Annotated in this window: 52 protein-coding genes (1 of these 52 running past the window's edge); 30 read left to right on the forward strand and 22 right to left on the reverse strand. The window is 63.8% G+C overall.

Annotated features, from left to right (window positions below):
* The 3 genes from V6M52_RS18750 to V6M52_RS18760 all read right to left on the reverse strand — a co-directional run.
* Nucleotides 1-286 (reverse strand): glutamine amidotransferase (locus V6M52_RS18750; protein WP_332702472.1); only part of this gene is annotated, 286 nt, incomplete at its 3' end.
* Nucleotides 283-1293 (reverse strand): LacI family DNA-binding transcriptional regulator, encoded by a 1011-nt coding sequence (locus V6M52_RS18755; protein ID WP_332702473.1) that lies wholly within the window; start codon nt 1291-1293, stop codon nt 283-285. The genes V6M52_RS18755 and V6M52_RS18750, both read right to left, overlap by 4 nt.
* Nucleotides 1294-1302: 9 nt before the next feature.
* A complete protein-coding gene (locus V6M52_RS18760) occupies nt 1303-2043 on the reverse strand; it encodes a creatininase family protein (protein WP_332702475.1) in 741 nt (246 codons plus the stop codon).
* Between the two features lie 144 nt (nt 2044-2187).
* On the opposite strand from V6M52_RS18760, the gene V6M52_RS18765 reads away from it, so the two are divergent.
* From V6M52_RS18765 to V6M52_RS18835, 15 genes are all read left to right on the forward strand, one after another.
* Complete coding sequence (locus V6M52_RS18765) at nt 2188-3531, forward strand: amidohydrolase family protein (RefSeq protein WP_332702477.1); 1344 nt, start codon at nt 2188-2190, stop codon at nt 3529-3531.
* Between the two features lies 1 nt (nt 3532).
* Nucleotides 3533-4489, forward strand: a complete 957-nt coding sequence (locus V6M52_RS18770; RefSeq protein ID WP_332687432.1) for a nucleoside hydrolase — start codon at nt 3533-3535, stop codon at nt 4487-4489.
* Nucleotides 4490-4508: 19 nt separating this feature from the next.
* Entirely contained in the window at nt 4509-5552 is a 1044-nt protein-coding gene (locus V6M52_RS18775; RefSeq protein ID WP_332702480.1) for a BMP family lipoprotein, read from the forward strand.
* Nucleotides 5553-5611: 59 nt separating this feature from the next.
* On the forward strand, nt 5612-7156 hold the full coding sequence (locus tag V6M52_RS18780) for an ABC transporter ATP-binding protein (RefSeq protein WP_332702482.1): 1545 nt from the start codon (nt 5612-5614) through the stop codon (nt 7154-7156).
* Nucleotides 7153-8268, forward strand: coding sequence for an ABC transporter permease (locus tag V6M52_RS18785; RefSeq protein WP_332687429.1), 1116 nt, complete (start codon nt 7153-7155; stop codon nt 8266-8268). The genes V6M52_RS18780 and V6M52_RS18785 overlap by 4 nt, the downstream gene beginning before the upstream one ends.
* On the forward strand, nt 8265-9212 hold the full coding sequence (locus V6M52_RS18790) for an ABC transporter permease (protein WP_332687428.1): 948 nt from the start codon (nt 8265-8267) through the stop codon (nt 9210-9212). Before V6M52_RS18785 ends, V6M52_RS18790 begins: the two co-directional genes overlap by 4 nt.
* The gene (locus tag V6M52_RS18795) at nt 9212-11074 is read left to right on the forward strand and encodes an adenine deaminase (RefSeq protein WP_332702484.1); all 1863 of its coding nucleotides are present in this window, start codon (nt 9212-9214) and stop codon (nt 11072-11074) included. Before V6M52_RS18790 ends, V6M52_RS18795 begins: the two co-directional genes overlap by 1 nt.
* Nucleotides 11075-11297: 223 nt before the next feature.
* Nucleotides 11298-12332, forward strand: coding sequence for an ABC transporter substrate-binding protein (locus V6M52_RS18800; RefSeq protein ID WP_332702486.1), 1035 nt, complete (start codon nt 11298-11300; stop codon nt 12330-12332).
* A gap of 187 nt (nt 12333-12519) precedes the next feature.
* On the forward strand, nt 12520-13344 hold the full coding sequence (locus V6M52_RS18805; protein ID WP_332687762.1) for an ABC transporter permease: 825 nt from the start codon (nt 12520-12522) through the stop codon (nt 13342-13344).
* Nucleotides 13341-14132 (forward strand): ABC transporter permease, encoded by a 792-nt coding sequence (locus V6M52_RS18810; protein WP_332687761.1) that lies wholly within the window; start codon nt 13341-13343, stop codon nt 14130-14132. The genes V6M52_RS18805 and V6M52_RS18810 overlap by 4 nt, the downstream gene beginning before the upstream one ends.
* Nucleotides 14133-14137: 5 nt before the next feature.
* On the forward strand, nt 14138-15205 hold the full coding sequence (locus V6M52_RS18815; protein ID WP_332687760.1) for an ABC transporter ATP-binding protein: 1068 nt from the start codon (nt 14138-14140) through the stop codon (nt 15203-15205).
* A 187-nt stretch (nt 15206-15392) separates the two neighbouring features.
* Entirely contained in the window at nt 15393-16715 is a 1323-nt protein-coding gene (locus V6M52_RS18820; RefSeq protein ID WP_332702488.1) for an amidohydrolase family protein, read from the forward strand.
* Nucleotides 16712-18103 (forward strand): M20/M25/M40 family metallo-hydrolase, encoded by a 1392-nt coding sequence (locus V6M52_RS18825; protein WP_332702490.1) that lies wholly within the window; start codon nt 16712-16714, stop codon nt 18101-18103. Before V6M52_RS18820 ends, V6M52_RS18825 begins: the two co-directional genes overlap by 4 nt.
* On the forward strand, nt 18100-19914 hold the full coding sequence (locus V6M52_RS18830) for an adenine deaminase C-terminal domain-containing protein (protein WP_332702492.1): 1815 nt from the start codon (nt 18100-18102) through the stop codon (nt 19912-19914). The genes V6M52_RS18825 and V6M52_RS18830 overlap by 4 nt, the downstream gene beginning before the upstream one ends.
* On the forward strand, nt 19892-20782 hold the full coding sequence (locus tag V6M52_RS18835) for a nucleoside hydrolase (protein WP_332687364.1): 891 nt from the start codon (nt 19892-19894) through the stop codon (nt 20780-20782). The genes V6M52_RS18830 and V6M52_RS18835 overlap by 23 nt, the downstream gene beginning before the upstream one ends.
* On the opposite strand, the gene V6M52_RS18840 is transcribed toward V6M52_RS18835, so the two are convergent.
* On the reverse strand, nt 20779-21945 hold the full coding sequence (locus V6M52_RS18840; protein ID WP_332702494.1) for a M20 aminoacylase family protein: 1167 nt from the start codon (nt 21943-21945) through the stop codon (nt 20779-20781). The two genes, V6M52_RS18835 and V6M52_RS18840, sit on opposite strands and share 4 nt — an antisense overlap.
* 75 nt (nt 21946-22020) lie before the next feature.
* On the opposite strand from V6M52_RS18840, the gene V6M52_RS18845 reads away from it, so the two are divergent.
* Nucleotides 22021-22704 (forward strand): phosphoribosyltransferase, encoded by a 684-nt coding sequence (locus V6M52_RS18845; protein WP_332702496.1) that lies wholly within the window; start codon nt 22021-22023, stop codon nt 22702-22704.
* On the opposite strand, the gene V6M52_RS18850 is transcribed toward V6M52_RS18845, so the two are convergent.
* From V6M52_RS18850 to V6M52_RS18880, 7 genes are all read right to left on the reverse strand, one after another.
* Nucleotides 22701-23537, reverse strand: coding sequence for an MBL fold metallo-hydrolase (locus tag V6M52_RS18850; protein WP_332702498.1), 837 nt, complete (start codon nt 23535-23537; stop codon nt 22701-22703). The genes V6M52_RS18845 and V6M52_RS18850 overlap by 4 nt on opposite strands.
* A 3-nt stretch (nt 23538-23540) precedes the next feature.
* Nucleotides 23541-24320, reverse strand: a complete 780-nt coding sequence (locus V6M52_RS18855; protein WP_332702500.1) for a TatD family hydrolase — start codon at nt 24318-24320, stop codon at nt 23541-23543.
* A 1-nt stretch (nt 24321) separates the two neighbouring features.
* Complete coding sequence (metG, locus tag V6M52_RS18860) at nt 24322-25872, reverse strand: methionine--tRNA ligase (RefSeq protein ID WP_332687369.1); 1551 nt, start codon at nt 25870-25872, stop codon at nt 24322-24324.
* Nucleotides 25869-26891 carry an AAA family ATPase gene (locus V6M52_RS18865; protein ID WP_332702502.1) on the reverse strand — a complete coding sequence of 341 codons (1023 nt, stop codon included), beginning with the start codon at nt 26889-26891 and terminating at the stop codon, nt 25869-25871. The genes metG and V6M52_RS18865 overlap by 4 nt, the downstream gene beginning before the upstream one ends.
* On the reverse strand, nt 26888-27574 hold the full coding sequence (gene tmk, locus V6M52_RS18870) for a dTMP kinase (protein ID WP_332702504.1): 687 nt from the start codon (nt 27572-27574) through the stop codon (nt 26888-26890). The genes V6M52_RS18865 and tmk overlap by 4 nt, the downstream gene beginning before the upstream one ends.
* Nucleotides 27575-27726: 152 nt before the next feature.
* Nucleotides 27727-28872 carry a D-alanyl-D-alanine carboxypeptidase family protein gene (locus V6M52_RS18875; RefSeq protein WP_332702506.1) on the reverse strand — a complete coding sequence of 382 codons (1146 nt, stop codon included), beginning with the start codon at nt 28870-28872 and terminating at the stop codon, nt 27727-27729.
* Nucleotides 28873-28910: 38 nt separating this feature from the next.
* Nucleotides 28911-29954 (reverse strand): septal ring lytic transglycosylase RlpA family protein, encoded by a 1044-nt coding sequence (locus V6M52_RS18880; RefSeq protein WP_332702542.1) that lies wholly within the window; start codon nt 29952-29954, stop codon nt 28911-28913.
* A 243-nt stretch (nt 29955-30197) separates the two neighbouring features.
* Between V6M52_RS18880 and metH the strand changes: the two genes are divergently transcribed.
* Complete coding sequence (gene metH, locus V6M52_RS18885; protein ID WP_442881892.1) at nt 30198-33956, forward strand: methionine synthase; 3759 nt, start codon at nt 30198-30200, stop codon at nt 33954-33956.
* Between the two features lie 4 nt (nt 33957-33960).
* Nucleotides 33961-34311: a hypothetical protein gene (locus tag V6M52_RS18890; RefSeq protein ID WP_332691841.1), complete on the forward strand. Its 351-nt coding sequence runs from the start codon at nt 33961-33963 to the stop codon at nt 34309-34311.
* A gap of 37 nt (nt 34312-34348) precedes the next feature.
* On the opposite strand, the gene V6M52_RS18895 is transcribed toward V6M52_RS18890, so the two are convergent.
* The 3 genes from V6M52_RS18895 to V6M52_RS18905 form a co-directional block, all read right to left on the reverse strand.
* A complete protein-coding gene (locus V6M52_RS18895; RefSeq protein ID WP_332702510.1) occupies nt 34349-34897 on the reverse strand; it encodes a DUF1643 domain-containing protein in 549 nt (182 codons plus the stop codon).
* Nucleotides 34894-35796, reverse strand: coding sequence for a bifunctional methylenetetrahydrofolate dehydrogenase/methenyltetrahydrofolate cyclohydrolase FolD (gene folD / locus V6M52_RS18900; RefSeq protein WP_332702512.1), 903 nt, complete (start codon nt 35794-35796; stop codon nt 34894-34896). Before folD ends, V6M52_RS18895 begins: the two co-directional genes overlap by 4 nt.
* A gap of 566 nt (nt 35797-36362) precedes the next feature.
* Entirely contained in the window at nt 36363-36845 is a 483-nt protein-coding gene (locus V6M52_RS18905) for a methyltransferase family protein (RefSeq protein ID WP_332702514.1), read from the reverse strand.
* A gap of 137 nt (nt 36846-36982) precedes the next feature.
* On the opposite strand from V6M52_RS18905, the gene V6M52_RS18910 reads away from it, so the two are divergent.
* Entirely contained in the window at nt 36983-38458 is a 1476-nt protein-coding gene (locus V6M52_RS18910) for an AMP nucleosidase (RefSeq protein ID WP_332702516.1), read from the forward strand.
* A 219-nt stretch (nt 38459-38677) separates the two neighbouring features.
* On the opposite strand, the gene eno is transcribed toward V6M52_RS18910, so the two are convergent.
* Nucleotides 38678-39955, reverse strand: a complete 1278-nt coding sequence (gene eno, locus V6M52_RS18915; protein ID WP_332691826.1) for a phosphopyruvate hydratase — start codon at nt 39953-39955, stop codon at nt 38678-38680.
* 237 nt (nt 39956-40192) lie between these two features.
* On the opposite strand from eno, the gene V6M52_RS18920 reads away from it, so the two are divergent.
* On the forward strand, nt 40193-40624 hold the full coding sequence (locus V6M52_RS18920) for a VOC family protein (RefSeq protein ID WP_332702518.1): 432 nt from the start codon (nt 40193-40195) through the stop codon (nt 40622-40624).
* A gap of 3 nt (nt 40625-40627) precedes the next feature.
* Here V6M52_RS18920 and V6M52_RS18925 read toward each other — a convergent pair whose 3' ends face one another.
* The 6 genes from V6M52_RS18925 to tpiA all read right to left on the reverse strand — a co-directional run bounded on the left by V6M52_RS18925 (nt 40628) and on the right by tpiA (nt 45442).
* Complete coding sequence (locus V6M52_RS18925) at nt 40628-41590, reverse strand: NAD-dependent epimerase/dehydratase family protein (RefSeq protein WP_332702520.1); 963 nt, start codon at nt 41588-41590, stop codon at nt 40628-40630.
* Nucleotides 41587-41775 carry a DUF4169 family protein gene (locus tag V6M52_RS18930; RefSeq protein ID WP_332702521.1) on the reverse strand — a complete coding sequence of 63 codons (189 nt, stop codon included), beginning with the start codon at nt 41773-41775 and terminating at the stop codon, nt 41587-41589. Before V6M52_RS18930 ends, V6M52_RS18925 begins: the two co-directional genes overlap by 4 nt.
* A 55-nt stretch (nt 41776-41830) precedes the next feature.
* Nucleotides 41831-42328 carry a GNAT family N-acetyltransferase gene (locus V6M52_RS18935; RefSeq protein WP_332702523.1) on the reverse strand — a complete coding sequence of 166 codons (498 nt, stop codon included), beginning with the start codon at nt 42326-42328 and terminating at the stop codon, nt 41831-41833.
* Nucleotides 42328-43956, reverse strand: a complete 1629-nt coding sequence (locus V6M52_RS18940) for a CTP synthase (protein ID WP_332702525.1) — start codon at nt 43954-43956, stop codon at nt 42328-42330. Before V6M52_RS18940 ends, V6M52_RS18935 begins: the two co-directional genes overlap by 1 nt.
* 112 nt (nt 43957-44068) lie before the next feature.
* A complete protein-coding gene (gene secG, locus V6M52_RS18945) occupies nt 44069-44575 on the reverse strand; it encodes a preprotein translocase subunit SecG (RefSeq protein WP_332688240.1) in 507 nt (168 codons plus the stop codon).
* 111 nt (nt 44576-44686) lie between these two features.
* Nucleotides 44687-45442 carry a triose-phosphate isomerase gene (tpiA, locus tag V6M52_RS18950; protein ID WP_332688242.1) on the reverse strand — a complete coding sequence of 252 codons (756 nt, stop codon included), beginning with the start codon at nt 45440-45442 and terminating at the stop codon, nt 44687-44689.
* Nucleotides 45443-45566: 124 nt separating this feature from the next.
* Here tpiA and V6M52_RS18955 point away from each other — a divergent pair, with 124 nt between their 5' ends.
* From V6M52_RS18955 to V6M52_RS18995, 9 genes are all read left to right on the forward strand, one after another.
* Nucleotides 45567-47438: a peptidylprolyl isomerase gene (locus V6M52_RS18955; protein WP_332702527.1), complete on the forward strand. Its 1872-nt coding sequence runs from the start codon at nt 45567-45569 to the stop codon at nt 47436-47438.
* A gap of 39 nt (nt 47439-47477) precedes the next feature.
* Entirely contained in the window at nt 47478-48986 is a 1509-nt protein-coding gene (trpE, locus tag V6M52_RS18960; RefSeq protein ID WP_332688246.1) for an anthranilate synthase component I, read from the forward strand.
* A gap of 144 nt (nt 48987-49130) precedes the next feature.
* On the forward strand, nt 49131-49730 hold the full coding sequence (locus tag V6M52_RS18965) for an anthranilate synthase component II (RefSeq protein WP_332688248.1): 600 nt from the start codon (nt 49131-49133) through the stop codon (nt 49728-49730).
* Nucleotides 49727-50749, forward strand: a complete 1023-nt coding sequence (trpD, locus tag V6M52_RS18970; RefSeq protein WP_442881893.1) for an anthranilate phosphoribosyltransferase — start codon at nt 49727-49729, stop codon at nt 50747-50749. The genes V6M52_RS18965 and trpD overlap by 4 nt, the downstream gene beginning before the upstream one ends.
* Nucleotides 50746-51558: an indole-3-glycerol phosphate synthase TrpC gene (gene trpC / locus V6M52_RS18975; RefSeq protein ID WP_332688252.1), complete on the forward strand. Its 813-nt coding sequence runs from the start codon at nt 50746-50748 to the stop codon at nt 51556-51558. The genes trpD and trpC overlap by 4 nt, the downstream gene beginning before the upstream one ends.
* Complete coding sequence (gene moaC / locus V6M52_RS18980) at nt 51558-52034, forward strand: cyclic pyranopterin monophosphate synthase MoaC (RefSeq protein WP_332702528.1); 477 nt, start codon at nt 51558-51560, stop codon at nt 52032-52034. The genes trpC and moaC overlap by 1 nt, the downstream gene beginning before the upstream one ends.
* Entirely contained in the window at nt 52031-53233 is a 1203-nt protein-coding gene (locus V6M52_RS18985) for a molybdopterin molybdotransferase MoeA (protein ID WP_332702530.1), read from the forward strand. Before moaC ends, V6M52_RS18985 begins: the two co-directional genes overlap by 4 nt.
* A 107-nt stretch (nt 53234-53340) precedes the next feature.
* A complete protein-coding gene (lexA, locus tag V6M52_RS18990) occupies nt 53341-54054 on the forward strand; it encodes a transcriptional repressor LexA (protein ID WP_332688258.1) in 714 nt (237 codons plus the stop codon).
* A 436-nt stretch (nt 54055-54490) separates the two neighbouring features.
* Nucleotides 54491-54703 carry a cold-shock protein gene (locus tag V6M52_RS18995; RefSeq protein WP_332688260.1) on the forward strand — a complete coding sequence of 71 codons (213 nt, stop codon included), beginning with the start codon at nt 54491-54493 and terminating at the stop codon, nt 54701-54703.
* A 169-nt stretch (nt 54704-54872) separates the two neighbouring features.
* Here V6M52_RS18995 and V6M52_RS19000 read toward each other — a convergent pair whose 3' ends face one another.
* Nucleotides 54873-56681, reverse strand: coding sequence for an IlvD/Edd family dehydratase (locus V6M52_RS19000; protein WP_332702532.1), 1809 nt, complete (start codon nt 56679-56681; stop codon nt 54873-54875).
* A 298-nt stretch (nt 56682-56979) separates the two neighbouring features.
* On the opposite strand from V6M52_RS19000, the gene V6M52_RS19005 reads away from it, so the two are divergent.
* Nucleotides 56980-57671: the 5' portion of a 2-dehydro-3-deoxygalactonokinase gene (locus tag V6M52_RS19005; protein WP_332702534.1), read on the forward strand. Its footprint extends 229 nt past the window's final position; only the first 692 of its 921 coding nucleotides appear in the window; it begins with the start codon at nt 56980-56982; its stop codon lies off the right edge, out of view.

Below are 57671 nucleotides of genomic sequence, written 5' to 3' on the forward strand. Positions count from 1 at the left end.
TCTTCGAGCGCACGAAGGTATCGGGATGCAGCAGCAGCGTATTGGCCCCGATATCGGAGAGAATGACGCAGTCATATTCCGCCAGCGCCTCCACCGTTCCCGGAAATTCGCGCGCCGCGACGTGGGCCGGCTGATAGACGACCTCCCATCCCGCATTCTCCAGCGCCGCCTTGAGCCAGCGCACGCCCTCGGCATATTCGGTGGTGGTAAAGCTGTCGAAGCCCTTCTGGTGGATGGAATGCACCGTCCAGGACTCCCCGGCGATCAGCACGCGGCGTTTGCTCATGAGTGGGCTGCTCCAATTTTGCGGACGGATTTGCGAATGATCAGGCTAACCGGCAGCCGCGTCAGCGGCTCGGCGTCAGTCTTGTTGATCTGGGCCAGCAATCGCTCGAATGCCATGCGTCCCATCTCGGCAATGGGCTGCCGTATCGTGGTCAGCGGTGGATCGACCAGTTCGGCAAAGGGCATGTCGTCGAACCCGACCAGCGACAGCTCGCCCGGTACGTCGATCCCGACCTGCCGCGTCGCCTGCAGCACGCCGATGGCGATATAGTCCGAACAGGCCAGGACCGCTGTGGGTCGCGGGGCACTGCCCAGCAACTGCATGGCAGCCGCGCGGCCATAATCGCGCGAGTATTGCCCCAGCAACACCCAGCCCGGCCGGACCGGCAGGCCCGCCTCATCCATGGCTCGCTCAAAGCCGGCCAGGCGCTCGCTCACGCTCATCAGCCTTGGCGGACCGCTGATGATGGCGATGTCGCGATGCCCCGCCTCGATCAGGTGCCGGGTCGCCAGATAGGCCCCCTGCTCGTTCTCCACGAACACCCTGGGCACCGACACCCCGGGAATATCCTCGTCGAGCAGCACCACATTGTGATGCGGGTCCAGCAGACCCGCCAAAGTGCCGTCATCGGGCTGGTTGGTCATCATGATCAGGCCGTCGACATGCTGGTCCTGCAGGCGTTGGATCGCATCGATCTCGCGCGCCCGGTCGCCCTGGGTCGACGACATATAGACTGCATAGCCATGCTGCTGCGCCGCCGCCTCCACGGCCGCCGCCAGTTCGGCAAAGAACGGGTTGGCGATTTCCGGCGTCACCAGGCTAATGGCCTCGGTCTTGCCGGTGGAGAGGCGCTTGGCCAGCAGGTTCGGTCGATAATTCAGCTTGGCGATGGCCGCGTCGATGCGGTCGCGCGTGGCCTGTGGCAGCTCGATCCGGTTGTTGAGATAGCGCGACACCGCCGTCGGTGACACGCCGGCCTCTTCGGCCACATCGCTCAGCGTGGCCACAGTGCGTCCTCAAATGGCATGGCGTGCCCTCCAAAGCCCGATCAGCCGCAGGCTCTCGGCGACAATGCCCGCGATCAGCGCCTCCCCCTTGGCGGCGGTCGCCGGACGCGGATCGCCGAACACGCCCGTCGCCACAAAGTCGCGCAATTGCATCGGCTCGATGCCGAAGGTCGGCGGAAAATCCGGATATTCCGGCGCCGCCAGGCTCATATCGACGGCCTCGGGCCGCAGGGCCAGCATCATCGCCGTCTCCACCTCGTCGGCATGGTAGAATCCCGGCCCCGCCGGCTCGCTGTCGCAGATCTCGCCAGCCAGCTTTTCGAGATGCGGATAATCCAGATGGACCACCGGCAGCCCGCCGCCCACCAGCGCCCGCGCCGCCAGCGCAATCGGCTCCCGATTGCCGAAATGGCCATTGATGACGATCAGCCCCGAAAACCCGATCCGCTGCACACCCCGCCCGATGTCGCAGAGTACCGCCCGCAGCGTGTCGGGCGACAGCGACAGCGTGCCCGCAAAGGCCTCGTTGTTCCACGCGTCGCCATAGGCAATCGGTGGCAGCACCACGCCCTCCAGCGCCGCGGCAATGCGCCGTGACACGCCCAGCGCCAGATCGGTATCAGTGGTCAACGGCAGATGCGCGCCATGCTGCTCGCAGGCGCCCACGGCCAGGACGGCCAGCGCCCCCCTGCCCGCCGCCTCGGCAATGTCGGGCCATGCTGCATAGGCAAAGTCCCCGGCCTGGCTCATCTTCCGACCTTCGGCGCTGGCGCTATCTTGTGCATTCTTCCAACTAGCATATGGTTTAGGCAAAGGCGCTGTGATTGGATTTGACAAGCCCAGCATAAGTGGCGTTAGATCACCTTGTAAACCGCTTTACTAACTTGTGGACAAATGGCCTCGTTTCTTCTCCGTGACGCCACCATCCTGACGGTCGATGCTGCCGACACCACATTTGCCGAGGGTTGGGTCAGCGTCGCGGATGGCCGGATCACCGGCGTGGGACCGGCTTCGAGCATGCCAGACAGCAAGAACTTCGATGAAATCTTGCAGCTTGCTGGCCATTTGCTGATGCCCGGGCTGGTGAATGCCCACACCCATGCCGCCATGGTGCTGTTTCGCGGCCGGTCCGAGGGCCAGAGCCTCCTCACCATGGATGGCTGGTACAATTCCATCCGCGAACCCGAACTCTCCCTGCTCGCTTCCGACATTGGTCCTGCTGTCGCCCTTTCCTGCGCCGAGATGGCGCTTTCGGGAACGACGACGTTCTGCGACCAGTATTTCTTTGCCGACGAGATCGCCACAGCCGCCGCCGCCAGCGGACTGCGCGCTGTTGTCGCTTACGGCATCGTGCAACTCGGCGACAAGGCGCGGGGCGAGGAAGAGCTCGCCAAGGCTGCCGCCTTCATCGAGCGCCAGCGCTCGGCCGATGGGCGGGTCATCCCCTGGTTCGGCCCGCACGCGCCCTATGTCGACAATTCCGAAGACCTGCTGCGGGCCGAGGTTGCCATGGCGGTCAAGTATGGCGTCGGCATGCACCTGCATATGGCGGCCGGCCCTGAAGACAACGAAGAGACCATGTCCCGCTATGGCCTCACCGCCACCCAGGCCCTGTCGCGGGACGGGTTCTTTGCCGGGCGCGTTCATGCCGCCCATTGCCTTGATTTGACCGACGACGACATCGCTGTCTTCGCCGCCGCACCCGCCGCATCGGTGTCCTACAATGCCACTGCCGGCCTGCGCTCGGGCCGCGCGGGCATGTGCCCTGCCGTCAAGCTGCGTGAGGCGGGCGTCGTCGTCGCCCTGGGCACCGATAATGTGGCAGCCAACAATTCCTACGACATGATCGCCGAAATGCGTGTCGCCGGCCTTGTCGCCTCCCATCGCGAAGGCCGGGCGCAGCCTATTTCCAGCCGCGAGCTGATCCGCATGGCCACTATCGATGGCGCGCGGGCCCTTGGTCTCGACCATGAAATAGGCTCGCTCGAAGTCGGTAAGGCCGCCGATATTATCGCCATCGACATGAGCGGTGCCGGCTACTCGGAAACGCCCGATGTGGAGACTGTCCTGGTCTATTCCGGCAGTGGCCGCGATGTGCGGCACGTCTGGGTCGCAGGCGAATGCATCGTTCGCGATCGGGCATTGCTGCGCCGATCATTCGGCGATATTCGTAATGAGTACTCCATTATATACAAAGACTTCTGGTCGCGTGTTGAAGCGGCACGAAAGGTAGCTTGAGTTGACGAAGACGAAACTGATCCTGGATACCGATGGCGGTGTGGACGACGCGCAGGCCCTGCTTATGCTGATCGCCGCCGGCCGCACGCCGGATGCCATCACCACGGTGTTCGGCAATGTCGGACTGGACGCCGCGACGCGAAACATCCTGACGACGCTGGCTGTCGTTGGGGCCGATGTGCCCGTGCACAAAGGCGCCGATCGCCCGCTGACCCAGCCCATCATCGATGCCAGGTATATCCATGGCGAAGACGGCCTTGGCGGTGCGCCCCGGCCCGCTTCGATCCCCCTGCCCGCCAGCGATGACGCCGTCGGCTTTCTGCGCCAGAGCTTCCGCGATGCGGCTTCCAAGGGCGAGCAGATCGATATCCTGATGATCGGTCCGCTGACCAACCTGGCCTTGGCGTTGCGGGTGGAGCCATCGATCATTGCCGGCATTGGCCAGCTGACCATCATGGGCGGCACCGTCTATGGTCGCGGCAACACCACGCCGGCAGCGGAATTCAACATCTTTGCCGATCCAGAGTCGGCTGCGGTCATTTTCCGCTCCGAAATCGACATCGTCGTAGTGCCCTGGGAGCCCTGCGTGACCCATAATATGGCCGGCGCCGATGTCGATGCCGCCTTCGCGCCGCTCGATACCAGCCTGCCCAAGGCCTTTTCCGAGGCGCTGGCGGACCACGCCCGCAGAACCAATGCCAGCTATGGCGGCGGCGACGTGTTTCGCTTCGTCGATCCGCTGGCTGCCGCCGTGGTTATCGACCCGGCCATCGTCACCAAATCCATCCGCGCCTCGGTCGATGTCGCGCTGGCGCCCGGCATCACCCGCGGCATGACCGTTGTCGACCCGTCGGGTCGCCTGGGCACGCCCATGGTCACCCTCGTCGAAGAAGCCAGGCTCGACAGCCTCGTCGCGCTTTACGCCGCCTCCATCGCCTACATCCCCAACAAGAACTGAAATAACAGGAGAGCCGTCCATGTCCTTGAAAATGCTGTCCCGCCGGACCTTTTCCGGCCTTGCACTTGCCGCCGGACTGATGTCCTCCGCGGCAGTCGTCGCGCAGGAATACACCGAAGAAAGCCCGCTGAGCGTCGCGCTGGTGCTGCACGGCACGCTGGGCGACAAGAGCTTCTTCGATAGCGCCGCGGCAGGCGTCGAAAAGGCCATGGCCGAACTGCCGGTCGAGGTCAAGATCATCGAAGCCGGCTATGACCGCAGCCGCTGGCAGCCGGCTCTCGCCGACGCGGTCGACACCGGCTTTGATGTCGTCATCGCCGGCACCTTCGACATGACCGGCTTTGTCGTCGAACTGGCGCCGGAATATCCAGACACCAAGTTCGTCGTGTTCGACGATGCCCCCGATTTCTCGACCGGCTGCTGCGCCAATGTGCTGGCCCTGCAGTACCAGACCTCGTCGGCGGGCTATCTGGCCGGCTATGCGGCGGCAAAGCTCTCCACCTCGGGCGTTCTGGCCACCATCATCGGCATGGAATTCCCCACCGTCACCGACTTCAAGGTCGGATTCGATGAGGGCGCCATGGCGGCCAATCCGGATGTGACCATCCTCAACGCCGTCGCTGGCACCTTCAGCGATCCGGCCAAGGGCAAGGAAATCGCGCTGGCCCAGCTCGCCCAGGGCGCGGACGTGATCTTCCCGATCGCCGGCGGCACCGGCATCGGCGCCCTCCAGGCCGTGCGTGATGCCGGCAAGCTGGCCGTGGGTGTCGACAGCGACCAGGCGACCATCTTTGCCGCCACCGACCAGGCCCAGGCTGATGTGATCTTCACCTCGGTGGAAAAGAAGGTCGGCGACTCGCTGTTCCTGGCCCTGCAGCAGACGCTTGACGGCACTGCCGCCTACGGCACCGCTGTGCTGCTAGGCCTGCCCGAGGGCGCCGTAGGCATCTCCAAGAACGCCTACTACGAAAAGCTGGTCTCCGCCGAGGTCCGTGCCGAGGTCGACGCACTCGAAGCCGAGATCAATGCCGGCACGCTCGTTCCGTCGACCGACATGAAGTAATCCAGCCGGCGGCGCCTTCACCGGCGCCGCCGCTGCTCTTTCAACCGGAAAGACGACCCATGACCGCGCTCCTTGAGGCCATCGGCATCGGCAAGACCTATCCCGGCGGCGTCGTCGCCAATGACGGCGTCAATCTCTCGGTCAATGCCGGCGAGGTGCATGCCGTGGTCGGCGAGAACGGGGCCGGCAAATCCACGCTGATGAAGATCCTGTTCGGCATCGAACATGCCGATCGCGGCGAGCTGCGGCTGGACGGCAAGCCGGTCAGCTTTGCCAATCCGCGCGAGGCCATCAACAGCGGCATCGGCATGGTATTCCAGCATTTTTCGCTGGTCCCGTCCTTCTCGGTCTATGAAAACGTCGTGCTGGGGTCCGAGCCCCATGCCGGGATCCGCTTCGACCGCCAGAAGGCGATCGACGCCGTGCGCGCGCTCTCGGAAAAGTTCCGTCTGTCAGTCGATCCCCTACCCCCTGTCGGCCAACTCCCTGTCGGCCAGCAGCAGCGGGTGGAAATCCTCAAGGCGCTCTACCGGGACGCGCGCATCCTCATTCTCGACGAACCCACGGCCGTGCTGGCCCCGCAGGAGGTCGAAGAGCTGTTCGTCGCCGTCCGCGCCCTGGTCGAGCAGGGCCGCACGGTGATCTTCATCGCCCACAAGCTGCCCGAGGTGCTGGAGATATCCGACCGCATCACCGTGATGCGTGGCGGCAAGACCGTTGGCCAGGTGGCCGCCAGGGAAGTCACCGAGAAAAGCCTCGCCACGATGATGGTGGGTCGCGAAGTCGCCCTGCGCGTCGATCGCGCCAGCAATGACGGCGCCATGGCCTGCGAGATCAAGGCGCTCAAGGTCAAAAGCGAATCCGGTGGCCTGCTGGTCGACGATCTCAACCTGCATGTGCATGCCGGCGAAATCGTCGGTTTGGTGGGTGTCGAAGGCAACGGTCAGTCCGAGCTGCTCGAAGCCATTGCCGGGCTGCGCCCCATCGCTGATGGCGTCGGCTATCTCGAAGGGACCAGCCTCGCGCCCCTTTCGGTGCTGGAACGGCGCGCCAGGGGCCTCGCCAGCATTCCCGAGGACCGCATCGCGCGCGGCCTCGCCGCCGGCTCCAGCGTGGCGGAAAACCTCGTCGCGACGCGGCTGGATGACACCCGCTATGTCCGCAACGGTCTGCTTGACCTCAAGGCCATCAAGGCCAATGCCGAAAAACTGATCGAGCGCTTCTCCATCCGCGTTGGCGGTCCTGGCGCTGCAGTGAGTACGCTGTCCGGCGGCAACATGCAGAAAGTGGTCGTGGCACGCGAACTGTCCGAGCAACCCAAGCTGCTGCTGGTCAACCAGCCGACACGCGGCGTCGACCTCGGCGCCACCCAGTTCATCTGGAAGTCGCTGACCGAAGCGCGCGATGCCGGCGCTGCCGTATTGCTCAGTTCTGCCGACCTCTCCGAACTACTGGCGCTGTCCGACCGGCTCGTCGTGTTCTATCGCGGTCGCATCGTCGCGGCCCTCACCAATTCCGACGACCTCACGCCTGAAACCCTGGGCACCTACATGCTCGGCATTGCCAAACAGACTCCCGAAGAAATGCAGGGAGGCCTGCGATGAGCATGACGACGCAGGCCGAACTGGGCCGCCAGGCCCGTTTCAAGACCATCCGCCGCGAAGCCGGACGCGCGCTCAGCGCCGCGCTCATTGCTCTGGGCATCGCCTTCGTCATCGTGCTCTTCACCTCCGAAGCGCCACTCGAAGCCTTCAACGTATTGCTCACCGCGCCGATGTCGCGGCCGCGCACCATTGGCCTGTGGATCGACGATGTCGCCAAGCTTACCATAACCGGGCTGGCTTTCAGCCTCGTCTTCCAGGCGCGCCAGTTCTCGATGGGTGTCCAGGGGCAGGTCTATGTCGGGGCGCTTGCCGCGGCCTATGTGGCGCTCTCGCCCATCGGGTCCACCTGGGCGGGCATTCCGCTCGGCGTCGCCGCTGCCATGCTCGCCGGGGCCTTCTGGGGTTTCATCCCAGGCATTGCCAAGGTCAAGTTCGGCGCCAACGAGATCGTTTCCTCGCTGATGCTCAACTATATCGCCATCGAGCTCTGCAATTACCTCGTCCGCACCCACCTGCCCAAGCCACAACCCGGCGTGCTGACGACCAACAATTTCCCTGAAACGGCCGTGTTTCCGCCCTTGGTTGAAGGAACGCGCATCGACCTCGGCCTGATCTTCGCCACCATCGCCGTGCTCGCCGTCTGGTTCGCGCTCTATCGCACCGCCTGGGGCCTTAAGCTCCGGCTCGTCGGGCACAATGCCAACTTCGCCGAATATGCCGGCATAAGATCGACCGCCATCATGGTTTCGGCCATGACTGCCGCCGGCGCACTGGGCGGACTGCTCGGCTCGATGTTCGTTCAGGGACAGACCTATGGCTATCTGACCGTGCTGTTCGAGGGCAATCTCGCCTTCGAGGGCATCCTCGTCGCCATCGTCGCCCGCAGCCGTCCGCTGGCCGTGCCGGTTGTCGCGCTGTTCTACGGCTATCTGCGGCAGGGCGCGCAGCTGATGAACCTGCGCACCGACGTGCCATCCGAGGTCATCGGCGTGGTCACCGCCATCATCATCCTGCTCGTCGCCTCGTCCTTCTCGATGCCCGGCCGCAAGTTCTGGGCGCGCGTCATGGGTCGATCGGCGACGACCGCCCCGGCACTGGAGGCACAGAAATGATCGAACTCCTGATGACGGTCCTTTCGACCACCTTCTTCATCACCGTTGTCCGCACCTCGACGCCATTGCTGCTGGCGACGCTGGGTGGCTTGATTGCCGATCTCGGTGGCGCGCTCAACGTGGCGCTCGAAGGCATGATGCTGGTGGGCTGCCTCACCGCCGTCCTCGTCTCGGTCTTTGCCCCCTGGTACGTTGCGGTCCTCGCGGCAGTCCTCGCCGGCGCGCTGCTCGGCGCCATCATGGCGTTCTTCCACCTGCGGCTCAAAGCCGACATCATCCTGGTTGGCTTCGCCATCAACATCCTGGCCGCGGGCGGCACGGTGTTCGCGCTCACCATCGCCACCGGCGGCGACAAGGGCACCTCGATCAACCTGGCCTCGAAATCGGTCCCCGCCGTCGATCTCTCCTTCCTCGGCATCATCCCGGGCATCGGCGACTTCCTCGAGCGCATGCTGTCGGGCCACTCCATCCTGTCCTGGCTGGCGGCCTTCCTGGTCTTTGCCATCTGGTATTTCCTCTACCGCACGCCCTGGGGCCTGTGGCTGCGCGGCGTCGGCGAATATCCCGCGGCACCTGAAGCCGCCGGCATCCCGGTCAACGCCATCCGCACCTGGAGCTTGCTGGTCTCTGGCGGGCTCGCCGCCCTTGGCGGTGCCCAGCTCGCCATGTTCAACTATATCGGCTTCACCCGCGACATGACCGCCGGCCGCGGCTTCATCGCACTGGGTGCCGTGCTGCTCGGCGCTCGCCACCCCGTCGGCGCCCTGCTGGCTGCCCTGCTCTTCGGCGTCTTTGAAGCGCTTGCCGTCGTCATGCCGGGCCTGTTCAACTGGATCCCGGCCGAACTGATCCGCATGATCCCCTTCGTCGTGACTATCCTCGCCCTGTTCCTCTTCAGCTACCGCGCCATGCAGGCCCGGCGCCTGCGCTCGGCAGGTCACTGATGGCGCTGCCCGACGATCTGATCCTCAACGCCGCCGACGAGGTCGCCATCCGCCAGCATCTGCTGCTGGTCTCGCTCGGCAAGCAGCCCGCCGACCGGGCCATCGAAGTCGGACGGCTCCTCGCTGTCCATGCCAATCATTGGCTGGAAAACCAGGAAATCATCGTCTACGGCCGCCGCATCGCCTATGTCGGCCCTATCGGCTCCTATCGTGGCGAGGTCGCCGAGCGCGTGCGTTATCCACATCTCTCGGCCGTCCCCGGCTTCGGCGAGGTGCACAAGCACATCGAATCCACTCACCTGACGCCCGAGTTCGAGGCAGCGCTGGTCATCCCGCGCGGCAATACCTGGACCTGCGAAGCCAGCCACGAATTCGCCAATGTGAGCGGCAGCAAGAACACCGAATTCTGGCAGAAAGCGCGCCTGGCCGGCTCCCCTCTCAAGGTCTTCATCCAGCCCGGCTCCGCCGTGCCGCCCAGCGCCTGGGAAGAGAGCGGCGGATACTATGGCTATGACGAGCAGAAACAGTTCCTGAGGGACGATCTCTCCGTCACCGGCCTCGACGAGGTCATGGACTGGCCCTCGGTCTGGGACCCCACCAATCCCGGCTATGCCCGCATGTGGGGCATGATCCGCGCCACCTTTGAAATGCGCGGCGTGGTCGAGGGCCATGGCTCGGGCCTCATCGATCCGCACGACATTTCCGCCTTTGCCGCCGCCGGCCTCAGTTCCGACCACGAAGTCTGGTCGCTCGACGAGGCCTGGGACCGCCTGATGCGCGGCCTCTTCACCGAACTGCGCCCCTTCTCCTATGACGCGATCATACCAGGCCTGCTCGAACGCGGCCTCAAGGACTGGTCCAATATCGCCTTCACCACCGATGACCGCAGCGCCAGCGATACGCTCCGCGATGGCGCCAGCGACCACAATGTGCGCCACGCCATCCACTATGGCCTCGCGCCCGAAATCGCCATCCAATGCGCCACCATCAATCCGGCCCGCCACATGCGGATCGACCAATGGGTCGGCTCCGTCACCCCCGGCCGCTATGCCGATATCGTCCTGCTGGACGACGTCCCCACCGTCTCCATCGCCCATGTCTATGCCGATGGCATCCTGTCGTCCGAAGGCAAGACCTTCACCGGTCCCGCGCCCAAACTCGACTGGCCCGAATGGGCCACCCGAACCATGAATATCGGCCGCACCCTCGCCGCCGCCGATTTCGTCATTCCGGCCGAGCCTGGCCGGACCACCATGACGGCGGCCATCCTGCGTCCCTTCCACTGGAACGAGGATTTCCTCACCGAGGAATTGCCGGTGGTGGATGGCGCCGTGCAGCGCGATCCCGCCCGCCTCATCACCAAATGGTCCCTGATCGACCGCTATCGCGGCGATGGCGCGGTCGCTGCCATGTTCTGGACCGGCTGCGGCCCGGAAGACCCCGATACGGCTTTGGCCTGCTCGGTTGCCCATGACAGCCACAATGTATGGTGCATCGGCTCATCCGACGCTGCCATGGCCAAGGCCGTCAATCATCTGCAATCCATCGACGGCGGCTGGGTGCTGGTCCATCGCGGCGAAATCGTCGCCCAGGTTCGCCTCGAGATCGCCGGCCTGATGACCGCCCGCCCCGCCGAGGCCTTCGATGCCGACATGCAGGCCTTCCTCAAGCGCGCCAATGACGTCACCTGGATGTATCAGCCCGCCGCCATGAACCGCTGGAAGCCGGGGTTCCCGGAATTCCTGATCTTCGCCACCCTCACCTGCTCGCCCTGGCGCTGGGTGCTGGTGGCGCCGTCCAAGCTGGCCCCCAACGGCTTCGTAAACGTGCAGACTGGAGAGACCCACAAAATTGTCTGGTGAACGCCGTGCTCGCAGCCATTTCCAGACCTGGATACGGCGGCGCACACGGTACTATTTCCCTGGTCTGCATCGCCAAAACACGGTTGATAAACCGCTTAACCCGACCGCTAGCCCAAAGATTGGGCTTGCGGAGCTACCGCCGCAAAAATAGGCTTCCATCAGGGAGGCGCCTGTTTGTCAAACCATCGCTGGCACTCGTCCGCGATGCAGAAGGAAGCTGATAATGAAAAAACTTTTCGTCACTGCTCTGGCGCTTTCCGCCACCGCCCTGCTCTCGGCCGCCCCCGCTGTCGCGCAAGGCAAGACACTCACCATCTCCTGGTGGGGTTTTAACGGCGAAAAGCTGGAATCCATCGTGCTGGCGCCGTTCCGCGAACAGTGCGGCTGCGAGATCGTGTTCGAGACCGGCAATAATGGCGAGCGGCTCAACAAGATCCAGATCCGCAATGGCGCCGGCGTCGACGTCGCCTATTTCTCCGACAGCTTCAGCCAGCAGGGCATCGAAGCCGGCCTGTTCCAGAAGATCGATCCGGCCAAGCTTCCCAACCTCGCCGGCATCTACGACCTCGCCAAGGACCCGCAGGGCGGCTACGGCCCGGCCTATACGATCGGCCGCGTCGGCATCGTCTATGACTCCGCCAAGGTGACGACTCCGATCACTTCCTGGAACGATCTGTGGCGCGAAGACCTTGCCGGCTCCCTGTCCCTGCCCGGCATCACCACCACGGCCGGCCCGATGGTGGTCATGAAGGCGGGCGATCATACCGGCGTCGACGCCTTCACCGATGAAGACGCCGCCTTTGCTTCCGTTGATGCGCTCAAGCCCAATGTGGTGAAGAACTACAATACCGGCTCGGAGATGATCAACCTGTTCTCGACCGGCGAAGTCAGCGCCGCCATTGCGCAGGACTTCACCCTCGGCCAGATCCAGGCGGCCGTGCCGACCGTGGTCTGGGCCGACCTCGCGGAAAGCTCGATCGCCACGCTCAATACGGTCAATATCCCGGTCGGTGCCGCCGAACCGGAACTGGCCTATGAGTTCATCAACTTCATCCTCTCCCCCGAAATCCAGCAGCAGCTGGCCGAACAGGGCGTCGATGCGCCCGTCGTGACCTCGGTCGAGCTGACTCCGGAACAGGCCGCGCTCTGGACCTATGGCGCCGATGTCATCGCCGGCCTGCAGCGCGTCGACTATGTCAAGATGAACGCTGCCAAGGGCGGCTGGGTCGATCGCTGGAACGAAATCTTCGGCATGTAATGTTTGCAGGCGCGGTTGTAGCCGCGCCTGTTTCGCATTGAACGAAAGGCACACGCGATGTCATCCCGGCGCAGGCCGGGATCCATCCTGAGATGCAGCCAAGTGCACAAATCTCAGGATGGGCCCCGGTTTTCGCCGGGGTGACATCGTGGTTGTGGTGGCATCGAACGCCACGGAAGGCCCATCTATGAAACGCTTCGCCGGCTGGACCCTGGCCTCCCCCGCGACAATCCTGGTCGTGGTCTTTCTCGTGCTGCCGGTGCTGGCGACGATTCTCACCACTTTCACTACGCCCGCTGGTCCCTTTGCCACCTACCAGGCCTTTTTCGGCAGCGGCTTCCGCCGCACCGTGCTGATCCGCACCATCCAGGTATCGCTGGCCACCACCGCCATCGCCCTGGTCATCGGCTTTCTCACCGCTTACGTCGTCTCGCGTTCGCCGGGCTGGCTGAAATCCATCCTCATCATCGCGGCGGTCTTCCCGCTGCTGACCGGCGTCGTGGTGCGCTCCTTTGCCTGGCTCATCATCCTGGGCAAGAACGGCATTCTCAACTCCACCTTGCTCAGCCTGGGCCTGATCGGCGAGCCGATGAGCATGCTCTACACCCAGGGCGCGGTCATCGTGGCCATGGTCTATCTCTTCGTGCCGCTGATGATCCTGACGCTGGTCGGCGTGCTCGAGGGCATTCCCGACGACCTCATCCAGGCCTCGGCCTCGCTCGGCGCAAGGCCCTCCGCCACCTTCATGCAGGTCACCCTGCCGCTGGCCGTTCCCGGCCTCATCGTCGGCGCCGTCCTGGTTTTCACCGGCAGCTTCACCTCCTACGCCACCCCGCAATTGCTCGGCGGCGAACAGGTGATGATGATGGGCACGCTGATGTACCAGCAGGCCATGATCACTTTCGACTGGGTCGCCGCCTCCACCATTGCCGCGGTCATGGTGGTGATCACCATTGCCATAGTGCTGCTGATGACCCGCGTCGCCCGGCGCCTCAACCCGATGGCCGTATGATGACCCAGAAAATCCACCCCCTGCTGATCGCCGGCACGGTGCTGGTCTTCATGTTCCTGGTCGGTCCGTTGATCATCGTGCTCGGCGCCGCGCTCAGCGACACCACCTATCTGACCTTCCCGCCCCAGGGCCTGTCGCTGCGCTGGTTCGAGAACATTTTCCAGATCGACGCCTTCCGCCGCACCATCGTGACCAGCCTGCAGATCGCGTTCCTGTCGACGATGATCGCCCTGGTCATCGGCATTCCGGCCGCCTATGCGCTCAACCGCCATCGCATTCAGCTGCCGGGCTGGCTCTCGACCCTGTTCATCCTGCCCGTACTGGTGCCCGAACTGGTGCTCGGCTTCTCCCTGCTCAAGAACCTGGCCGTCCAGTTCAACTCACCGATCTATATCTCCCTGCTGTTCGGTCATTCGCTGCTGGTGCTGCCCTATGTGGTGCGGGTGATCAGCGCCTCGCTGGCCTCGTTCGATTTCTCCATCGAGGAAGCGGCCATCAGCCTCGGCTCGCCGCCGCTGAAAACCTTTTTCACCATCCTCTTGCCCAATGTGCGCTCTGGCGTGATCGCGGCCTTCATCCTGGCCTTCATCACCTCGATCAACGACGTTTCAATCTCGATCTTCCTCACCGGTCCGGGGCTTTCCACCCTGCCCATCCAACTGCTCGCGCATATGGAGCAGTTCTTCGATCCCACGGTAGCCTCCGTTTCGGTGCTGCTGATGATCCTCACCGTGGCCGTCATGGCCATTGTCGAGCGCACGCTCGGCCTGACCTTCCTAGCCAAGTAGTTTTCATGACCCAGGCCCTTACGCTCCAGTCCATTTCCGCCCATTACGGCACCACTCAGGTGCTGGAAGATCTGTCCCTCTCCGTCGCCGAAGGCGAGCTCGTCTCCCTGCTCGGCGCCAGCGGCTGCGGCAAGACTACGACGCTCCGGCTCGTCGCTGGTTTCCTGCAGCCCACTTCGGGCACTATCACCCTGGGCGGCCGCGACCTTACCCGCCTGCCGCCTTTTCAGCGCGATATCGGCCTCGTCTTCCAGAACTACGCTCTCTTCCCGCATCTCTCGGTGGCCGACAATGTCGGCTTCGGCCTCAAGCAACGCGGCATTTCCGGCACCGACCGCGCCAAGCGCGTCACCGCCATGCTGGAGCGCGTCGGTCTCGCCCATCTGGCCGACCGCCTGCCCGGCGCCCTCTCCGGCGGCCAGAAGCAGCGCGTCGCCTTGGCTCGTGCCCTGGTGATCGAGCCGCCCTTGCTGATGTTCGATGAACCCCTCAGCAATCTCGACGCCAAGCTGCGCATCGACATGCGCGTCGAGATCCGCCAGTTGCAGCGCGCCAATGGCACGACCTCGGTCTATGTCACCCATGACCAGGAAGAGGCCTTCTCGATCTCCGACCGCGTCGCCATCATGCATGCCGGCCGCATCATGCAGCTCGATACGCCCGAAACGCTCTATCAGCGCCCAGCCAATGCCTTCGTCGCCCGCTTCGTCGGCTTCGAAAACCTGATTGCCATGAATGTCGTCGCCCGTGACGGCGCCAAGGTCACCGCCGAGGCGCCGGGCGGCGTCAGGCTGACCCTGTCGCTGGAGCAGTTCGGCACCATTCCCGACCGCTTTACCCTCGCCTGCCGCGCCGATGGCCTGGCGGTCACCGACAATGCCGCCATGGAAGGCATCCCGGCCACGCTCGGCCTGCGCACCTATCTCGGCCGCGCCTACCAGTATCAGTGCGAGACCCCGGCCGGCGCGCTGGTCGCCAATGGCCCCCTGACAAGGCCGCTGGAACCGGGCGTTGCCGCCAAGCTGGTGCCGGTGCCCGAACAGTGCACGATCCTGGCGCCGGAAACGGCGTGATGTTGTTGGAAGGTTCAAGGCGGGCCACAACCACACTACCCCCCTCTCTCCTTGAGGGAGAGGGTGCCCGAAGGGCGGGTGAGGGGTTGGCTCCACACGCGGTGAATGCGGGCATCCCGCAGACCCCTCATCCGTCTCGGCTACGCCGCGCCACCTTCTCCCTCAAGGGGAGAAGGGGAAGGGGCCCATGACCACCATCCTCACCAACGCGTGGCTGCTCACCCTCGACCCTGCCCTGTCCGAGCACAATCCCGGCTGGCTGCAGATCGACGACACCACCATCACCGCGCTGGGCTCCGGTACCCCTCCCCGCATCGAAGATGCCGAGATCATCGATTGCGGCGGCGATATCGTCATGCCGGGCATGGTCAATACCCACTGCCATATGGGCATGGCGGTGTTCCGGGGCCTCGCCGAAGACGTCGATGACCGCCTCTATCGCTATATCCTGCCGCTGGAGCGCAAATTCGTTACCCCTGACATGGTCCGCATCGGCTCGGCCCTGTCGGCGCTGGAAATGATCCAGGGCGGCGTCACCACCGTTGCCGACATGTACTATTTCGAAACCGAGGTGGCCAAGGTCTGCGACCGTGCCGGCCTGCGCGCCGTCCTCGGCCAGACCCTGGCCGATTTCAATCCGCCGGACCACAAGAGCTTCGACGAGGGCTTCGCAGCGGTCGAGCAGCTGGTCGACGCCTGTGCCGGCCATCCTCTCATCACCCCCTCCATCGCCCCGCATGCTCCCTATTCCACTGGCTTCGCGGTCATGCAGCGCATCGCCCACTGGTCCGCCGACCATCCCGACATACCCGTGCAGATGCATCTGGCCGAAAGCACGCTGGAAGTGGATTGGGCCCGCAAAACCCACGGTCAGAGTACAGTCGCCGTCACCCGCGACGCCGGCCTGCTCAAGCCGGGCCTGATTGCCGCCCATTGCCTGCAGCTCGACGACGCCGATATCGCCATGATGGCGGAAGCCGGCGTCCACGCCGCCACCAATCCGCGCTCCAACGGCAAGGCCGGCCGCGGCATCGCCCCCGTCGAAAAGATGCGCCGGGCCGGCATCCCTGTCGGCATCGGCAGCGACGGCGCCATGAGCGGCAATACGCTGGACCTGTTCAGCCAGTTCGCGCCGGTCTCGATGTTCGCCAAGTTACTGGGCGGTTCGCGCAAGCCCCTGCCCGCCATCGACGTCATCCGCATGGCCACCATCGAGGGTGCCCGTGTCCTCGGTCTTGCCGACATGGTCGGGTCGCTCGAACCTGGCAAGCAGGCCGACCTCATCCGCATCAGCCTCGCGGCGCCCCGGCTGCATCCGATCTACGATGCCTATTCGGCCCTTGTCTTCGCCGCCATGCCCTCAGACGTGACCCATGCCATGGTGGCCGGTCGCTGGCTGATGCGCGATCGCCGCGTCGAAACGCTCGACCCCGTGCAAACGACCCGCGATGCCATTCATATCGCGGTCATGTTCAAGGCCGAAATGCGGCAGATCGACGAGGCGCCATGACCCAGCTCGATGATATCCTCGCCCGGGTGGATACGGATATCCCCCAGAGCCTCGACAGGTTATTCCAACTTATCCGCATCCCCTCGGTATCCACCGAAGCCCGCTATGCCGCCGATTGCCGCCGAGCCGCCGAATGGCTGCGAAATGAGCTGGAAAATCTGGACTTCAGCGCCACAATCCGTGACACGGCAGGCCACCCCATGGTGGTCGCCCATGGCCCGGCCGTTCCCGGTCCTCATGTCCTCTTCTATGGCCACTATGACGTGCAGCCCGTCGACCCGCTAAATCTTTGGAATACCGAGCCTTTCGAGCCATCGCTGGTACCGCAGCCCGATGGCGAGACCCATATCCTGGGTCGCGGCGCCTCCGACGACAAAGGGCAGTTGCTGACCTTCATCGAGGCCTGCCGCGCCTTCAAAGCCGTAACCGGTGCGCTACCGATCCGCATCTCCATGCTGTTCGAGGGCGAGGAGGAAGCCGGCAGCCCCAGCCTTGGGCCTTTCCTTGCCGAGCACGGCGACGACTTGCGGGCCGATGTCATGCTGGTCTGCGACACCGACATGTGGGACCGCGATACCCCCGCCATCACCACCATGTGGCGCGGCTTTGTCAGCGAAGAGTTCGAAATAACCTGCGCCGACAGGGACTTGCACTCCGGCATGTTCGGCAGCGCCGCCCGCAATGCCGCCCAGGTCATCGGCACGATCATCGGAAAACTGCGCAACGACGACGGCAGCGTCGCCATTCCCGGCTTCTATGACGGCGTCGCGGACCTGCCCCAGGCCATCGCCGATCAATGGTCCCGCTTGCCCTTCGACGCGAGCAAATTCCTCGCCGATGTTGGTCTCTCGACACCAGCCGGCGAGTCTGGCCGCTCGGCGCTCGAACAGGTCTGGGCTCGCCCCACCTGCGAGATCAACGGCATCTGGAGCGGCTATACCGGCGACGGCTTCAAGACCGTTATCCCAGCCAGGGCCAGTGCCAAGCTGAGTTTCCGCCTCGTCGCCGGCCAGGATCCGCACCTTATCCGACAGCTCTTCCGCAACTATGTGCAAGGCCTGCTGCCGCCCGATTGCACCGTCACATTCAAGGCCTACGCCGCCGCCCCCGCCCAGATGATGCCCCTAGACGGCGCCCTACTCACCAAGGCCCGCGAGGCGTTGACCGACGAATGGGGACGCGAGGCGGCGCTGGCGGGCACGGGTGGTTCTATCCCTATCCTCGGTGAGTTCAAGCGGCAGCTCGGCATGGATGCCCTGCTAATCGGCTTTGCCCGGTTCGACAACCGCATCCACAGCCCGAACGAGAAATACGACCTGTCGAGCTTTCACAAGGGCATCCGCTCCTGGGTGCGCATCCTCGCCGCCTTCTCGGAGAACAATCCATGACCATCACCCGCTTTTCCGTCGCCCCGCTCCACGCCAGCACGATGCATCTGGCTGCCGTGGCCGGTGGCCGCGCTGCGGCCGATCTGGTCATCACCGGCGTTCGGGTGCTCTCGACCTATTCGGAGCGCATCGCGATCGACAAGGAGGTCTGGCTCGCCAATGGCCGCATCGCTGCGGTCATGCCGGCCGGCGTGCACAAGAAGGGCCCTGCCCCAAAGGCCGTCTACGACGCCAAGGGCGGCATTATAGCGCCGGGCCTGGTCGATCCGCATATCCATATCGAAAGCTCGATGGTCACGGCCTGCGCCTATGCCGAGGCGGCCCTGCTCAACGGCACCACGACGATCTTTTGCGACAGCCACGAGATCGGCAATGTGATGGATGTCGCCGGGGTCGAGGCCATGCTCGAAGATGCTCGCATGGCGCCGCTCTCCATCTTCCTCACCGTGCCTTCCACGGTCCCGGCCACCTCGCCTGAGCTCGAAACCGCCGGCGGCGACCTAACGCCGGACAAGATCGGCGCCCTGTTCGACAAATGGCCCGAGGCCGTGGCCCTGGGTGAGAAGATGGATTTTGTGCCGGTCGCCATGGGCGATTCTCGCAGCCACGCCATCATTGCCGAAGCGCTCAAGCGTAACCGGCCGGTTTCCGGCCATATCTACGGCCGCGAATTCGTCGCACCCTATGCCGCTTCTGGCGTCACCGACACGCATGAGGCCATCGACCGCGAGATCGCCAATGACTTCATCGATGCCGGTATCTGGGTTTTCCTGCGCGGCGGCAATCCGGCGACGCCGTGGAACTCCATCGTCGAGGCGATCAAGCCGATCACCGAGTTGGGCGCCAGCCACAAGCGCTTCTGCGTCTGCACCGACGACCGTGATGCCGATGACCTGTTGAACTTCGGCCTCGACTGGGTGGTGCGCGAAGCCATTCGTTGCGGCATGAAGCCGGAACAGGCCTGGGCCATGGGCTCGCTGCACGGCGCCACCCGCTTCGGCATGGGCGACGAAATCGGTGGCCTCGGCGGCGGACGCCGTGCCGATCTGGTGCTGCTCGATGACTCCATGAAGCCACAAAGCACCTGGTATGGCGGGGAACTCGTGGTCGATGACCGCAAGGTGACGCCCCTGCTCGAGGCCACGCTCAACCAGCGCTATCGCTATCCCGAGGCGGCCTATAACACCGTCCACCTGCCCAAGGCGCGCAAGCTCGTTCCGGAACTTCCGACCGAGCCGGTCACCGCCAATGCCATCGGCATCGAGATGCCCGGCATCGTGCTGCCGCACCGCAGGGTCGCCATCGAGCCGGCCGATGACTGGTCGACCATTCTCGAGAAGCACAATCTCAGCTTCGTCACCGTCATCGAGCGCCACGGCAAATCCAATGGCGGTATCGCACGCGGCCTGCTGCAGGATTTCGGCATCCGCAATGGCGCCGTCGGCTCCAGCGTCGGCCATGACAGCCACAATATCATCCTGGCGGGCACCAACGAGGCCGACATGGCCCTGGCGCTTGCCACTATCGAAGGGGCCAAGGGCGGCATAGTGGTGGTGCAGGACGGTCGGGTAACGGCCTTTGTCGGCCTGCCCGTGGCCGGCCTGCTGTCCGACAAGCGCGTGCACGACGTCGCCGCCGAAAACCAGGCGCTTAAGACCGCCTGGCTGGATGCCGGTTGCACCATCCCCTACATGGGCTTCAACCTGATCCCGCTGTCGGTTATTCCTGAGATTCGCATCACCGACAAAGGGCTTGTGAAGGTTCCAGAAATGGTGCTGGCTCCCCTTTATGAATCGACGAGTCGTCATTGATACCGATCCTGGCCTCGACGATGCCGTGGCCATTCTCTTCGCATTGGCGAGCGGGCGCTTCGACATTCTGGGGCTGACCACGGTCGCCGGCAATATCGGCCTGGAGCGGACCACCAGCAATGCCGGCGGCCTGCTTGCCGTGATGGACCGGAGCGACATCCCCGTTATATCGGGCGCTTCCACGGCAATGCTGCGCGACAATATTGACGCCATCGTTATTCACGGTGTGGACGGCCTGCGGGGCATCACCCTGCCCCCAACGACCGTGACGGCACAGACAGGGGCCGTCGAATGGCTGGCCGAGACGCTGCTCACCGCTCCCAGTGGCTCTATCGACATTCTGGCCCTGGGACCCCTGACCAATATCGGGCGCCTGGTGAATGAGCACCCGGAAGCCGCTGGCCGCATCGGCCAGTTGATCGCCATGGGCGGTGCCATTGTCGAGCCGGGCAATGCAGGTCCGGCCTCGGAGTTCAATTTCGCCTCCGACCCCGAGGCAACCGCCGTCGTGCTGCGCTCGGACATCAAGACCACCATCGTGCCACTGGACGTCACCCGCCGCGTGCGAGCGGATCGGGCCTATGTCGAGGCCCTGCGCGGAAGCCTGGCCGGCGACACCGCCGCCGACATCCTCACGGCCTATCTGCTGGACGACAAGCAGAGCCGACCGTTGCACGACCCCTGCGTCATGCTGCTGGCCGTCGCGCCGGACCTGTTCGACATCGAAATCCACCGATTGTCGATCAATCTGGGTGACGGTCCGGATGCCGGCGCCTTGACCGATAGCGAGACCGGAACGCCTGTCGCCGTGGCCATGCGCGTCGACGTGCAAGGGGCACTCGACCTGCTGTCCAGCGGCTTGCGCTAGACCAGCTCCTGCTCCACCAGCGCCGTCCAGTAGCGGGCTCCAGTGGGGATCGCCGCATCGTTGAAATCGTAGCGGGAATTATGGTGCAGCGCGCCGCCTACCGCTGGACCGTTGCCCAGCCACACATAGCAGCCCGGGATGAGGTTGCTGAACTCGGCAAAATCGTCGCCTGCCGTGGACGGCGGGAAATCGGTCACGACAGGCTTGCCCGTCACGACACTGGCCGCCGCAAACGCTGCCGCTGTCGCCCCCGCGTCATTGATAACCGGCGCAATGCGGCGCTTGAAGCTATAGCTGGCACGGATCCCGAACATGCTGGCCACACCCGCTGCCAGCTGGCCGATCTCGGCCTCCAATTGGTCGCGCACCTGTGCCGAATAGGCGCGCGCCGTGCCGCCGATCCGCACATCGTCGGGAATGACATTGAGCGCGCGGAAATCGCCGCCGGTGATGGCGCAGGCGCTGACCACGGCCGGTTGCAGCGGATCAACGCGTCGGGCCACGATAGTGTGTATCACCGTGAGAAAATGCGCAGCCGACGTCATGGCATCGCGCCCCAGATGCGGCTTGGCGCCATGGGTGCCGACACCGTGAAAGGTGACCTCCCAACTGTCTGACGACGCCAATTGCGGCCCAGCCACGACCGCCATCTCGTCGGGCGCCAGCCCGGGCATATTGTGCAGGCCAAAGACCGCGTCGATCGGAAAGCGATCGAGGAACCCGTCAGCCAGCATCGCCTGCGCCCCGCCACGTCCTTCCTCGGCAGGCTGGAAAATGAAGTGCACCGTGCCGGAAAACCGGCGCGTGCGCGCCAGGTGCCGGGCCGCGGCCAGCAGCATCACGGTGTGGCCGTCGTGACCACAGGCATGCATGGTGTTGGCGGTGGTTGACTTGTAGGGCACGTCGCCGAGTTCCGGCATGGCCAATGCATCCATGTCGGCGCGCAGCGCGATCGCTCGGCTACTAGTCCCCACCCGCAAGGTGCCGACAATACCAGTCTTGCCTAGCCCGCGATGGACCTCAATGCCCGCCTCTTCCAGCCACCGCGCCACAATGTCGCTGGTGCGGACCTCCTCGAAACCGAGTTCGGGATGCCTGTGCAGATCGCGGCGCAGCGCAATCATCGCCTCAAGCTCGAAGGGGTCGTTGTCTCCATGGGTCATGGATTGCTAAGCTCTTGAAAATCAACGTAACCGCAGCATCCACGATTTGCTGCCGGCCAGCAAGGATACCCTGTCTTGCCCCTCGCTCCGCACCAGTTCTGGCAGGCAATGGATGCACCGGACACCCACCGCCAGCCGCCCGACGGCTGGGCGGACGGTTTTCCGGCAACCCTGCCCGACGGCCGCCAGTTATTGCTCCCAATACGGATTCTGCCCGGTGACGGCACGGCCGCCGTCGCCTCACTGATCATCAACCAGGCCAGCTTTGCTGTGGAAGACGCCATCTCGGCAGCCATGGCTGATCTGTTGCGATCCCATGCACCGGATGTGGTCATCGGCGTCCCGACGCTGGGCCTGCCGCTCGCCAACAACGTCGCCCGCCGGCTCAACCACAAGCGCATGGTCGCCCTCGGCACCTCGCGCAAATTCTGGTACCGCGACGAGCTCTCGGCCCCGATGTCGTCGATCACCAGCCCGACGCACCAGAAGACCATATTCCTCGACCCGCGCTCGCTGCCGCTGCTCGAGGGGCAGCGGGTCGCTGTCGTCGATGACGTCATCAGTTCGGGAACCTCGATGGCTGCGGTGCTGAAACTGCTGGCACAAGCCGGTCTCGAACCGGTGACGATCGTCGCCGCCATGCTGCAGGGCAACCGCTGGAAAGAACAGCTACGCGATTGGCATGATCGTATCGCGGCGCCGTTGGCCTCGCCCAGACTACAGCGCAACGCGGCCGGCCGCTGGCTTGCCGAGGCCTAGCGGTTGAGGATCTGCCCGCTGAGCACGTCGATCCGCATGCCATCGAAGGCCGGCGTAACATTGTCCGGCGTTTCGGCCTCGGTCCGGGCATAGTCCAGATCGATATGCATATTGGTCAGCACCGCCAGCCTGGGCGCGAAGCGCGCGATCCAGTCCAGCGTCTCGGGCAGGCTCAGATGGCTCGGATGCGGCGTGGGGCGGAGGGCATCGATCACCCAGAGGTCGAGCCCGGAAATCGCGGCAAAAGATGCCTCAGGAAAGCCCGACAGGTCGCATGAATACGCGACATTGCCGATGCGGAAGCCCAGTGAAGAGATATTGCCGTGCGCCTGCTCAAACACGGTGACGGAGATGGTCCCGCCTGGTCCGTCGATATTGAGCACGTCGCCGGCCGCAATTTCATGGGCATTGAGAATAGGCGGATAGTCGCTGCCTGGCGGGGAGACGAAGCAATAGCCGAACGCCTCGCGCAGGCGATTGCCGGTAGCGGCATCGAAGTAAACGTTGACGCGACGCCGATTGTGCAGCGCCAGCACCCTCAGGTCATCGATGCCATGGGCATGGTCGGCGTGGGCATGGGTATAGAGCACGGCCTCGACTCGGTCGACATTGGCGGCCAGCATCTGCTCGCGCAGGTCGCAGCCCGTGTCGATCACCACACGGGTCGGCGTCTCGCTGCCCTCGCTAAACCCTTCCAGCAAAAGAGAACATCGGAGCCGCCGGTTGCGTGGCTCATTGGGATCGCAATCGCCCCACACATTGCCGATACGCGGCACGCCGCCGGACGAACCGCAGCCCAGTATGGTGGCAACGATCCGCTGCGCGGCGCTCATGGCTCAGGCGAGCCCGGTCTTGGCGAACAGGCGGGCAAAGTTCGCCGTGGTTTCCCGGCCGAGTTGTTCGAGGCCGATGCCGCGCACTTCGGCAAGCTTTTCGGCCGTATGCCGCACGAAACTGGGCTCGTTGGGCTGCCCGCGATGCGGAATGGGCGCCAGATAAGGTGCATCAGTTTCAATGAGATAGCGGTCGGCTGGGACGAATTTGGCGACGTCGCGGATCTCTTCGGCATTCTTGAAAGTGATGATGCCGGAGAAGGAAATATAGCCATCGAGAGCCAGCGCGCGGCGGGCGAGCTCCTGGCCGGCGGTGAAGCAGTGCAACACGAAGGGGAAGGCGCCCTGCTTGGTCTCTTCCTCAAGGATCGTAGCCATGTCCTCATCGGCCTGCCGGCTGTGGATAACCAGTGGAAGACCGGTGATCCGCGCCGCTGCGATATGCCGGCGCAACCCGGTCGCCTGGGCCTCGCGCGGCGCGTTGTCGTAGAAGTAGTCCAACCCCGCCTCGCCGATGGCAACGCAACGCGGGTGGGCACTTAGCCGGACAAGTTCATCTACTTGAACATGCAGTTCCTTGTCGGCATTGTGCGGATGCGTGCCGACCGAACACCAGACGTTCGCATAACGTTCCGCTATGGCCGTGTATGTGGAAAACTTCTCCACAAGTGTGGATATCGTCACCATGCCGGAGACGCCCGCCGCCTCAGCGCGCGCCAGAACACCATCGATATCATCGGCCAGGGCCTCGAAATCGAGGTGGCAATGGCTGTCGATCAGCATGCTATTCCGCCTTGCGTTCGAGACGAGCAAAGACGCCCTGCGGCACCGGCAAGTCCGTGCCAGGCTGCAAGCCTGCTGGCGTTTTGCTGTCAGCAAGCATGCGGTTTTCTTGCGGAACGCCGAGTTGATCGAGCAGACGGGCCGCTGATGCGGGCACGAAGGCCAGCATGGGGATGGCCAGACGACGAACGGTGTCGGCCGTAACGTAGAGTACGGTGGCCATGCGATCCGGGTCGGTCTTTTTCAGCGCCCAGGGTTCTTGCCCGGCAAAGTAGTTGTTAGCCGAACTGAGGGCTGTGATGATGGCGCCGGTGGCCTCGTGGACGAGTTGCTCGTCCATGGCCTTTTGCGCGGCGTCGATGGCCGCGCCCACTTCGGCAATGATGGCCCGGTCGGCTTCGGTCAACGGCCCTGGCTGGGGCACCTTGGCCTCGCAGTTCTTGTTGATCATCGACAGCGAACGCTGCGCCAGGTTGCCCAGATTGTTGGCGAGGTCGGCATTGACGCGCAGCACGAGCTTGTCGTGGCTGTAGTCGCCATCATTGCCGAACGAGACTTCGCGCAGGAAGAAATAGCGCGCGGCGTCGACGCCGAATTCCTCGATCAGAGCGAATGGATCGATGACATTGCCCAGCGACTTGCTCATCTTCTGGCCGTCGACCGTCAGGAAGCCATGCGCAAAGACGCGGTGCTGCACCTCCATGCCGGCACTCATCAGAAAGGCCGGCCAGTAGACGGTGTGAAAACGGATGATGTCCTTGCCGATCACATGCAGATCTGCCGGCCAGAACTTCCTAAACAGCTCGCTCTGTTCGTCCGGGAAACCGACGCCGGTGATGTAGTTGGTCAGCGCATCGACCCAGACATACATCACGTGGTCAGGCGCGTCCGGTACCGGAATACCCCAGTCGAAAGTGGTCCGCGAGATCGACAGATCCTGCAGGCCGCCCTTCACGAATGAGATGATCTCGTTGCGCCGCTCCTTGGGCGCGATGAAATCGGGATTGGACTCGTAGAGGTCGAGCAGCTTCTGCTGGTAGGCCGAGAGGCGGAAGAAGTAGGTCGGTTCCTCCACCCAGGTGACCTCAGCGCCCGAGGGGGCAAATTTCTTGCCGTCTTTCTCGGTCAGCTCGTCTTCGTCGAAATAGGCCTCGTCGCGGACCGAATACCAGCCCTTGTAGGTGGACTGGAAAATGTCGCCGTTGTGACTGGCGGCCATCTTCTTCCAGATCGCCTGGCTAGCCTCGTGGTGGCGCTGCTCGGTGGTGCGGATGAAGTCGTCGTTGGAAATGTCGAGCGCTTCGGCCAGGCGCCGGAACTCGGCGGAATTGCGGTCGGCCAGTTCGCGCGGCGTGACGCCCTGGGTGGCGGCCGTCTGCACCATCTTGATGCCGTGCTCATCGGTGCCGGTCAGGAAATAGACCTCGCGGCCTTCGAGCCGCTTGAAGCGCGCGATGGCGTCCGTCGCGATCATCTCATAGGCGTGGCCGATATGGGGCGCGCCGTTAGGATAGGAAATCGCAGTCGTGACGTAGAAGGGCTTGGCGGTCATAGGGGCTCGGTGGAAACGGTCGTTGCAACGTGCTTCCTGATCGCATCGAAAATGGCGACAAGCGTCTGTTTCATATCCAGATTGATGCTGTCGGCGTCCGCGAAAAGGGCGTGTGCCTTGTCCCATAGCTCGTTGGCGGAGGCAAGGCGTCTGCGGCCTTGCGGCTGCATGGCGGCGTTGCGGGCCTCATCGGCCATCCAGTCGTCCAGCATCTCCCGCGCGAAGGTGAGTTCTGTGCTCTGCGTGTCGGCCCCGAGCGCGTCTGCCAGCTGCAGCATGACTCCGGCCGGATGTTGCGCCGGGTTGGCGAGCCATGCCTGCAAGGCACCAAGGGCGGATTCTGGTTCGAGCGCCAGCGTCTCGAACGCCCGCCGGGGACGGCCGCCGGCCAGCGCGATGGCTCGGTCGAGTTCGACCTGCCCGAGGCTCGGATCGTGATCGACCAGGACGCCACGCACGTCCTGGTCACCAACCGGCCGCAGCGCCAGATTATGGCAGCGCGACTTGATGGTGGGCAGCAACTGACCCGGGCGATGTGAAATCAGCAGGAAAATGGTGTCCGCGGGCGGTTCTTCCAGCGTCTTGAGCAGGGCATTGGCTGCTGAAGCATTGCAGTCATCAATGCTGTCGATGATCGCCACCCGGTGCCCGGCCCGGCCCCGCGTGTGATGCAGGCTGTCGCGCAACTCGCGCACATCCTCGACGCGGATGACGGTGTAATAGCCCTTGCTGTCCTTGAGACGCCGGCGCAGCAGGAAGAGATTGGGATGCGATAGCGCCGCGATCTGTTCCTCGACGCGGTGCCCTTCTTCGTCGCCCGTGGCGGTCAGAATGGCGGCCGCCAGCTCGAAAGCAAAGGTCGCCTTGCCGATGCCCTGCGGACCATGCAGCAGGATGGCGCCCGGCAGCCGACGCTGGGCGAGCTGGTCAAGGATGGCGGCGCGCGGCTTGTCATGGCCCCGTGCCTTCTGGCGCCGTTCCGGGGGCAGGATGTCGGCAAGGCCGTCCGGGTCGGTCACGCCTGCGAACCGCGCAGCAGTTCGGGAAAGCGCTGGCTCACGGCTTCCCAGATGGCGGCCTCGAGAGCGTCTTCGGATTGGGCGGCGGAAATAACCACGCAGCGGTCCGGATTGTCTCGCGCAATGGCCAGAAAGCCCTCGCGCAGCCGCTTGTGCCAGTCGAGCTCTTCCTTTTCGAAGCGATCGCCGGTCAGCGCCAGCCCATCCTCGATGGCCCGATCCGCGACACGCTTGAAGGCGGCTTCCGGATCCATGTCCAGCACGATGGTCAGGTCGGGCGTATGGCCGTCGAGCGCCAGGGACTCAAGGCCTGCGATGAGCCTGTCGTCAACGCCCCCCGTCAGGCCCTGATAGGCGCGGGTGGAATCGTGGAAGCGATCCGAGAGCACCCAGATGCCATTGCGCAGATTGGGCGCGATCAGCTGGTTGACGTGGTCGAGGCGGGCGGCGGCAAACAGCACGGCCTCGGCGCTCGGCCCCCAGCTTTCCGAGCGCCCCTGCAGGATGAAGGAGCGGATGGCCTCGGCCTTGGGCGTGCCGCCCGGTTCGCGCGTGCGGATGGCCTCGATCGCGTGCCGCTGCAGGTTTTGCAGCAGCCGCTTGATCTGGGTGGATTTGCCGACGCCTTCGCCACCCTCAAAGGTGATGAAACGGGCGCGGCTGGCTTTGGGCGCTTCGAGCATGGGCGAGCTGATTCCCTGGTCTTATCCGTCTTCTAAGTCAACTCGCCCAACGGGGAAAGACGACTGCCCGAAACTGCCCGCCATTCGAGCGTAGCTCTCATGGCCTCTTCGCCTAAATTCGCTCCGCAGGAGCGAATTTGCCTTCGGCCGGCTCAGAGCCAGCCAAGGGCCAGCTGTTTGAGAGCGTCAGTTGCCTTGCGCAGAATGTCACCCTCTTCAATCGTCTCGGCAGCATAAAGCGGCGCCACCTGCACCAGTTGCTCGTCGCAAAACACCCGCAACTCGGCGATCTGGTCACCTTGCACCACGGGCGGCATCAGTGGACCGGTATAGACCACCGACGCGCTGAGGCATCGGCGCGACCCCCGCGGCAGATAAAGGGCAACCTCGCCGTCACCCACCAGACCGACACTCGGACTGGTGCCACCATAGACATTGGCATGGGCGACAACCGCCCCCTCGGGATAGGCGGAAAACCGCTCGAACGCCCGGGCACCCCATGTGATCAGCTTGCGGCCTTCCTCGTTGCGCTGGGCCATGGACGTGAGGCCGTGCAGCACCGCTATCAGGCGCCGGCCGCCCTCATCGGTCGAAATCACCGAACCATAGCCAGCGGCCTCGGTGTGGCCGGTCTTGAGACCATCGACGCCAATGCCAAGTTCCACCAGGGAATTCCGGTTAGCCTGCTTGATGCCGTTCCACTCCATCTCCGGCTCGGAGAAGTAGTGGTAGTGCTCGGGGTATTCGCGGATCAGGTAGCGCGCCAGGTCTGCAAGATCTCGCGCGGTAACATACATGTCCGGGTCCGGCAGGCCGGCCGGATTGGTGAAGTGCGAGTCGGTAAGCCCGATTTCCTCCCCCAACTCGTTCATCATTGCGGCAAAGCTTCCCTCCGACCCCGCAATGCCTTCAGCCAGCACGATGGCCGCGTCATTGCCTGACTGGATGATGACCGAGCGGAGGAGGTTCTCGACACTGATCTGCGAGTTGAGATCGGCAAACATTGTCGAGCCGCCCGACGAGGCGCCGCCGGTGCGCCAGGCATGTTCGGAGACGAAGAACTCGTCGGCCATGCTGAGGCGCCCGGTGCGAATTTCATTGAAGACCACGGCGATGGTCATGAGCTTGGCCATGCTGGCCGGCTCCATCGGCAGGTCGGCGTCCTTCTGGAAGATAACCGTGCCGGAGGCTTCGTCCATCAGAATGGCGAACTTGGCCTGGGTGTCGAACTCTGCCTGCGCCAATGCGGGCGCCGTCAGCGCCAGCATCGTCGCCAAAACCTGCCAGATCCGCCTCACGCTATCCCCCCTACAGCCGGCCCCCTGCCGGCCGACAGCTAATTGAGTTTTATGTCATTGAGGCCGAGTTCGCGAGCCATATCGAGAACATCAATGCGTGATACGCCGGGCTTGAGATAGGTAAGCGTCAGACGGGTCGCATCGCGTCCGTTGACCGTCACCGGCTCCTCGTCGACTGCGCCCAGAATGGCGAACTGCTCGGCCAGGCTGATTGCATTGGCCTGATCGGCAAAAGTGCCCAGGCTCAGGCTGATGGCGCGTGCATCCGCGTCGACCGATTGCACCCAGTCGTCCAGTTCCGGCGCGCGGGTCGCCATGGCGTTGACGGCGGAATGGGCCGTACCGATGGCGGCATCGGCCTGTTGGGGCGTGGTATCGGCATAGGAGAACAGATTGCCCAGGAAGCTGCCGGCGATATCGGCCAGACTATTGGTATTGTCAGCATAGGCGAACTGGGTATTGCCGCCGCCACCGAAATCGGCTGGACCCGAATAGCTGGCGACCAGCATGCGCGTATCGTCGCCTTCAAGCGGCGCCGGACCAACATACTCAGCCTGGATCTGCGCGTGTCCGTTGTTCACATAGCCCAGCATGGACGCGGCGCGATGCGACAGATCCATGATACGGCCGGGCATATAGGGGCCACGATCGTTGACGCGCACGATGACCGAGCGGCCATTGGCCTGGTTGGTCACGCGGACATAGGACGGCAGCGGCAGCGTCGGATGTGCGCCGGTAATGGCATTGGCCGAGAAGATTTCGCCATTGGCGGTGCGCCGGCCATGGAAGTCCGAGCCATACCAGGAGGCCTCGCCGACCGCGGCATAGTCCGGCTGCTCGGCCGGAACGTAGACCTTGCCGCGCACGGTATAGGGCTTGCCGACCTGATAGCGGCCACCGCCCTTGGGAGGATTGGGGTTGGTGGTGACGCGCGGAGAAACGCCGACACCATATTCGGAGGAGGAGAAAGCGGAGCGCTTGACAGTGGCCCCCAGCCCGCCGCCACAGGCAGCGATCATCGGGGCGACAAGGGCCGCAAGGGCGACAAGGCGGACGGCATGGCGCCAGGAGGTCGTCGTCACGGTACTCAAACTCTTACTCTCGTCATACTGCGAGCGCAGATCATAACCGATCCCGCCGCGATCGAGCGCACAGAACAGTTTTCTGGTTTCAGTGAGGTTAAGGGGAACAGACTGTTAGCTTTGAGCGTAGCATTTGATGCCAATGCGCGGTGGATCGGAGAGAAAGCTATCCTGTCCCGCCTATTGCGAATTTGCAGACATAAAGATATCTTTATGTGATCGGAATTTCCGAACTTGAGGTAGATGGCGATGAGCCAGCATGACGAAGCCCATATTCCCGACTGGAACGAGGTCCGCGCAGCGCTTGCCAAAGCGGCGAGCGAACGCATCCTGATCCTCGACGGCGCGATGGGCACCATGCTGCAGCGCCGCAAGTTCACCGAGGAGAATTTCCGCGGCGAACGCTTCAAGGATTGGAAGCTGCCCCTGCAGGGCAATAACGACCTGCTGGTGCTGACCGAGCCGAAGGCGGTCGAGGACATCCATTTCGAGTATTACATGGCCGGCGCCGATATCGCCGAGACCAACACCTTCTCGGCGACCTCGGTGGCGCAGGCCGACTATGCCTGCGAAAGCGCGGTCTATGACATCAACTACCAGGGCGTGATCGTTGCCCGCCGGGCGGCGCAGCGCGCCGAGGCGGCGGATGGCCGGCGCCGCTTTGTTGCCGGCGCCCTGGGGCCGACCAACAAGACCTCGTCCATGTCGACCGATGTCAGCAGCCCCGGCTTCCGTTCGATCACCTTCGACGAATTGGTCGTGGCCTATGGCGAAGCGCTGCGCGGGCTGATCGATGGCGGCGCCGACCTGCTGCTGTTCGAGACCATTACCGACACGCTCAACACCAAGGCCGGTATCTTCGCTGCCCAGCGCCTGTTCGAAGAGCGCGGCATCGACGTGCCGGTCATGATCTCGGGCACCATCACGGACCTTTCCGGCCGCACCCTGTCTGGGCAGACGCCGACCGCCTTTTGGTATTCGGTGCGCCACGCCAATCCGTTCACCATCGGGCTTAATTGCGCGCTGGGCGCCGACCTGATGCGCGACCATATCGGCGAGCTTTCGGGCGTGGCCGATACATTCATCTGCGCCTATCCCAATGCCGGCCTGCCCAACGAATTCGGCGGCTATGACGAGACGCCCGAATCCATGGCGTCGCAGCTGGAAACCTTTGCCAGCGAAGGACTGCTCAACATTGTGGGCGGCTGCTGCGGCTCGACGCCCGATCATATCCGCGCCATTGCCGGGGTCGTGAGCAAGTACCAGCCGCGCGTGGTGCCGGAAATCGAGCGCCAGCTGCGCCTCGCGGGCCTCGAAGGCTTCACGCTGACGCCGGAAATCCCGTTCGTGAATGTGGGCGAGCGCACCAACGTTACCGGCTCGGCCCGCTTCCGCAAGCTGATCACGGCCGGCGACTATACCGCGGCGCTCGACGTGGCGCGGGACCAGGTGGCCAATGGGGCCCAGATCATCGATATCAACATGGACGAAGGCCTGATCGACAGCAAGCAGGTGATGATCGACTTCCTCAACCTGCTGGCGGCCGAACCCGACATCGCCAAGGTGCCGCTGATGATCGACTCTTCCAAGTGGGAGGTGATCGAGGCGGGTCTCAAATGCGTGCAGGGCAAGGCACTGGTCAATTCCATCTCGATGAAGGAAGGCGAAGAGGCCTTCCTCAAGTCAGCCCGGCTAGTACGCGCCTATGGCGCCGCGGTCGTGGTCATGGCCTTCGACGAGCAGGGCCAGGCCGATACGCTGGAGCGCAAGGTCGAGATTTGCGCGCGGGCCTACAAGCTGCTCACCGAGGATGTAGGCTTTCCGCCGGAAGACATCGTCTTCGATCCGAACGTCTTCGCGGTGGCCACCGGCATCGAGGAGCATAACGGCTATGGCGTCGCCTTTATCGAGGCGACCAAGATCATCACCGAGACGCTGCCGCATGTGCACATTTCGGGCGGCATCTCCAATCTCAGCTTCTCGTTCCGCGGCAATGAGCCGGTGCGCGAGGCGATGCACGCCGTGTTCCTCTACTATGCCATCCAGAATGGCATGGACATGGGCATCGTCAATGCCGGGCAGCTGGCGGTTTACGAGTCCATCGACCCCGAACTGCGCGATGCCTGCGAGGACGTGATCCTCAACCGCACGCCCGATGGCACCGACCGCCTGCTGGCGCTGGCCGAACGCTATCGCGGCACGGCGGGCAAGGAGGCGACGGCAAAGGACCTGAGCTGGCGCGAGAAATCGGTCGAAGACCGTATCGCCCATGCGCTGGTCAACGGCATCACCGAATATATCGACGCCGACACCGACGAGGCCCGGCTCAAGTCGGCGCGGCCGCTGCATGTCATCGAAGGCCCGCTGATGGCCGGCATGAGCATCGTCGGCGACCTGTTCGGCTCGGGTAAGATGTTCCTGCCGCAGGTGGTGAAATCGGCCCGCGTGATGAAGCAGGCCGTGGCCTTGCTGCTGCCCTATATGGAAGCCGAGAAGAATGCCGACGGCAAGGCCACCGGCCGCCAGAGCGCCGGCAAGGTGCTGATGGCAACAGTCAAGGGCGACGTGCACGATATCGGCAAGAACATCGTCGGCGTCGTGCTGAGCTGCAACAATTACGAGATCATCGATCTCGGCGTCATGGTGCCGACCGCCAAGATCCTGCAGACCGCCAAGGACGAGAATGTCGACATCATCGGCCTCTCGGGCCTCATCACGCCCTCGCTGGACGAGATGGTGCATGTAGCCGCCGAAATGGAGCGCGAAGGCTTCGACATTCCGCTGCTGATCGGCGGCGCGACGACCAGCCGTGTGCATACTGCGGTCAAGATCCATCCGCGCTACGAACGCGGCCAGGCCGTGCATGTCAACGACGCCAGCCGCGCCGTTGGCGTGGTCGGCAATCTCTTGTCCAAGGACACCAAGGTCTCCTTCATCGCCGACATCCGGGCTGAATATGCCAAGGCAGCGGCGGCGCATGAGCGGGCGGAAAGCGAAAAGAAGCGCGTGCCGCTGGCTCTGGCCCGGGCCAATGCCTTCAAGCCCGACTGGAGCAGCTATGTGCCGCCCAGGCCGAGCTTCCTCGGCACCAAGGTGTTCGAGGATTCCGACCTGGAAACGCTGGCCAAGTATATCGACTGGACGCCCTTCTTCCAGACCTGGGAACTCAAGGGCCGCTACCCCGCCATCCTCGAAGATGAGCGGCAGGGCGAGGCGGCGCGCCAGCTGTTCGATGACGCGCAGGCCATGCTCAAGCAGATCATCGACGAAAAGTGGTTCGTGCCGCGCGCCGTGGTGGGCTTCTGGCCGGCCAATGGGGTGGGCGACGACATCCGCCTGTTCAAGGACGAGGGCCGCGCCGAGGAACTGGCGACCCTGTTCACCCTGCGCCAGCAGCTCAGCAAGCGCGACGGCAAGCCCCATATGGCGCTGGCCGACTTCGTAGCCCCCGCCGGTACGCCGGACTACATCGGCGCCTTCGTCGTCACCGCCGGCATTGAGGAAGTCGCCATTGCCGAGCGCTTCGAGCGGGCCAATGACGATTATTCGTCGATCCTGGTCAAGGCGCTGGCCGATCGCTTCGCCGAGGCCTTCGCCGAATCCATGCACGAGCGGGTGCGCAAGGAATTCTGGGGCTATGCGGCCGACGAGACCTTTGCCCCGGAAGACCTGATCGCCGAATCCTATCGTGGCATCCGCCCTGCGCCGGGCTATCCCGCCCAGCCCGACCATACGGAAAAGACCACTCTGTTCCGCCTGCTCGACGCCGAGAAGAATGCCGGCGTGACGCTGACGGAGAGCTACGCCATGTGGCCGGGTTCGTCGGTATCGGGGCTCTATTTCAGCCATCCCGAATCCTACTATTTCGGCGTGGCCAAGGTGGAGCGCGACCAGGTGCTCGACTATGCGGCGCGCAAGGGGATGAGCCTGGACGAGGTGGAGCGCTGGCTCGGCCCGATCCTCAACTACATCCCCGGGCCAGCCATCGTGGCGGCGGAGTAATGCGATGGGCCGGGTCGAACAGATACCCGTGACACTGGTGACCGAGCCGGGGCGGCTGCTGGCGCTTGACGCCGACACCGCCCTGCTCCGCCTGCCGGCCAATAGCGGGCATGGCCATGAAGACGGCGGCCAGTGCATCGCCTGCGCCATGCGCACCGACGTGCGGGCCCTGCTCTATGATCTGCTGGAAAGCGCCAAGCAGGGACGGCGTCCGCCCTTCAGCAAGGTCGTGGTGGATGCCAGCGCAGTGCCCGACCAGTCGGTGGTGATTGCCGCGCTGACTGGCAGGCTGCCGGCACAGGCCTTGCGGGATCACACGGTGGCGCGATTGTTTTATCTGGCTGGGGCGGCGTAGCCACTTCGACCTCCCCAAGGGGAGGCTCGGAGGTGTCCTACCCTTCGTACCGCACGAGTTGCGTATCCAGCCTGAGATAGAGCGGATGCTTGGGCGAGCCGTCGCCATTGGTGCCAAAGCACCAGAGGTCGATACCATCCGCTCGCAGGGCATCGACAATGGCCTTGCCGGCCGGCGCCAGTGCCCTGTTGAGCTTGCCGTGGCAGAGGACCACCAGATCGGCACCCGTGGCAGCATCGCGGATCGCCGGCAGATTGGCATCCGAGACCGCCACCACGCCCGTAGCCAACAACACTTTCGGGTCGGTTGCCCGGTAGTCACCGACATTGGCCTTGACCATGGCCGAATAGCCCTCGCGATTGGCAAAGGTCCACTCGCGGGCACAGGTTGGGTCGTTGACCGTGCCGTCGGCGGTGCTGGGATTCATGCCGATGAACAGCACATAGCGCTCGGGGAAGTGCTCCCCCGTCCAGCGGCGCATCAACTGGCGATAGCGGCCATCGGCACTGAACGTGGCGTCGCCTTTGACGCCCGGCATTAGCGGCAGGCGCACCTTGCCGCCGGGGTCGTGCGCGTCGACGCTCATGCGGTCAGATCGCTCGGCGGCACGAGGCCATTGATCAGCGAGGCCGTGGTGATGGTATTGGCCAGGAGGCACGCAATGGTCATGGGACCGACGCCACCCGGCACTGGGGTGATGGCGCCAGCCACTGCGGCTGCCTCGGCATAGGCGACGTCGCCCACCAGCCGCGTCTTGCCCTCGCCCTTGTCGGGCGCCGGCACACGGTTGATGCCCACATCGATGACGGTGGCGCCCGGCTTGATCCAGTCGCCCTTGATCATTTCGGGCCGGCCGACGGCAGCCACCACGATATCGGCACGGCGCACCACGTCCGCCAGATCCCTGGTCTTTGAATGAGCGACGGTCACTGTGCAGTTCTCGCGCAGCAGCAGTTGCATCATCGGCTTACCCACCAGGTTTGATCGACCGATGATGACGGCATTGAGCCCGGCCAGCGAACCAAGCTGGTCGCGCAGCAGCATCAGGCACCCCAGCGGCGTGCAGGAGACCGGACCCGGCAGGCCGATCTGCACCTTGCCGACATTGGCCGGCGTGAAGCAGTCCACGTCCTTTGAGGGCTCTATGGCTTCGATCACCTTGATCGCGTCAATATGGGCTGGAACCGGCAACTGCACAAGAATACCATGCACTTGCGGATCGTTATTCAGGCGATGCACGAGTTCGAGCAGTTCCGCTTCGGTGGTATCTTCCGGCAGCTCATGCTTGAACGAGGCCATGCCGACTTCGGCCGTCTGCCTGGCCTTGTTGGCCACATAGACCTGGCTGGCGGGATCATGCCCGACAATGACCACGGCGAGGCCGGGGATGATGCCGTGTTCGGACTTGAGGCGCGCCACATGGCCGGCCACACGGCCCCTCAGGCCCTCGGCAAAGCTCTTGCCGTCGATGATCCTGGCCGTCATGGGAAACTCCTTATGCAACGCGCGCCGCAGCATTAGAAAACGCTGAACGCTTCGTCTATCTTTTTGGCGGTCGAGCGGGTGGGAATTTGCCATTTACAAGCAAGAACCACGCCCGACACCGGCGATGTTGATGACTTCCTGGCGCAGATGGACGATCCAGCCAGGCGCGCCGGCGACCACGCGCTGGTCGCGCTGATGGGCCGCTATTTTCCCGAACAAGCGAGCAACGTGACGCCCTGCTGGCGCGCCTGGGCAGGCCCTGCCTCTACGTCAGGCGCCTCAACGACATCGACCTCAATGTTCTGCGAGACTTGGCGGGATGTCGGTCCGGACTTTGCGTGCAACCTGTCCCTCGACAAAATAAGAGGGCTGCAATGGCATTTCTACCATTGCAGCCCTTTGGAAACATCAGCCAACCGCGCTGTTGAGGGCTTGGGGGACAAGCGGCCAGCACGACGTTCCTCGCTCACCGGTTGCATGGGTCGCTTGCCGTGCCAGTGAACTGCCTAAGAAGATGGTAGCGAAATGCGGCGAGAAAAGTGTGCTTCACCGAAGTGTGAATAAGTTCAGAGCCAGCGCCGCGTGGTGCCCAGATAGGCGCGATAATCATCCCCGAATTTGCGCGCCAGATACGCCTCCTCCTGCACCACGACCAGCCGGTCGAACGCCAGCCAAATGAAAGGCAGCAGGATGAGGCCCCACTCGAGCCCGACGATAAGGCAAAGGCCGACATGAAAGCACAGGCAGCCCAGATAGATCGGGTTGCGGCTGAACCGGTAAAGGCCGTCCGTCACAATGCGGACCGTTGGCTTGTTGGGCTCGACATGAGTTCCCGCCGCCCTGAACGCCCTGATGCCCCCGACAACCACCGCGCCGCCCAGGCCCGCCAGAGCAGCCCCGACCCAGAAGGTCCAGGCCGCGAGGCCGAAGGACGGCAGCAGCGGGAGTGGAAGCACGAAATCCAGCGCCAGGGCCAATATCCATGCCATCGCCGGATAGAACGGCGGCAGGATCATCAACCCAGCATTGTCCACCTGCTTGTCTTCCATGGCCATCCATTCCAAATCGGGCGGAAACGAGTATAGAGCAAAGCCGTCACACGGCCGCTATAGTTATCCAGCCAGAAAACGCGATTCCCGACCGCAAGGCAGGCCCGATCCGGGGCCTGCGCAATGAAAGAGCACATATGACCACGATCAGTCCGCCCCGCCTTGAAAAGCAGTCTTTCACCGATCCCGAGAAGGCATGGGAACATCTGGCAAAGCTCTATCACCGCAATACCGAATTCATCCGCGGGCATCTGGCCGCTTTGGCCAAGGGCGTCGTGCCGCCCGGACGGGTGCGCGCCTGCTATCCGCAGGTGGAAGTGCGTTCCACCAGCTACAGTAAGCACGAGAGCACCCTGCCCTATGGCTTCCTGCACACGCCCGGGCTCTACCGCACCACGGTGACGGCGCCGGACCTGTTCCGGACCTATTTCCAGGAACAGTTCACCGTCATCCTCAAGAACCATGGCGGCACCATCGACATCGCCGAGTCCGATACGCCAATTCCGCTGCATTTTGCCGTCAACGCCAATGAGCGCATCGACGGCGAGGCGCTCAACGCTCTCAACGTCCCGCTGCGCGACGTGTTCGACGCGCCCGATCTGGGCAATACCGACGACGAAATCGCCAACGGTACCTTCGTGCCGCCCAAGGGTGGACCCTACCCGCTCTCGGCCTTCACCGCGCCGCGCGTCGACTATTCGCTGTTCCGGCTAAGCCATTACACCGGCACCGATGCCGATCACTTCCAGAATTTCGTGATCTTCACCAACTACGCCTTCTACATCGACGAGTTCTGCCGGGTGGCGAAGGAATATATGAAGCAGGGGCACCCCCATTACGAGAGCTTCATCGAGCCGGGCAATGTGGTGACCGACAATGCCTTGCGTGGCGGCGGCGTGGCCGGCACAACCCCGGTGCGTGCGCCGCAAATGCCCGCCTATCATCTGACGGCCGGCCGCGGCCGCGGCATTACCATGGTCAATATCGGCGTCGGCCCATCCAACGCCAAGACCATCACCGACCATATCGCCGTGCTACGCCCGCATGCCTGGATCATGCTCGGCCACTGCGCCGGCCTGCGCAATAGCCAGGAACTGGGCGACTATGTGCTGGCCCACGCCTATGTGCGCGAGGACCACGTGCTCGACGCCGACCTGCCGCTATCGGTGCCGATCCCGGCGCTGGCCGAAGTGCAGGTGGCGCTGGAACAGGCGGTGCACGAGGTCACCGAGACCGAAGGCATCGAGACCAAGAAGATCATGCGCACCGGGACGGTGGCGACGTTCGACAACCGCAACTGGGAATTGCGCGACCAGACCGAGATCACCCAGCGGCTGAGCCAGTCCCGCGCCGTAGCGCTGGACATGGAGAGCGCGACCATCGCGGCGAACGGCTTCCGCTTCCGCGTGCCCTACGGCACCCTTCTCTGCGTCTCCGACAAGCCGCTGCATGGCGAGCTCAAGCTCCCCGGCATGGCCTCGGACTTCTACCGGACGCAGGTCAACCGGCACCTGCAGATCGGGCTGCGGGCGATGGAGATCTTGCGGGACCAGCCGGCGGAACGGCTGCACTCGCGGAAACTGCGCAGCTTTGCGGAGACGGCGTTTCAGTAGGCACAATCTCTCAGTCGATGCCTTCTCCCCTTGAGGGAGAAGGTGCCCGAAGGGCGGATGAGGGGTCACTTCCTACAGCATCCAAGCATGGGCGAGCGCAGAACCCCTCACCCGGTCTTTCTGCTGAACGCAGAAAGACCACCCTCTCCCTCAAGGGGCGAGGGTAGAAACAAAAAAGCCCGGCATTGCTGCCGGGCTTTTGCATTCCAGTGATTGGGCTTAGCGGCCCTTGACCACCGAGTAACCGGCATACTTGGCCGACGAGCCGAGCTGCTCTTCGATGCGGATGAGCTGGTTGTACTTGGCGAGGCGATCCGAGCGGCTGAGCGAGCCGGTTTTGATCTGACCGCAGTTGAGCGCCACCGCGAGGTCGGCAATGGTCGAATCTTCGGTTTCGCCCGAGCGGTGCGACATGACCGAGGTGTAGCCGGCGCGGTGGGCGGTATCGACGGCGTTCAGGGTTTCGCTCAGCGAGCCGATCTGGTTGACCTTGACCAGGATGGAGTTCGCGACGCCCATCTTGATGCCCGAGACGAGGCGCTGGGTGTTGGTGACGAAGAGATCGTCGCCCACCAGCTGCACCTTCTTGCCAATGGCATCGGTCAGCGCCTTCCAGCCTTCCCAATCGTCTTCGCCCATGCCGTCTTCGATGGTGATGATCGGGTAGCGTGCGGCGAGGTCTGCCAGGAACGCGACGTTTTCTTCCGAGGAGAGCGACTTGCCCTCCCCGACCATCTCGTACTTGCCGCCCTTGTAGTACTCGGTGGCCGCACAATCGAGTCCGAGGAAGATGTCCTCGCCCGGCTTGTAGCCGGCCTTTTCGATCGAGCGCATGATGAAGCCCAGCGCATCATCGGCCGACTTGAGGTTCGGCGCAAAGCCACCTTCGTCACCCACCGAGGTATTGTGGCCTTCGGCGGAGAGGCCCTTCTTGAGGGTGTGGAAGATTTCCGAGCCGATGCGCACGGCGTCGGCGAGGTTTTCCGCGCCGGCGGGCAGGATCATGAATTCCTGCATGTCGATCGGGTTGTCGGCATGCTCGCCGCCGTTGATGATGTTCATCATCGGCACCGGCAGGACATGCGCGTTGGGGCCGCCGATATAGCGGTAGAACGGCAGCTCGCTCGACTCGGCAGCGGCCTTGGCCACGGCCAGCGAGACGCCGAGGATGGCGTTGGCGCCGAGGCGCGACTTGTTGGGCGTGCCGTCGAGCTCGATCATGGCCTGATCGACGCCGAGCTGGTCCAGCGCGTCCATGCCCTGGATTTCGTCGAAGATGGCGGTGTTGACGTTCTCGACGGCCTGGGTAACGCCCTTGCCGGAATACTTCTTGCCGCCATCGCGCAATTCCACCGCCTCATGGGCGCCCGTCGAAGCGCCCGAGGGCACCGCCGCGCGGCCGAAGCTGCCATCATCGAGCACCACATCGACTTCGACCGTTGGATTGCCGCGGCTATCGTAAATCTGGCGGCCGGTGACGTGGATAATCGAAGACATGGAAAGCCCTTTCCCGAATGGGATTGCACAGTGTTTGCGCCTGTCTAGACGCAGAGTGTGACAAGGAAAAGGGGCATACCGCAAAATAATGCCTCAGGCCTCAGCAGCACTTCGCCGGGTGATGAAACCGCGAGCAGCCGGCAACACGGGAGCCGTCCGCCTGCGGCAACTTGCGGGCGCGATGAGATCGGGTTACGGCTAACCCGTATTAGCGCTAATGCGCCCGGAGAAGTCGCGATGCCCAAGCCGTTCATCAAACAGGTCGCCCATACCTGCATCTTTGCCCGCGATCTCGATCAGACCGAGACCTTCTATCGCGACGTGCTGGGCATCCCGACGGCATTCACCTTCATGCGGGGCGAGGAGCGGATCGGCTACTATCTGGATTTCGGGGCGCGGACCTTCGTGGAAGTGTTCCGCAAGGCAGATTCGAGCTTTGCCGAAACCAACCAGATCAACCACATCTGCCTCGAGACCGAAGACCTCGATGGCCTGCTGGCCCATGTGCGCAGCCAGGATGTGGCGATCACCGACAAGAAGCTCGGCGTGGATGGCACATGGCAGGCATGGACCAATGATCCCAACGGGGTGAAGCTGGAGATATTTCAGTACACGGCGGAGAGCATGCAGTTCAAACCACATGGCGGTGTCTGTCAGGTCAACTGGTAGCCATCAGCCGGGCGGCTGCACCTGGCCATTGCCGATGAGCCAGGTCACCGCCTCCTGCACTGCTTCGAGCGAAGTATAGCGCGGCGCGTAGCCGAGCAGGCGCCGCGCCTTGTCGATGGAGCAATTGGGCGAGCGCATGATGTGCTCCCAGCTTGCCCTGGCCTCGTCCGGATCCTGCGATCGGGCCCAGTCGTCGAAACCGGCAAAGCTCAGCTGTGGCTGGTGGCCAAACCAGCGGAACATCGCCTCGGCATAGCCACGCAAGGTCAGCGCGGCGGGGGAAACGGCATGGAAGCTCTCGCCAATGGCAGCTGAGCGATTGTCCATGGCGCGGATGATCATCTGCGCCACATCGTCGGCATGGACGTGGTGGACCGTTTCGAGGCCAAAATTGGGGAGCGCCAACGTGTCGCCACGGGCGATTGAGGTGAAGACGGCCGGGTTGAAATGGCCGGCCGGATTGAGCGGCGCCCAGCCGGGGCCGACAATGTGCCCGGGATGGACGATGGTCACCGGCAGTCCGTCACGGTGCGCGCGGGCCAGCAGGTCAGCCTCGATTGCCGCCTTGGCGACGCCGTACTCGCCGAATGGATATTTGGTGGCCGATTCCGGGGTCGGCACTTCCGATGCGGTGCCATGGGTCCAGATAGTGCCGATATGGATGAACTGGCTGAGGCGCCCCTGCAGGGCCTCCACAAGCTGGGTATTGCTGGTCTGGGTGAAGCAGATGAGATCGACGACGACGTCTGCCTCCAGCGCTGCGATGGCGCTGCCGAACTGGCCGCGGGCTTCCTCTGCTTTGCGGTCCAGCACCACGGTCTTCACATGCCGCCAGACGGGGCTTTGCTGATAGGGCTTGGCGACGCCGCGGCTGATGGCGGTGACGGCATGGCCGGCCATAACGAGACGGGGAACCAGATAGGTGCCAATATGGCCGGTGGCTCCTATGACGACAACCTTGCTCATTGGGGTTCCTGCTCGTCCTTCTTGTGACCGGCGATATGCTTGTCGGCCAGCGCCTTCTCGCTCGCCTGCTTCAGCTTCTCGGCCTTGCTGCGACCAAACAGGACACGGTTCTGCGCCGCCTGCGCTTCCTTGTCGGCGCGGGCCTTCTGCTTGCGAACAGTCTTGAGGTTGATGATCTCGGCCATGGCGATTCCTGGGGGCTCGTGGCAGCCTAACAGAGGCGCCGGCCCGGATGGAAGCTCAGGCCCGCCGGGCCAGCGCGAGATAGACACTGTCGCACCATTCATCGCCGAGCAGGAAAGTGCGTTCGGCGCGGCCGGTCTCGACAAAGCCCAGCTTGCCCAACACCGCCAGCGAGGCTGCATTGCGCGGATCGACATCCGCATCGAGCCGGTCAACATCGGTATGGGCAAAGATATGGGCGATGGCCGCGGCGGCAGCCTCACTGGCAAAGCCCCGACCCCAATAGTCGGGATGGATGATGAAACCGAAATCGGGCAGCCGCCCCGCCCCGACGTCCCCAATGACACGGCCTTCATGCTCGATCAGGAAATCCTCGCCGCCTACAGCATTGCGGGCAATCATCCGTTCGAGCCATGGCCGGGTCACGTCTCGGCTGGCATGCGGCAGCGTCGACCAGTAGCGCATGGCAGTGGGGTTGCCCATGATCTCGAACATGGCGTCGAGATCATCCATATGCGGAGGCCGGAGCAACAGGCGCTCCGTGCGGATTTCCATCAGACGAGCCGGCTCTGTTCCATCGCTGCCGCGATGAAGCTGGCGAACAGCGGATGCGGCTCGAACGGCTTGGACTTGAGTTCGGGGTGGAACTGCACGCCGATGAACCACGGATGGTCCGTGCGCTCGACAATTTCGGGCAGCTTGCCGTCGGGCGAGACGCCGGAGAACAGCAGGCCATTCTTTTCCAGCAGCTTGCGATAATCCATGTTCACCTCATAGCGGTGACGATGGCGCTCGGAAATGCGGGTGGAGCCGTAAATGTCGGCAACGCGGGAACCGCGCGTCAGCTGGGCCGGGTAGGCACCGAGCCGCATCGTGCCGCCGAGGTCACCCTCGCTCGCCCGCTTTTCGGTGTCGTTGCCCTTCACCCACTCGGTCATCATGCCCACGATCGGCTCCTTGGTGGGGCCGAACTCGGTGGATGAGGCATTCTTGATGCCGGCCGTGTTGCGAGCGGCCTCGACGCAGGCCATCTGCATGCCAAAGCAGATGCCGAAATAGGGCACATCCTTGATGCGGGCGAAGCGGGCCGCCTCGATCTTGCCGGCCGAACCGCGCTCGCCGAAGCCGCCGGGCACCAGAATGCCGTGGACATGCTCGAGATAGGGCGCCGGATCGTCGCGCTCGAAGACTTCCGAATCGATCCACTGCAGGTTGACCTTGACCTTGTTGGCGATTCCGCCATGGGTCAGCGCTTCGCTCAGGGACTTATAGGCGTCCTTGAGGCCGGTATATTTGCCCACGATGGCGATATTGACCTCGCCTTCGGGGTTGTGGAGGCGAGCGGACACTTCCTCCCAGGCCGACAGATCTGGCATGGGCGCATCGGTAATGCCGAAGGCGGCCAGGATTTCGCGATCGAGGCCTTCCTTGTGATAGGCCAGCGGCACATCATAGATCGAGCCAACATCGAGGCCCTGGATAACGGCGCTTTCGCGCACGTTGCAGAACAGGCTGAGCTTTTTCTTTTCGCCATCCGGGATCGGGCGGTCGCAGCGCACCAGCAGCACATCCGGCGCGATGCCGATGGAACGCAGTTCGCGCACCGAGTGCTGCGTCGGCTTGGTCTTGAGCTCGCCGGCGCTGGGAATGTAGGGCATCAGCGTCAGATGCAGGTAGCAAGTGTCGCCGCGCGGCAGATCATTGCCGAGCTGTCGGATGGCTTCGAAAAACGGCAGGCCTTCGATATCGCCGACCGTGCCGCCCACTTCGACCAGCACGAAATCGAACTCGTCATTGCCTTCGACGACGAAATTCTTGATGGCGTCGGTGACGTGCGGGATGACCTGAACGGTGGCGCCTAGATATTCGCCCTTCCGCTCCTTGGCGAGGATATCGGAATAGATGCGGCCGGTGGTGATGTTGTCGCGCTTGTTGGCGGCGCGGCCGGTGAAGCGTTCGTAGTGGCCCAGGTCGAGATCGGTCTCGGCGCCGTCATCGGTGACGAACACTTCGCCATGCTGGGTGGGCGACATGGTGCCCGGATCGATGTTGAGATAGGGGTCGAGCTTCCTCAGGCGGACCTTGTAGCCGCGCGCTTGCAGCACGGCGCCGAGCGCCGCGGATGCAAGACCTTTACCCAATGAGGAGACCACGCCTCCGGTGATGAATACGTACCGAGCCATGGGCGTTCACCTTAATCACATCAACGTCGATTCGTAGAGGCCGCGAACGCCTCCACACAAAAAAGAAGAAGGGGATGTTTCCATCCCCCTCTTTGGTCGCGCCTTGCGGCGGTCAGTTGGTCGCCGGAGCGGCCGGTTCCTCGGTCGGCGTCGCCGCCGGAGTCTCGGGGACCGGCAGATCGCTCGTCGCGTCTGGAGTCGTGGTTGCGGGCGCCGGCGCAGCGTCCTCGGTCACCGGATCGGTGCCGGCAGGCGCAACCGGGTCGGTTACGGGAACCGGCAGATCGGACGGAGTGCCGCTCTGCAGCGAATTGAGCGCATCGAGCACGCTGGACGGTGCCGCACCGTCCTCGGTGGTCGTCGCCCGGTCGAGAATGCCGGACGTGGTGCGATCCAGTTCAGAGAGAATGGTCAGCCCTATCGCGGTGGCAAAGAACAGGGTGGCCAGAATCGCCGTGGTGCGGGTGAGCAGATTGGCCGAGCCGCGCGCGGTCATGAAGCCGCCGCCGCCGCCGCCACCGCCAATGCCCAGCGCGCCGCCCTCCGAGCGCTGCAGCAGGATTACCGCGATCAGCGCCAGGACGATCAGCAAATAGGCGACAATCAGGACGTTTGCCATTCTGTCTCAGTCTATTGGTCTGTCAAAAGATGCGGCGTCTTACACGCCCCGCGCCGCAAATGCCAGAGGCCGGGCGGAATTTCCGGCCAGCCTCCAGGCATTCATGATGCGCTATACGGCTGAGATAATGGTGTAGAAGTCCTTTGCCAAGAGGCTGGCGCCGCCAACCAGACCGCCATTGACGTTTTCCACCTGTAGAATCTCGCGCGCATTCTGCGGCTTGAGCGAGCCGCCATAGAGAATACGGACGCCAGCGCCTCTCTCCCCGAAGCGGTCGGTCAGCTGACGGCGGATCGAAGCATGCATCTGTGCAATGTCGTCATTGCTCGGCGTGCGGCCGGTGCCAATGGCCCAGATGGGTTCATAGGCGACGATCACCTCATGCTGCTCGGCCGCATCGGGGATCGATCCGGCAAGCTGCCCTGCAACCACCGCTTCGGCATTCCCGGCGTCACGCTCGGCCTCGGTTTCACCCACGCAGATGATCGGCTTGAGACCCGCACCGATGGCGGCCTCGGCCTTGGCACGCACCTGATCGTCGGTTTCAGCATAGGCCGCGCGACGCTCCGAATGACCCACAATGACATATTGGGCGCCGGCGTCGGCCAGCATGCCGGCCGCGATGTCGCCGGTATGTGCGCCGGACCCAGCGGCGTGGCAATCCTGCCCGCCCGCCAGAATTCCGGCGCTGGCGCCCTGACGTGCGACGGCGGCAACGATAGTGGCCGGGGGGCAGATCACCACGACGGCACGCGGCGCCTCGCCGGTCGTGAGCATGCTTGCCAGCGCTGTAAGTTCCTCCAGCGACGCCCTCAAGCCGTTCATTTTCCAGTTACCTGCGATCAGCGGCGTTGTTGTCGTTGTCACTCTTTGCTCCTGCTGCCTCTTGCACCGTGGCAAGGTTTGCCCTAACCCCGGCTGTCAAATTGGATTACTAGTGCGCTCCCGCTGCTGCGGTAAAGCCTGGTGTTGCCCGACTGGAACGTCTCAAATGCTCGATAGTTTGCGTGTTTTTGCAAAATCCTGGCCCGGCAAGGTCATGGGCGCCTTTCTTCTGGTAGGCGTGGCAGGCTTTGGCATCAACAACGTTATCACGGATCTCGGCACCAATACCGTGGCACGCGTAGGCGATGAGGAGATAAACTCCCGCGCGTTCTTGCGCGCCTATCAGAACCAGATGAACGAGGTTGCCCAGCAGCTCGGCTCCTTCCCGACAGCAGAGGAAGCTGTGAACCTGGGCATTCCTTCCATGGTGCTGCAGGACCTGGCGCAGGACGCGGCGCTGGACCAGCTGGCCACAGGCTTTGGCCTTGGGGTCTCGGAACAGAAACTGAGCGACATGTTGCGCGCCGACCCCTCGTTCCAGAACGCGCTGGGCACCTTCACGCCGGAAAACTTCAACCAGGTGTTGCAGGCGAGCGGCCTGACCGAGGCCGAGTATTTCGAGGACCAGAGCGACGCGGCGCGGCGCCAGCAGTTGATCCTGAGTCTCTTCGGCGACACCAAGCTACCCGAAACGGCATCGAACCTGATCAATCGCTATTTCGCCGATCAGCGAACCATCGACTACTTCGCGCTGGGTGAGACCAATATCGAAACCCCAGCCGAACCGACTGAAGACGAGCTCGCCGCCTATCTCGCTGAGCACCAGGCTGAATTCCGCACTGTCGAAACCCGCAATGTGCAGATGCTGCGGCTCTCCGCAGCCGAGCTTGCGGCGAGCAAGACGATTTCCGAAGAGGCCGTTGCCGCCGAATACGAGCGCACCAAGGCCAATTTGACTAGGGCCGAACGCCGCACCATTCAGCAGGTCGTGCTGAATGAGGAGCAGGTCACGGCATTCGAAGCAGGCCTCGCCGCCGGCACGCCCTTCGCGGCGCTGGTCGCCGAGGCGGGCGTCACGCCAACAGACCTGGGCACGCTGGCGCAGGCCGATATCACCGATGCCAACCTCGCCAGTGCCGCCTTCGGGCTGCAGCAGGGCGGTTTTGTCCTGATCGACGGCGTCGCCGGCAAACGGGCCGTACATGTCGTTGCTATCGAAGCCGGTGGCGTTCCAGCGCTGGACGACGTCCGCGAGCAGCTCGCCCAGACCCTGGCGCTGGCCGAGGCCCGCAATGAACTCGGCGACGTGCAGGACCAGATCGAGGAACTGCGCGCCGCCTTCCGCCCGCTGACCGAGATCGCCGAGCGCTTCGGTCTCGACCTCTATGAGGCCGACGTCACGGCCAGTGGCGCCGAACTGACTGTCATTCCCGATCTCGCTGCAGAAGACAGCCCGCGCGTCACCCAGGCGATTTTCAAGGCTGCGGAAGGCGCACTGACCGCCGCCATCCCGCTCGCCGGTAACGGCAATCTGTGGTTCGACCTCACGGCTATCGAGCCGGCTCGCGACCAGACGCTGGACGAAGTCCGCGACGCCGTCGCCCAGGCTCTCACCGCCGAACGCACCAACAACGCCATCCTGGCCGCACAGGCCGACGCCGTTGCCCGCCTCGACAATGGCGAAGCGCTGGCCGACATCGCCGCGTCCTACAATGTGTTCCCGCAGATCAGCGCGCCCTTCACGCGCTTTGGCTCGGAAGACGGCACTATTGATGGCGCGGTGGCGTCGGCGGCCTTTGCCGGCGACGAGACCCATCACGGCTCGGCTGTCAGCCAGGGCGGCGAGTTCATCGTCTTCGAGGTGACGGACCTGACCCCGGCGACGGGCCAGCTGGAAGAGGCGGCCAATGCCAGCCTCGAGAACGAGGCGCGCATCGGTCTCTATGGCGACTTCGTCAGCGCGGTGCGCGACGATGCCGGCCTGCGCATCAACCAGCAGGCGCTCAGCCAGGCGCTGGCGCTCAATACCGGCCAGTAATCCACCGGCCGGACTAACTCCAACCTGGACACCACAACGATGGACGACGACTTCTATCAGCGCTTCCAAGATCAATATGATGCTGGAAAGTCGCAGATCGTCTGGCGTCGCATCGTGGCGGACCTGGAAACGCCGATCGGCACCTACCTGAAGCTCGCCGAGGGCCGCAAGAACACCTTCCTGCTGGAGTCGGTGCAGGATGCGGCGGTGCGGGGGCGCTATTCCATCATCGGCACGCAGCCCGACGTGATTCTCAAGGTCGAGGCCGGCTCGGCGGCGATCAATCGCTCGGCGCAGATCGACGACGCCAGTTTCGTGCCCCTGCCCGGCCTGCCGCTCGACGCGCTGCGCCATCTGGTCGCCGACAGCAAGATCGACGTGCCCGCCGGCCTGCCGCCGCAGTCAGCGGGCGTCTATGGTTATCTCGGCTACGAAATGGTCCGCTATATGGAAGTGCTGCCCGACAGCAATCCGGACCATTTGCAGACGCCTGAAGCCATGCTGATGCGGCCCTCGCTGCTGGCCATCTTCGACACGCTGAAAGATGAGCTCTATCTGACGGCGCCGGTCTATATCCGTGCCGGCGTCTCGGCGCGGCAAGCCTATGAAGCCGCCGAAGCGCGCATTGACGATGCGATCGGACGGCTGGGCCGCGCTATGCCGACCACCCCTGCCCTTCCTGATCTCGAGAGCATCGCCGTCAAGAGCAACACGTCCAGGGACGAGTTCTTCGGCATGGTCGCAAAGGCCAAGGACTACATCGCCGCCGGCGATATCTTCCAGGTGGTGCTGAGCCAGCGCTTCGAAGCCGATTTCACATTGCCACCCACCGCGCTCTATCGCGCGCTGCGCCGGACCAATCCCAGCCCCTATATGTATTTCCTCGATTTCGGCGGCTTCGCCGTGGCCGGATCGAGCCCGGAAATCCTGGTGCGCGTGCAGGATGGCGAAGTCACCATCCGCCCCATCGCCGGCACCCGTAAGCGCGGTTCGACGCCGACGCGGGACCAGGAACTGGCGGCCGAGCTGCTGTCCGACCCCAAGGAGCTGGCCGAGCACCTGATGCTGCTCGATCTGGGCCGCAACGATGTCGGCCGCGTCGCCAAGACTGGCACGGTCAAGGTGACGGACAAGTTCTTCCTCGAATACTATTCCCACGTCATGCACATCGTTTCCAATGTCGTGGGACAGCTCGATCCAAAATACGACTTCGTCGACGCCCTCTCAGCCGGCTTCCCTGCAGGCACGGTTTCCGGTGCGCCCAAGGTGCGGGCCATGGAGATTATCGACGAGCTCGAAAAGTCCCGGCGCGGCATCTATGGCGGCTGCGTGGGCTATTTCGGCGCCGACGGCACCATGGACACCTGCATCGTGCTGCGCACCGCCATCCTCAAGGACGGCAAGCTCTATGTGCAGTCCGGCGCCGGCATTGTCGCTGACTCCAAGCCGGAGCTGGAACAGCTCGAATGCGAAAACAAGGCCCGCGCCCTTTTCAGCGCCGCCGAGGAAGCGCTACGCTATGCTGGCGAAGCGAGGATCGGGCAATGACACTTACTTTCTACACCAACGGTGTCATCCCCGCGAAGGCGGGGACCTCCGTTTTGCGATGGCGGGGCTGGTTCTGAAACAGGGGTTCCCGCTTTCGCGGGAATGACCCGGTGGCTAGAAACAACCCGCTGAGGACCGAGCCAAATGACCCGCACTCTCGTCATCGATAACTACGACAGCTTTACCTACAACCTCGTCCATTTCCTGGGCGAGCTGGGCGCCGATATCACCGTGCACCGCAATGACAAGATCACCCTCGACCAGATCGCCGCCATGGCGCCCGAGGCCATCGTGCTGTCTCCCGGCCCCTGCACACCTAACGAAGCCGGCATCTGCCTGGCGCTGATCGACCGCTTCAAGACCGAGATACCGATCCTCGGCGTATGCCTGGGCCACCAGGCCATCGGCCAGGCCATGGGTGGCGACGTGATCCGCGCGCCGCACCTGGTCCATGGCAAGACCAGCAAGATCCACCATACCGGCAAGGGCCTGTTCCGCGGTCTCAACAACGACTTCGAGGCGACGCGCTATCATTCGCTGATCGTCAAGCAGGACACCCTGCCCGAAGCGCTGGAAGTGACCGCCACCACCGACGACGGCCTGATCATGGGAATGCAGCACAGATCGCTACCCGTGCACGGCGTGCAGTTCCACCCAGAGAGTATCGCCAGCGAAAACGGCCATGCGCTGCTGCAGAACTTCCTGAACCTGGCCCGCGACTTCAACCAGAAGAAAGCCGCGTGATGGATATCAAGGCCGCCCTCAACAAGATCGCCGACCGCAAGGACCTGACCGGCGAGGAAATGCGCGGCGTCATGCGCATCATCATGGCCGGCGAGGCCACCCCGAGCCAGATCGGCGCCTTCCTGATGGGTATGCGCGTCAAGGGAGAAACCGTGGTCGAGATCGCCGCGGCGGTGTCAATCCTGCGCGAGCAGATGATCCCCGTGGTGGCGCCGGAACATGCCATGGACATCGTCGGTACTGGTGGCGACGGCGCCGGCACGCTCAACATATCTACCGCCAGCGCCATCGTGGTTGCTTCGACCGGCGTTCCCGTAGCCAAGCATGGCAACCGGGCACTGTCATCAAAATCGGGCGCGTCGCAGGTGCTGGAAGCCCTCGGCGTCAAGCTCGACCTCAGCCCAGCCGAAATCGGCGCCTCGATCGACAAGGCCGGCATCGGCTTCATGTTCGCGCCAAGTCATCATCCGGCGATGAAGCATGTCGGTCCCTCGCGTGCCGAGATGGGCACGCGTACGCTGTTCAACCTGCTGGGCCCCCAATCGAACCCGGCTGGGGTGCGACGCTACCTGCTGGGCGTCTATGACGAGCAATGGGTAGAGCCCGTTGCGGCCGCACTTCTTGCCAACCGCGCCATCAAGGCCTGGGTCGTCCATGGCAGCGATGGCCTGGACGAAATCACCACGACCGGCCCAACGCATGTTGCCCAGATCGAGGGCGGCAGCCTGACCACATTCGAAATCACGCCGGAGCAATTCGGCCTTCCCCGCGCCACGCTCGACGACCTGCGCGGCGGCGATCCGGCCGACAATGCGCGCGCCATGACCGCCCTGCTCGATGGCGCCGCCGGCGCCTACCGTGATATTGTCCTGCTCAACAGCGCCGCGGCGCTCCTGGTGGCGGACCGGGTCGATACGATAGACACCGGCATTGCCCTCGCGCGCGACGCCATTGATTCAGGCAAAGCCAAACAAACACTCGCCCGCCTCGTGGCGGTATCGAACGGACGAGACCAATGAGCGACATTCTCCAGCAGATCGAAGCCTATAAGCGCGAAGAAATCGCCGCTGCCAAAGCCATGCGGCCCTGGGCCGAGGTGGTGGCGCAGGCGCACGACCAGCCCGCGCCGCGTGGCTTCATCAAGGCCATCAAGGCCAAGCGGGCTCAGGGGCACTATGCCCTGATCGCCGAGGTGAAGAAGGCCAGCCCCTCCAAGGGCCTGATCCGCGCCGATTTCAATCCGTCCGAAATTGCCCGCTCTTATGAAACGGCTGGCGCGGCCTGTCTCTCGGTGCTGACCGATCGCCCCAGCTTCCAAGGCTCACCCAGCTATCTGATCGAAGCGCGCGCCGCCACGCGACTGCCAGTGCTGCGCAAGGACTTCCTGTTCGAGACCTATCAGGTCGCCGAATCCCGCGCCTGGGGCGCCGATTGCATTCTCATCATCCTCGCCGCGGTCGGCGACGACGTAGCGCGCTACCTGCTCGATGCTGCCGCGGAGTGGAAGATGGATGCGCTGGTCGAAGTGCACGACCAGCTCGAACTCGACCGCGCACTGGCGTTGGGCGCCGAATTCATCGGCATCAACAACCGCAATCTGCGCACTTTCGAGACAACGCTCGAGACCTCGATCAACCTCGCCGTAGGCGTGCCGGCGGGCACGCTGTTGGTCAGCGAGAGCGGTATTCTCAACCACGAGCACATCCTCAAGCTCGACAGCGAAGCCGGCATCGGCACCTTCCTCGTCGGCGAAAGCCTGATGCGCCAGGACGACGTCGCAGCCGCAACACGGGCTCTGCTGATGGGCGCCCCGCAGGCCGTTCGCTGATGGCGAAGGGCCTCACCCACCTCAACGAGCGGGGCGAGGCCCATATCGTCAATATCGGCGACAAGGCGGTGACTAGGCGCCGGGCCGTCGCGCAGGCCAGGATTGTTGCCCAGGCCGAGACCATTGCCACCATCATGGCCGGTGGGCTGAAAAAGGGCGATGCATTGGCGGTTGCGCGCATTGCCGGCATCATGGCCGCCAAGAAGACCTCCGACCTCATCCCGCTTTGCCATCCCATTCCGCTCACCAAGGTCAGCATAGAGATCGAGGCTGACGGCTCCGAGGCGATCCTCATCCGCGCCACCGCCGAAACCACCGGGCAAACGGGCGTCGAGATGGAAGCCCTCGTCGCGGCCTCGACGGCCGCGCTGACGCTTTACGACATGGCCAAGGCCATCGACCGCGCCATGACCATCACCGATATCTGCCTGCTGGAAAAATCCGGCGGAAAGTCCGGCGACTTTTCCCGGCCATGAGCCTGCTCCCGGTCGATGACGCGATCGCCGCGATCCTCAAGCGGGTGCCGGCGCCCATCGCCGAGACCGTGCCCCTGGCCGAGGCCGCCGGGCGCGTGCTGCTTGAGCCGGTGGTCGCCACGCACGATCAGCCGCCATTCAATTCCAGCGCCATGGATGGCTACGCCATTCGCGCCGCCGATATCGTGGATGGTCACCGCCTGCCGGTGGTCGGCACGTCCCAGGCCGGCGCCGGATTTGCCGGTACGCTGGGGCCGGGAGAGGCCGTCCGCATCTTCACCGGGGCGCCCGTGCCCGAAGGCGCCGATACGGTCATCATGCAGGAAGAGGCCACGGTCGAGGGAAGCTTTGTCTCCTTCACCGCCCCGGCGCGACGGGGCCATAGCGTGCGCCCCTTGGGTAATGACTTTGCCACGGGTCAGCATCTCGTCGATGCCGGCGTCCGCCTGGCGCCAATGCAGCTGGCGGTCGCCGCCGCGGCCAACGCGGCCACGCTCAACGTCGCCAAACGCCCCCGCATTGCCCTGCTCGCCACTGGCGACGAGCTTGTATTGCCCGGATCCCCGCTTGGACCGGATCAGATCGTAGCGTCAAACAGCTTCGGGCTGCGGCCAATGCTGGCGCCTTATTCCGAAACAGTCGCCGATCACGGCATTGCCCGCGACAACCCGGCGCTGTTGCGCCGCGCGCTTGACGACGTCTTCGCTGCTGAGCCGGACATCCTCATCACCACCGGCGGCGCCAGCGTCGGCGACCACGACATCGTCCAGGACATCCTGCTTGAACTCGGCGTGACACTGGATTTCTGGAAGATCAACATGCGCCCCGGCAAGCCCCTGATGTTCGGCACGCGCGGCAAGACGCTGATCTTCGGCCTGCCCGGCAATCCGGTATCGGCCATGGTCACTGCCATGGTGTTCATTCGGCCAGCCCTGCGGGCGTGGCTGGGATATCCAGAACCGGCGCCATGGCGGTTGCCGCTGGCGGGCCCGACCCCACCCAATACGGCGCGCCGCCACTTCATGCGGGCGCAATTGCTGCACACGCCCGCCGGACCTGCGCTGCTGCCGATCTCCCAGACCGACAGCGGCCACACCTCATCGCTGGCGCGCGCCGACATGTTGATCGTCCAGCCCGAATTCGACCCCGGCCAACCACCCGGCACCATTGTCCGAGCCATTCCGCTCGATGCCTTCTGACAGTCGAGAGCGCATCAAGGACTGATATTCGCAAAGCATATTGCGGAACATAACTGGAACACCTATAGTCGTTCTGCCTATGTTCTGATTCACTCCCCGAGGGGCCCATGCTGACGCGCAAACAACACGAGCTGCTGATGTTCATCCATGAGCGGATGAAGGAAAGCGGCATCCCGCCATCCTTCGATGAGATGAAGGATGCGCTCGACCTGGCGTCCAAATCGGGCATTCACCGGCTGATTACGGCGCTTGAGGAGCGCGGCTTCATTCGCCGCCTGCCCAATCGGGCCCGTGCGCTCGAAGTGGTAAAGCTGCCCGACTCCATGAATCCCTCGCTCGGCGGCCGCAAGGCGCGCTTCGAGCCGTCCGTCATCGAGGGCAGTCTCGGCAAGGTCGGTTCTCCCCCCTCGCGTATGTCAGCAGCCGAGGATTATGCGCGGCCGATTTCCATTCCCGTCATGGGCCGCATCGCGGCCGGTACGCCCATCGAGGCCATCCAGACCCATTCGCACACCATCATGGTCCCCCCCGAAATGCTGGGCGCCGGCGAGCATTTTGCGCTCGAAGTGCGCGGCGACTCCATGATCGAGGCTGGCATCTTTGACGGCGACACCGTACTGATCCGCAAGCAGGACCAGGCGTCGACGGGCGAGATCATCGTGGCTCTCGTTGACGATGAGGAAGCAACCCTCAAGCGTCTGCGCCGCAAGGGTAATACCGTAGCGCTGGAAGCGGCCAACCCGGCCTATGAGACCCGCATCTTCCCTCCCGATCGTGTCAAGGTTCAGGGCCGCCTGGTCGGTCTGCTCCGCAAATACTAGCTGAGGGGCGACTGCGCCAGGGGCCGCTGCCTCTACTGGCTGGCGAGCGTTGGCGGGAGACGTGCCGGGGCGAGGGCCGCGGCACGACTGTTCTGGGTTTCCGGGTTGGCAAATCGTACATGAACATTGGGCGCCGAACCGCTTCCGGCGGGTCGATGAGCGCGGCCGCGTTGCTCGCATCCTGCCCCAGAGCATTGGTTTTCTTGTTGTTTTTCTTGCGTCACAATCGGAATTTCGCAACCGATAGTGTCGGGACCTTGCAGGTAGCGCGGTTCCATGCCACATAGGGGCATACGTTTTCAGCCTAAGTCGGCTGCCTAATGCCGGTTCGCCGGACCGTGGCTTCCTTCTCTACCATGCGAACGTTATGTCCCTTTGGCATGTTGCCATTGGATAACCGCTCGTTCGCTGATGCTACGAGCAAAAGGAAACTATCATGTCCGTAATCACCGGCACCGTAAAATTCTTCAACACCACCAAGGGCTTCGGCTTCATTTCGCCTGAAAATGGCGGCAAGGATGCCTTCGTCCACATCTCCGCCGTTCAGCGTTCGGGCCTGCAGGGCCTCTATGAGAACGACAAGGTGACCTATGAGCTCGAGACCGGCCGTGACGGCAAGGAATCGGCGACCAACCTGACGCTGCTCTAGGCTGCGCTAGACCATAGCGAGCGCGCTTCGGCGCCGCTCGGGCTAAGGCCACCGCGATGTTGAAAACGCGGTGGCCTTTTCTTTGTCTGCTGGGTAGTTGGTTGAGCCAGCCACCAAAGCGCAACAGAAGGGACCACCGGCTGCGGTCCCTTTTGTCTTGCTGCGACGATCAGTGATTGTCGCGCGGTATGCCGTTGGTCTGGGCGATACGCTGGTATTTCTCGGCCGGCTTGAGGATGGCACCATCGCCGAGCTGGCCGACCAGACCGCGCTGGATTTCCTGCCACGGCGTCTGGTGTTTGGGGAACTTGTACCCGCCAGAGGCTTCCAGATCGGCCCGGCGCTGAGCAATTTCCGCGTCCGAAATCAGGATATTGGCCTGACCCTGGTTGAGATCGATCCGTACCCGGTCGCCCGTCTGCAGAATGGCAAGATTGCCGCCCGCCGCCGCTTCCGGCGATGCATTGAGGATCGAGGGCGAACCCGATGTGCCCGATTGGCGGCCATCGCCGATACAAGCCAGGGCATGGATGCCCTTCTTGATCAGGTAGTTGGGCGGCCGCATGTTGACGACTTCGGCCGCGCCCGGATAGCCGATCGGCCCGGCGCCGCGCATGAACAGCAGCGTGTTCTCGTCGATCTCGAGCGACGGATCGTCGATCCGGTGGTGGTAATCCTCCGGCCCATCGAACACCACCGCCTTGCCCTCGAACATGCCCGGATGCTCCGGATTGTTGAGGTAGCGATCGCGGAACTCGGACGAGATCACGCTGGTCTTCATGATGGCATTGTCAAAGAGATTGCCGCGCAGCACCAGGAAGCCAGCTTCGGTCTTGAGCGGATTGTCGAAGTGACGGATGACCTTGTCGTCCTGGATCGTCGTGTTGCGGCAATTCTCGCCAATGGTCTTGCCATTGACGGTGGGCGCATTCTCGCGGATCAGGCCCTGCGTCATCAGCTCGTTGACCACCGCAGGCACGCCGCCCGCATGATAGTAGTCCTCGCCCAGATATTCGCCGGCCGGCTGCAGGTTCACCAGCAGTGGCACCTTGTGGCCATAGGTCTGGAAATCCTGCAGTTCCAGCTCGACTCCGATATGCTTGGCAATGGCCTGGATGTGGATCGGCGCGTTGGTCGAGCCACCAATGGCCGAATTGACCACGATGGTGTTGATGAAATTGTCCTTGGTCAGGATATCGGAGGGCTTGAGGTCCTCATGCACCATGTCGACGATGCGCTTGCCGGTGCGATAGGCCATTTCCTGGCGGTCGCGGTAGGGCGCCGGGATGGCCGCCGAGCCCGGCAACTGCATACCCAGCGACTCGGCCAGCGAGTTCATCGTGGTGGCCGTGCCCATGGTGTTGCAATAGCCGGTCGAGGGCGCCGACGATGCCACCAGTTCGATGAACTGGGCATAGTCGATCTCGCCCGCCGCCATCATCTGGCGCGCCTTCCATACAATGGTGCCCGAGCCGGTGCGCTCGCCCTTGTGCCAGCCATTGAGCATGGGGCCGACCGATAGCGCGATAGCGGGAATATTGACGGTCGCCGCCCCCATCAGCATGGCCGGGGTGGTCTTGTCACAACCGATGGTCAGCACCACGCCGTCCAGCGGATAGCCGTAGAGCACTTCCACGAGGCCCAGATAGGCCAGGTTGCGGTCAAGGCCCGCTGTCGGGCGCTTGCCGGTTTCCTGGATCGGATGCACCGGGAATTCGATGGCGATGCCGCCCGCTTCGCGGATGCCTTCGCGCACGCGCTCGGCCAGCACGATGTGGTGGCGGTTGCATGGGCTGAGATCGGAGCCGGTCTGGGCAATGCCGATGATCGGCTTGTCGGACTGCAGCTCTTCGCGCGACACACCGAAATTCATGTAGCGCTCGAGATAGAGCGCCGTCATGTCCGGGTTGTCGGGATTGTCGAACCAGGCGCGCGAGCGCAATTTCTTGGGCGCTGAACCGCCGTTTCCTGCCGTCATCTCATCTTCCTCTTAAGTCCGCTTGCGTATGGACGCGCCAGCGTTTGGAGTGGTTCTAGCATGGCTTTTGCCAGAGTGAATGCGATTCCGCAGAAAAAATCATACAAATGGGCCGCGCGGCAAAATCACTGCAGGCGATATTTCCCAAGGCTCCGAAAATCTTACCAAACGAGGGGACCGGCCGCACAGATTGGGGATGTGCTGCAGCGCCGCCAGAAGCGGAGAATCGGGCTGGCTGAAACCATTGTCAGCCATTAGGGTCGCGCCGCGACGAGACTGCCGCGGTTGAGGAAAATTCGTGACTGAAATCATAGACTGGGTTGCCGTGGATTGGGGGACGTCCAACCTCCGCGCCTGGGGCATTGCCGCCGATGGATCGGTGGTGTTCGAGAAAACCTCGCCCAAAGGCATGGGCAAGCTCACCCGTGAGGAATTCCCGGGCGCCCTGTCCGAACTGCTCGAAGGCGTGCCCCCTGCCCGAAACGGCCAGCTCGACGTGCTGATCTGCGGCATGGCTGGCGCGCGCCAGGGCTGGATGGAGGCACCCTATCTCGAGGCCCCCGCCGATCTGCGTGGCCTGAGCGAGGGGGCCGTGCGGCCACTCATGGTCGATAGCCCTATCGTGCCGGCCATCCTGCCCGGCGTTTGCCAGAAGGCGGGCGCCGACAATGTGATGCGCGGGGAAGAAACCCAGTTGCTCGGCCTCGCGGCGTTGATGCCAGGATTTTCCGGCATGGTCTGCATGCCGGGCACGCATTCCAAATGGGCCCAACTCTCCGGCACGCGAATCGAGCGCTTCTCGACGGCCATGACCGGCGAATTGTTCGAGGTACTGCGCACCCATTCCGTGCTGCGCCATTCCCTCGTCGGCGATCTCGACGGCCCCGCTCGTGCTGTAGGTTTCGACCTCGGCGCCGCAGCCGGTCTCGAACATCCCGAACAATTGCTGGGCACGCTGTTCCAGGTCCGCGCCAGTTCGCTCCTCTCGGA

The organism is Devosia sp., from assembly GCF_036676215.1.
Lineage (GTDB): Bacteria > Pseudomonadota > Alphaproteobacteria > Rhizobiales > Devosiaceae > Devosia.

Coding starts and splice junctions, on each gene's coding strand:
- V6M52_RS18850 (WP_332702498.1), bottom strand. CDS start 23,537: ATGAGCGCCGCGCAGCGGATCGTTGCCACCATACTGGGCTGCGGTTCG.
- metH (WP_442881892.1), top strand. CDS start 30,198: ATGGCGATGAGCCAGCATGACGAAGCCCATATTCCCGACTGGAACGAG.
- V6M52_RS18830 (WP_332702492.1), top strand. CDS start 18,100: ATGACCATCACCCGCTTTTCCGTCGCCCCGCTCCACGCCAGCACGATG.
- lexA (WP_332688258.1), top strand. CDS start 53,341: ATGCTGACGCGCAAACAACACGAGCTGCTGATGTTCATCCATGAGCGG.
- V6M52_RS18810 (WP_332687761.1), top strand. CDS start 13,341: ATGATGACCCAGAAAATCCACCCCCTGCTGATCGCCGGCACGGTGCTG.
- trpC (WP_332688252.1), top strand. CDS start 50,746: ATGAGCGACATTCTCCAGCAGATCGAAGCCTATAAGCGCGAAGAAATC.
- V6M52_RS18800 (WP_332702486.1), top strand. CDS start 11,298: ATGAAAAAACTTTTCGTCACTGCTCTGGCGCTTTCCGCCACCGCCCTG.
- moaC (WP_332702528.1), top strand. CDS start 51,558: ATGGCGAAGGGCCTCACCCACCTCAACGAGCGGGGCGAGGCCCATATC.
- V6M52_RS18905 (WP_332702514.1), bottom strand. CDS start 36,845: ATGGAAGACAAGCAGGTGGACAATGCTGGGTTGATGATCCTGCCGCCG.
- folD (WP_332702512.1), bottom strand. CDS start 35,796: ATGACGGCCAGGATCATCGACGGCAAGAGCTTTGCCGAGGGCCTGAGG.
- V6M52_RS18895 (WP_332702510.1), bottom strand. CDS start 34,897: ATGAGCGTCGACGCGCACGACCCCGGCGGCAAGGTGCGCCTGCCGCTA.
- tmk (WP_332702504.1), bottom strand. CDS start 27,574: ATGCTCGAAGCGCCCAAAGCCAGCCGCGCCCGTTTCATCACCTTTGAG.
- V6M52_RS18835 (WP_332687364.1), top strand. CDS start 19,892: ATGAATCGACGAGTCGTCATTGATACCGATCCTGGCCTCGACGATGCC.
- V6M52_RS18775 (WP_332702480.1), top strand. CDS start 4,509: ATGTCCTTGAAAATGCTGTCCCGCCGGACCTTTTCCGGCCTTGCACTT.
- V6M52_RS18925 (WP_332702520.1), bottom strand. CDS start 41,590: ATGAGCAAGGTTGTCGTCATAGGAGCCACCGGCCATATTGGCACCTAT.
- V6M52_RS18815 (WP_332687760.1), top strand. CDS start 14,138: ATGACCCAGGCCCTTACGCTCCAGTCCATTTCCGCCCATTACGGCACC.
- V6M52_RS19000 (WP_332702532.1), bottom strand. CDS start 56,681: ATGACGGCAGGAAACGGCGGTTCAGCGCCCAAGAAATTGCGCTCGCGC.
- V6M52_RS18965 (WP_332688248.1), top strand. CDS start 49,131: ATGACCCGCACTCTCGTCATCGATAACTACGACAGCTTTACCTACAAC.
- V6M52_RS18820 (WP_332702488.1), top strand. CDS start 15,393: ATGACCACCATCCTCACCAACGCGTGGCTGCTCACCCTCGACCCTGCC.
- secG (WP_332688240.1), bottom strand. CDS start 44,575: ATGGCAAACGTCCTGATTGTCGCCTATTTGCTGATCGTCCTGGCGCTG.
- V6M52_RS18760 (WP_332702475.1), bottom strand. CDS start 2,043: ATGAGCCAGGCCGGGGACTTTGCCTATGCAGCATGGCCCGACATTGCC.
- V6M52_RS18855 (WP_332702500.1), bottom strand. CDS start 24,320: ATGCTGATCGACAGCCATTGCCACCTCGATTTCGAGGCCCTGGCCGAT.
- V6M52_RS18805 (WP_332687762.1), top strand. CDS start 12,520: ATGAAACGCTTCGCCGGCTGGACCCTGGCCTCCCCCGCGACAATCCTG.
- V6M52_RS18790 (WP_332687428.1), top strand. CDS start 8,265: ATGATCGAACTCCTGATGACGGTCCTTTCGACCACCTTCTTCATCACC.
- V6M52_RS18995 (WP_332688260.1), top strand. CDS start 54,491: ATGTCCGTAATCACCGGCACCGTAAAATTCTTCAACACCACCAAGGGC.
- V6M52_RS18930 (WP_332702521.1), bottom strand. CDS start 41,775: ATGGCCGAGATCATCAACCTCAAGACTGTTCGCAAGCAGAAGGCCCGC.
- eno (WP_332691826.1), bottom strand. CDS start 39,955: ATGTCTTCGATTATCCACGTCACCGGCCGCCAGATTTACGATAGCCGC.
- V6M52_RS18840 (WP_332702494.1), bottom strand. CDS start 21,945: ATGACCCATGGAGACAACGACCCCTTCGAGCTTGAGGCGATGATTGCG.
- V6M52_RS18955 (WP_332702527.1), top strand. CDS start 45,567: ATGCTCGATAGTTTGCGTGTTTTTGCAAAATCCTGGCCCGGCAAGGTC.
- V6M52_RS18795 (WP_332702484.1), top strand. CDS start 9,212: ATGGCGCTGCCCGACGATCTGATCCTCAACGCCGCCGACGAGGTCGCC.
- V6M52_RS18825 (WP_332702490.1), top strand. CDS start 16,712: ATGACCCAGCTCGATGATATCCTCGCCCGGGTGGATACGGATATCCCC.
- V6M52_RS18985 (WP_332702530.1), top strand. CDS start 52,031: ATGAGCCTGCTCCCGGTCGATGACGCGATCGCCGCGATCCTCAAGCGG.
- V6M52_RS18940 (WP_332702525.1), bottom strand. CDS start 43,956: ATGGCTCGGTACGTATTCATCACCGGAGGCGTGGTCTCCTCATTGGGT.
- V6M52_RS18920 (WP_332702518.1), top strand. CDS start 40,193: ATGCCCAAGCCGTTCATCAAACAGGTCGCCCATACCTGCATCTTTGCC.
- V6M52_RS18780 (WP_332702482.1), top strand. CDS start 5,612: ATGACCGCGCTCCTTGAGGCCATCGGCATCGGCAAGACCTATCCCGGC.
- V6M52_RS18765 (WP_332702477.1), top strand. CDS start 2,188: ATGGCCTCGTTTCTTCTCCGTGACGCCACCATCCTGACGGTCGATGCT.
- trpE (WP_332688246.1), top strand. CDS start 47,478: ATGGACGACGACTTCTATCAGCGCTTCCAAGATCAATATGATGCTGGA.
- V6M52_RS18785 (WP_332687429.1), top strand. CDS start 7,153: ATGAGCATGACGACGCAGGCCGAACTGGGCCGCCAGGCCCGTTTCAAG.
- V6M52_RS18935 (WP_332702523.1), bottom strand. CDS start 42,328: ATGGAAATCCGCACGGAGCGCCTGTTGCTCCGGCCTCCGCATATGGAT.
- V6M52_RS18890 (WP_332691841.1), top strand. CDS start 33,961: ATGGGCCGGGTCGAACAGATACCCGTGACACTGGTGACCGAGCCGGGG.
- V6M52_RS18910 (WP_332702516.1), top strand. CDS start 36,983: ATGACCACGATCAGTCCGCCCCGCCTTGAAAAGCAGTCTTTCACCGAT.
- metG (WP_332687369.1), bottom strand. CDS start 25,872: ATGACCGCCAAGCCCTTCTACGTCACGACTGCGATTTCCTATCCTAAC.